Here is a 55,570-nt window from a genome sequence, read left to right as displayed (position 1 = left end):
ATGCTTATTGCCATTCGATTCATGAAAAAAAATTGCGGCCGGATCAAATACTGTGGAAATATATCCACAAGCTAGAGGACATGCCTTCTCGCCAACTTTGCTGGAAGAATTAACGTTTTCAGTAAGATTTTCGAGAATGTAATTTTTGGAATCAGCGGGAAAAGCGGGGGAATACCGCCGTGATGGCGGCGAAGGATGGCTGCCGGTGTTGCAGGAACGGCCGCTGCGTGGCGAACGGCCGCTTTTGCCCAAAACCAAAGCAGCCTGATGCCGTATAATTTTAGACCCCGGTGAAATCAGGCGATTGCCACCTTCTGCCTGCCCTACCCGGCCGGCACTCTCCGTCAGCTGATCCTGCTGGCCCGCAACCGCCTCGCAATGTCTTGCCGCCGCGCCGCCGCCCGTTTGCCTATTGAAAGCATGAAATGAACGATACCGTGATCCCCGCCATGTCCCCGACCGAAGCCACCTTGCGCGCCATCCTGGCGCAGCGGATCATGATCCTCGACGGCGCCATGGGCACGATCATCCAGCAATACAAGCTCGACGAGGAAGCCTACCGGGGCGGTCCCACGGGCCGCTTCATCGATTTCGCCGCGCCGGCCGACAGCGGCGCGCGCGAACTGTTCGTCAAGGGCAACAATGAGCTGCTGACCCTGACGCAGCCGCACATCATCCAGGAAATCCACGAGCGCTACCTGGCCGCCGGCGCCGACCTGATCGAAACGAATACCTTCGGCGCCACGACGATCGCGCAAGACGATTACCACATGGCCCACCTGGCCTATGAAATGAACGTGCAGGCCGCCAAGCTGGCGCGCGCCGCCTGCGATAAATATTCCACGCCGGACAAGCCGCGCTTCGTCGCTGGCGCCCTGGGTCCCACGCCGAAGACGGCATCGATCTCGCCCGACGTCAACGATCCGGCCGCGCGCAACGTCACCTTCGACCAGCTGGTGGCGGCCTACCTGCAGCAGACGCAGGGCCTGGTGGAGGGCGGCGCCGACGTGTTGCTGGTGGAAACCATCTTCGATACCTTGAACTGCAAGGCGGCCCTGTTCGCCATCGACCTGTTCTACGAACAAAACCCCGGCGTCGCGCGCCTGCCGCTGATGATTTCGGGCACCGTCACGGACGCCTCGGGCCGCATCCTGTCGGGCCAGACCGTGCCCGCCTTCTGGCATTCCGTGCGCCACGCGAAACCGCTGACGATCGGCCTGAACTGCGCCCTGGGCGCGGCCCTGATGCGCCCGTACGCGGAAGAGCTGGCGAAGATCGCCGACACGTTTGTCTGCATCTACCCCAACGCGGGCTTGCCCAACCCCATGAGCGACACGGGCTTCGACGAGTTGCCGGCTGACACGTCCGCCCTGCTGCGCGAATTCGCCGACGCGGGCTTTTTGAACATGGCGGGCGGCTGCTGCGGCACCACGCCCGAGCACATCGCCGCCATCGGCGCGTTGCTGTCGAAAAACACCCCGCGCACGGTGCCGGCCCCGTCGCACGACTTGCGCCTGGCGGGCCTGGAACCGTTCGTCGTCAACGACGAATCGCTGTTCGTCAACGTGGGCGAGCGCACCAACGTCACGGGCTCGAAGGCGTTTGCGCGCATGATTCTCAACGAGCAATACGACGAAGCCCTGTCCGTGGCGCGCCAGCAGGTGGAAAACGGCGCGCAGGTGATCGACATCAACATGGACGAGGCCATGCTCGATTCGCAGGCGGCCATGACGCGCTTTTTGAACCTGATCGCCTCCGAACCCGATATCTCGCGCGTGCCCATCATGGTCGACTCGTCGAAATGGTCCGTCATCGAAGCGGGCCTGAAATGCGTGCAGGGCAAGGCCATCGTCAATTCCATTTCCATGAAGGAAGGCGAGGAAGAATTCCTGCGCCAGGCGAAACTGTGCCGCCGCTACGGCGCGGCCGTCATCGTCATGGCTTTCGATGAAAAGGGGCAAGCCGATACCTTCGAGCGCAAGATCGAGATTTGCGCCCGCGCATACCATTTATTGATCGATGCCCTGGACTTCCCGCCGGAAGACATCATTTTCGACCCGAACATCTTTGCCGTCGCCACCGGCATCGAAGAGCACAACAACTACGCCGTCGACTTCATCAACGCCACGCGCTGGATTAAGGAAAACTTGCCGTATGCGAAGATCTCGGGTGGCGTGTCGAACGTATCCTTCAGTTTCCGCGGCAACGATCCGGCCCGCGAAGCCATCCATACCGTCTTCCTGTACCACGCCATCAAGGCCGGCATGACCATGGGCATCGTCAACGCCGGCATGGTGGGCGTGTACGACAACCTGGACCCGGAATTGCGCGAACGCGTGGAAGACGTGGTGCTGAACCGCCGCGAAGACTCGACGGAGCGCATGATCGAATTTGCCGGCACCCTGAAGGCGGGCGGCAAGGCCGAGGCGCAAACCCTGGCCTGGCGCGAAGGGACGGTACAGGAGCGCCTGTCGCACGCGCTGGTACACGGCATCACGCAATTCATCGTGGAAGACACGGAAGAAGCGCGCCAGGAACTGCTGCACAATGGCGGCCGCCCCATCCACGTGATCGAGGGCCCCTTGATGGCCGGCATGGACGTGGTCGGCGACCTGTTTGGCCAAGGTAAAATGTTCCTGCCGCAAGTGGTGAAATCGGCGCGCGTCATGAAGCAGGCCGTGGCCCACCTGATCCCGTTCATCGAGGAAGAAAAACTGCTGGAAGAACAGCGCACGGGCATCGTCGCCAAGCCGAAGGGCAAGATCATCATGGCGACCGTGAAAGGCGACGTGCATGACATCGGCAAGAATATCGTCACGGTAGTCTTGCAATGCAACAACTTCGAAGTGGTCAACATGGGCGTGATGGTGCCGTGCTCGGAAATCCTCGCGCGCGCCAAGGTGGAAAACGCGGACATCATCGGTCTTTCCGGCCTGATCACGCCGTCGCTGGAAGAAATGGCGTATGTCGCCAAGGAAATGCAGCGCGACGAACACTTCCGCATGATGAAGATTCCCCTGCTGATCGGCGGCGCCACCACCAGCCGCGCCCACACGGCCGTGAAAATCGCCCACAACTACGACGGCCCCGTGATCTACGTGCCGGACGCTTCGCGTTCCGTGTCCGTAGCGCAATCCTTGCTGACGCCGGAACAGCGCGACAAATACGTGGAAGACATCGAACTCGACTACGCGCGCATCCGCGAGCAGCACGCCAACAAGAAGGCCCTGCCCATCCTGCCGCTGGCCCAGGCCCGCGCCAACAAGATGGTCGTGCCCTTCGACGGCGCCTGCACGCCCGTGAAACCGAAGTTCATCGGCCGCCGCGTCTTTAAAAACGTCGACCTGGCCACCCTGGCCAACTATATCGACTGGGGCCCGTTCTTCCAGACCTGGGACCTGGCCGGCCCCTTCCCCGCCATCCTGACGGATGAAGTGGTGGGCGACGCGGCCACCAAGGTGTACGCGGAAGGCCAGGCCTTGCTGAAAAAACTCATCGACGGGCGCTGGCTGACGGCCAACGGTGTCGTGTCCCTGCTGCCGGCCAATAGCGTCAATGACGACGATATCGAGGTGTACACCGACGATACGCGCAGTAGCGTGGCGTTCACGTATTACGGCATGCGCCAGCAAGGCGTCAAACCCGTGGTCGATGGCGTGCAGCGGCCGAACCAGTGCCTGGCCGACTTCATTGCGCCGAAGGCATCGGGCGTGAAGGATTACATCGGCATGTTCGCCGTGACGTCCGGCCTGGGCATCGAGAAGTACGAGAAGCGCTTCGAGGATGCGCACGACGATTACTCGTCCATCATGCTCAAGTCCCTGGCCGACCGCCTGGCCGAAGCGTTTGCGGAATACCTGCACGAGCGCGTGCGCAAGGACTTGTGGGGCTACGTGCCGGACGAGCACTTGAGCAACGACGATATGATCGCCGAGAAATACGTCGGCATCCGCCCCGCGCCCGGCTACCCGGCCTGCCCCGAGCACACGGTCAAGAAGGAAATGTTCGAGGTCATGCAGGCCGAGGAAATCGGCATGCAGCTGACGGAATCGTATGCCATGTTCCCCGGCGCGGCCGTCTCCGGCTTCTACTTTGCCCACCCGGAGTCGAAATACTTCGTCGTCGGCAAGATCGGCATGGACCAGGTGGAAGACATGGCCAAGCGCCGTGGCGCCAAGGTCGAGGACGTGGAACGCTGGCTGGCGCCCAATCTGTCATAATATAAGCACAAGGCGCGCGGAACTTATCGCGCGCCGAAGCGCACTAACGCAGTATGCCGGCCGGCATGCTGCATGCCTGCTCCGGCCCGTTTCCAACTGGCAAGGAGGTACTATGGCAACCAATTTCAAACTCAAACGCTGGCAGGATCAGGTGATCCTGTTGCTGGGCCTGTGGCTGCTCGTCTCGCCTTGGGCATTCTCCTATGCCGAAGGCTCGCCGCAGATGATCAACGCCTTTGTCTCGGGACTGGTGATTGCCATCCTGGCCGCCTTCGACCTGTACAAGACCTATTTCTGGGCCGTCGTCGTCAACCTGCTGGTGGGCGTCTGGGTCGCCGCCTCGCCGTGGATACTGCGCCTGGCCGACCAGCGCGTCGTCATGTGGAACGAGTTGATCGTCGGCATCGCCGTCGTCGTCCTGGCCCTGTGGGAACTGCGCACGGACCCCGAGCTGCACAAGCACTGGCCCGGCGCCGCCGCGTAGCGCAGCTACTGGCGCAAAAAAGCCCTGCCACGGCGACGCCGTGCAGGGCTTTTATGAACAACACAGCAGATACGCGACGTCACAGCGCCTGGCATGAGCTTAGCGAGCGGAAGGGAGAGGTGGCCTAGAAGCGCAACCGTACCGAGGTACGGTGAGCATCGCAGGCCGCCTATACCGACGCGCAGCAGCTCAGGTCAGGCGCCACTACAGCGCATACCTCACGACATTATCGCTCCATTCGTAGGCGGCCATTTCCAGCTCCACCAGGTCGTCCGGCGACATGGCCAGGTCGCGCAGGGTGGGCACGATCTCGCCTTCCATGTCTTCGATGCGCTCGATGCATTCGGCCAGGCGCAGCAAGTCGCCGTAGAAGCCTTCGCGCGACAGCAGCGCTTCGGCCACTTCGTCGATCACTTCGATCTGTTTCAGGATTTCCGACATCGGTACGCCGAACAGGGTATCCATCAGGGACATGATGCCGACCGTAAAGGCGATATCGGCCGAATGGGCGTGGTTCGGACGCAGTTTATGGGCCAGCAATTCCAGCAGGCGACCGCGCGTGGTGGCCAGCATCAGCAGCGGCGTCATGCTATGACCGCGCTTGCTTGGTTCCGCGTACAGCATGATCTGCAGCCAGCGCTGCAGCTGGCGGCGGCCCAGCACGGTGACGGCCTGGCTCAGCGAATCGATGCGCTGGCGGGCGCCCACGGCCGGTGTATTGACCAAGCGCAATAAGTTCAAGGCCAGCGACACGTCGCGCTTGATGGCGCGCTCGATCTCCATGTTGTCCGCATCGGAGGTGACCAGGGTCATCAACTCCATGACGGCCAGTTGCGACGGCGACAGCTTCTTGCCCGTCATGATGGCCGGCTTGGCAAAGTAATAGCCCTGGAAATAATCGAAGCCCAGGTCCAGGCCCGACTTGAATTCTTCGCGCGTCTCGACCTTTTCCGCCACCAGTTTCTTGTGTTCCTGCTTGAAACGGGGCGCCAGGGCCGCCAGCACCTTCGGATCGACGGTGCTCATGTCCATCTTGACGTATTGCACCAGAGGCAACAATTCCTGTACCTGCGTCGTATCGGCCACGACATTTTCCAGCGCAAAGGTGAAGCCGTGGCCCACCAGTTCGCTGATGCGCGTGCGCAATGCCGGCGTGACCTGCATCGATTCGACCACTTCCAGCACGACTTTTTCGCGCGGCAGGAAGACGAAGATGTCGCTCATGATCACATCGGCATCGACGTTGACGAAGCCGAGCGCGTCGCCGATGACCTTTTCCATGCCCAGTTGCGAGGCATGGGCGATGACGGAAGCCGTGGCCGACAGGTCGCTCGTGATGTTGGCGGGCCCGACCGGAGCGTTGCGGAATAGCAACTCATAGCCGAACAGGGCTTGATTGCGGTCAAGGATAGGTTGTCGTCCCAGATAGAACTCGCGTACGCGCAAGGGTTTCGGGGTGATGTCGTTGCTGGAAATATCGATCATTAACTCTTCATCAATCACGTCGAGTGACACTGGCCGCGCCGCGCCCGCATCAAGGTTCACTATTGACAATACTTTAGCTGAATTTCGCCCGCGCTGTGGGTATTTTGGCAGTAATCGGGCGTATTGTCGTCAACAAATTAGGTGGCCGGGCTTTCCTGCACCATCCCATCGACAAACAACTTCAATTCTCCGGGCGCAAACGCCGTCCATTGCTCGTTGGTGGTGAGCGGCTGCGTGACGATCACGGCCACCCGGTCCTGCGGCGTGGTGACCTGGGAAAAATCGACGCTGAGGTCTTCATCGGAGAGTTTAGCAGTTGGAAACGGATGTTGTCGCACCAGATAATGCAAGCTGGTGGAGCAATGGGCAAACAGCGCTTCGCCGCTGGAGAGCATCATGTTGAAGGTGCCGTGGGCAGCGATGCCCGGCAACAGCTCCGCCAGCGCCAGGTGCAGGGCCGGCAAGGCCGGCGGCGCGTCGCCGAAGCGCGCGTGCAATTCCTGCAGCAGGTAGCAGAAGGCCAGTTCGCTGTCCGTGCAGCCGACGGGGCGGTAACTGCCCGTCAGCACAGGATGGAACTCCTTCAGGTCGCCGTTATGGGCGAAGACCCAGTAGCGGCCCCACAGTTCGCGCACGAAGGGGTGGCAGTTTTCCAGCGCCACCTGGCCCTGCGTGGCCTTGCGGATATGCGCGATGACATTGCGCGACTTGATGGGATAGCGTTTGATCAGTTCGGCCACGGGCGAAGCGATGGCCGCCTGGTGGTCGACGAAATGGCGCACGCCGGCGCCCTCGAAAAAGGCGATGCCCCAGCCGTCATGGTGGGTATCCGTATGGCCGCCGCGCATGGCGAAGCCGGTAAAACTAAAGACAATGTCCGTGGGGACATTGCAATTCATTCCGAGAAGTTGGCACATGATCTGTTTGCAGCGGGGTAACCCGGCCACCATACCATGCCAGCTTGCCAATTGGTATGGTGGCGATCGCCATCAGAGGAATAGTATCAGTGCAGCAGGACAGGCTGGCTCATCAGGGAATCGTAGCTGCCCAGGAATTCATCGATTTCTTCCATGCTCGGTTCGCTGGCGATCAGTTCCGTGACGTCGCGGCGGAAATGCTGGGCCAGGACGCCGGCAATGAAGGTTTCCCGCTTGCCGCCCTTGTCGACGATTTCATAGCCGCCGAAGCGCAAGGCTTCGAGGTCGACGTCGGCGCCGAATTCCACGACGCTATATTGCTCGCTGTTATAGATCAGGTTCATTTTGCATCCTTCGCTCAGGCAGGAGAAGCTCCTGCGGTTTCAGAACAGAGGTGGGGCTGATACGGCGCCATTTCAAGCGCCATGCCACCCGGCGGGCTACAGAGTTGTAACGAGATGCAAATTGCGACTGCGGTCATGCGATCAGAAAACCTGCGTTCAGGAAACCACGATGTCCACCTGCAGCGCCAGCAGGGCATCATAGGGACTGGCGGTGAGCCAGGTGCGCAGTTGCTCGATATGCGTGGCGTCGGCCAGGCTGATGAACAAGTGCGCGGGGGGATGGCGCAACAGACGATTCAATGTTACACGCAATACGAGATTGCCGCTGCAGCACAGGCAGCCAGGCGCGATGCGCAACAGTTGCAAGGGAAGCGGTGGGGAAGAAGAAACTTGTTCGGCCAGGTCGGCCAGGGGGGAGTTGCCGTCAGCCAATCCTTCCAGGATGACGGCGCTCGCTTGCTGCGGCCGCAAGGCTTGCGCGATGGCGGCCTCGCGCTCGGCGGCACGTCCGCCGCTGACGAGGGTCAGTGGCGTCGCGTGCCGCAAGGCGGGCGTCACAGGCTTTTCTTGGCCAGCTTGCCCGGCTCGACGCCCAGCTGTTTCAGCTTGCGGTACAAATGGGTGCGCTCGAGGCCCGTTTTTTCCGCCACGCGGGTCATGCTGCCCCCTTCGCGGCCCAGGTGGTGTTCGAAATACATGCGCTCGAAGGCGTCGCGCGCCTCGCGCAGGGGCAAGTCGAAGGACAGGTTGTAGCCGTGGCCTTCGGCCACCGCCGGCACGTTGATGCCGGGGCGTACCATCAACTGCTGCGGCGCGCTGCCGCCAAAGCTGGGCACGGGATGGCTGCTTTCTTCGGCGATGACGGGCGCTGCCGGCCGTGGCGCCACGCTCGGCGCGCGCACGGTTTCCTGGGCCCGCGTCAAGCCTTGCTGGACCGCTTTCAGCAGTTTTTGCAGGGCAATCGGCTTTTCCAGGAAGTTCAGCGCGCCGATGCGCGTCGCCTCGACGGCCGTATCGATGGTGGCATGGCCCGACATCATGATCACCGGCATGGTCAGCAAGCCATCGCGCTGCCATTCCTTGAGCAAGGTCACGCCGTCCGTATCGGGCATCCAGATATCCAGCAATACCAGATCCGGCGCACCGGCGGCACGCGCTTCGCGCGCCTGCTGCGCATTTTCGGCCAGCTGGATAGCATGTCCTTCGTCGCCCAGAATTTCCGAGAGCAACTCACGGATACCCATTTCATCATCCACTACGAGTATGTTTGCCATTCGTGTCTTGCCTTCCTCATTTCGCCGGCCGTCGCGCACAAGAGGCACGCGGCGGACAGCTATGATTTTATTAGTGTTTTAAATACTAAACCAGACCCTCAAGCCAGGAATTCCTGGGCCGGAGCGTCGGGAGCTAACTTTAACAGCAAAATGACCACCGAAGCGCCATTGCCGTCGACCCGATTCTCGATATCGATGCGTCCACCATGTTCATCGATGATTTTCTTCACCATCGCCAGGCCCAGGCCCGTGCCGCGCGCCTTCGACGTGACGTAGGGTTCGAAGGCCCGCGCCAGGATCTTCGGCGCGAAACCGGGGCCATTGTCGGTGATGGCCAGCCGCACGGCGATGTTTACGCCGCCGTCCGCACTGCGATAATGAATTGCTTCCGTCCTTACGTCAATCCGAGGATGCGGCGATTCCGGCGGCAGGTCCGCCATGGCGTCCTGTGCATTCTGCAATAAGTTGTGTATGACCTGGCGCAACTGCGTGGGATCGCCCATCACCATGGGCAGGTTCGGCGCCAGCTGCGGGTGGATGATGTCGCCATCGTCGCCGCGCAGGTACAAGTTCAGGATCTCCTCGATCAGCTCATTCAGGCGCAATGGCACCAGCACGGCGGGCGGCGTGCGCGCATAGTCGCGGAAGTCGTCGACCATGCGTTTCATGGCGTCGACCTGCTTGACGATGGTGGTGGTGGCGCGGCTGAGCAGGTCGGCGTCAGGCTGCTCCAGCTTGCCTTCCAGCTTCATCTGCAGGCGCTCGGCCGACAGCTGGATGGGCGTGAGCGGATTCTTGATTTCATGCGCCAGGCGGCGCGCCACCTCGCCCCAGGCGATCGAGCGCTGGGCCGAAATGACGTCGGAAATATCATCGAAGACGACGATATAGCCGCTGCCGGATTCCAGCGGCAAACGCGAGCCGCGGGCCAGCAGGGTGATGTCGTGCTCGTCGGCACTGCTGCCCAGGCGGCGCGGGATCTCGATCTGGCGCTGCCAGTGCAGGCGCTGCAGGTTGCGGCCGGACGCCGATTGCGCGCTCTGCGCAGTGAAGGCGCTGATGATGGCGGCGCCGAATTCTTCCATTCCGGCAATATTGGCCAGCGGCTGGCCCACCATGCTGGCACCCGAATGCTGCAGGATGCGCTCCACCGATTCATTGCAGGTCACCAGCTTGAAATCGCCATCGAGCACCATCACGCCGGCCGACATATTGGCCAGCACGGATTCCAGGTGGGCCTTGGCGTTTTGCAGCGCGGCGCGGTTGCTTTCCACGGCCGTGCGCGCGTCGAGCAGCTGGCGCGTCATGATGTTGAACGATTGCGTCAGCGTTCCCAGCTCATCCTTGGAGGCGACGATGGGGCGCGGCGACAGGTCGCCCTCGGCCACGGCGCGCGTGCCTTCCGCCAGCAGCAGCAGGGGCTGGGCCAGGTTTCCGGCGATCAGGAAGGCGCTGCCGATGGCGCCAAAGATGGCCAGCAGCAAGGTCAAGGTGAGGATTTCCATGTACATCTTGCGCAAGCCCACGCGCGCAACGAAGCGTTCCTTGTACTCGCTGTAGGCGGCGCGCAGCATTTCGCCGTTCGTCGCCAGCTTGGGCGGCACCGATTGCAGCAATTGCAGGTAGCGGGGCGACACGGATGGCCCCGGTACGGCGACCAGCACGCGCAGACGCAGGCCGGCGGCCGCATCGAGGGCAGCCGGTGGCCCGGCGCGGATGCCGCCGCCGCCCGACTCCATGCTGTCGTCATGCAGCTCCAGCCCGCCCTCGGCGGACGCATAGCCGGCCGGCAAGGCTGCCTGCGCCAGCATGGCCGGCGTGGGCAGGTCGGCCGCGCTGTGCGGGCCGGCGCTGGCCAGCAGGACGCCATCGCCGCTGACGATCATGACGTTTTGCATGCCTTCCTCGCGCAGCAGGCTGGTCAGCACCGCCGGACCGGCCACCGGGTCGGCGCGCATTTCGTCGACCGCCTTGTGGCCGCGGTGATCGAGCTCGACCAGGGCCGCATCGAGGCCCGCGCGGCCCAGCTCCAGGCCCGACTCCAGCGCCGCTTCAATCTTGACGTTGAACCACGATTCGATGGAATGGGACACGAAGCGCACGGACACGACGAAAATCACGAGACCGGGCAGGATGCCGACGATGGCGAACAGCATCACCAGGCGCGTCATCAGCTTGGAGCCGAATTTGCCGCTCTTGTAGCGCGCGTACAGGCGCCCCAGGGAAATGCCGACCAGGGCCAGCAGGGAAACGGCCACGGCGGCGTTGAGCCCCAGCAGCCAGGAATAGTAACGGTCGAAGAAGCCGGAATTGTCGGATGCCGAGGCCAGCAGGAACAGCAGGATACTGACAATGCCGCCGCCCACCACCAGCAGATAGCGCAATGCTTGACTCACTACTCCGCCGTATACAAGAAGGTTTTTTTGTTCGAAGCCAGGCGCCAGTCGCTGTTATTGAAGGCATTGACCTGTATCGGCTTGGGCAGGTAGTCGCGGTCCATGCCCATGCGCAAGGTCACGTTATATGTCTGCCCCACTTTCAGCTCGCCGCGCCGCGCCACCAGCCAGCGGCTGGGACGGCGGATCAGGAACAGTGCATCGTCGAGATTGGCAAAGCTCTGCTGCAAGCCGCCACCCGACACATGGTACTGGCGCGTCAGCACGTTGTACGACAGGCGGCTGGTCTGGCGCGCAACGATGGCCTTTTCATCGAACCAGTACCAGCGGGGCCGGGTCAGTTCGATTTCTGTCGTGAAAAACAGGGGCACGCCATGCTGCACGGCATCATCGAGGTCGTGATTGAGCTCGAAGGAGTACGTCGCGGCCAGCTTGTAGCCCTCCTCGCTCGACTCGATATAGGCACGGGTGATCTCGACCATATCGGCGGCATGCGCGCGTGGCATGCTACAGGCCAGCAGCAACAGCAGCGCCAGGAGTCGGAGGAGTCGTGTTGTCACAAGGGTGCCGATAGTGTCCGTAGGAAAAGGTTCGAGGTATCGCTCAAGCCGCATTTTTTTGGAATAGCGCATAGAACAAACCGTCATGGTCCTGCTCCGCGCTGCCAGTCGGCAACAGCTGACCAGGGGCTGTCAAACGGGTCGCATTATTGCGCACCGCAAATGCCGCCGCCTGTGCCTCGGATTCTTGCGGCCACAATGAACACGTCACGAACAGCAATTTACCATCGGGACGCAGCATCTGCCACAGGTTGTCCAGAATTTTGGAGGAAAGTGTTGCAAGTTGGAACGCGTCGCCCTTGCGGCGCAGCCAGCGGATGTCCGGATGGCGGCGCACGATGCCCGAAGCCGTGCACGGTACGTCCGCCAGGATGCGGTCGTACTGCTGGCCGTCCCACCACGCGCTCGATTGCGCGTCCTGCGCCTTCAAGGTCGCTTCCAGGCCCAGGCGCTCGAGGTTTTCCGCGATGCGCGGCAGGCGCTTGGCGTCGGCATCGATGGCGGTGACGTGCACGTCGGCCAGTTCCAGGATGTGGCACGTCTTGCCGCCCGGCGCGGCGCAGGCGTCCAGCACGCGCATGCCGTCCTGCAAGTCCAGCAGCGGCGCGGCCAGTTGCGCGCCAGCATCCTGCACGGACACGACGCCTTGCTCGAAGCCGGGAATCAGCGCCACGCCGATCGGCTTGTCCAGGCGCACGGCGTAGGGTCCCACCTGGCGCGCGGCAATGCCCGCTTCCGCCAGCACGGCCAGATAGGCTTCCACCGTGCTCTTGCGACGGTTCACGCGCAGGGTCAGCGGCGGCACGGCATTGCCCGCCGTCAAAATGGCTTGCCAGTCGCGAGGGTAGGCCAGGCGCAGCGAATCGATCCACCACTGCGGATAATTCCATTGCGCCAATGGCTGCTGCAGGGCCGCTTCCAGCAAGGACTTGCGTTCGCGCAAGAAACGCCGCAAGACGGCGTTCACCATGCCCTTGGCATGCGCCAGGTCAGGGTGCGAGGTCGCTACCGTGACAGCCTGGTCGACAACGGTAAACTCTTCATACGGCTGCTCGCCCGGCTCGGCCGACATCAAGGACAGCGCGCAGCACAGCAGCGCGGCCAGCATCGGCGGCTCGGGCGCCTTCGACGTCATCAGGCCAACGAGGGTTTCGCTGCGGCCCAGCTGGCGCATGGTGCGATAGGAAATATCCTGGATGGCGCCGCGCGCCTGCGGGCTGGCGTTCGATTGCGCAAACACCTTGGCCAGTGCCTGCGGCAGGGCCGTGCCCGTGCGCACTTGCGCCACGGCATTGGCGGCGCCCAGCAGGCAAAACGCCAGCGAGTCGGCGCGCAGATCGGGTTGGAAGCCTGGCTGCAAGACCGGTTTCAGGTCGGGATGGTAGCTGGGACGCAATTTCGGCGCGGCAGGGGCAGAGGCCTGGCCTGGCGCCGGCTTGGTTTTCAATTTCAGCGTGGGGCGCTTGTTCATAGTTATCCGGTGTGGCTGCGCGCGGCTGGCGGCCTGCTGGCACATTCGCGTGCCGCGCGTCATCAATAAAGGGTCGATTGTAGCGTTTGTGGCGCCCGCTGACCCAAGCGATTGCAGTGTACAAGGTAAATTGCGGCAAAAAACTGCATATATACAAGCAGAATGGGCCACGCTGATGTTTTCAAGCACCAACATGTGCATGCCATCCTGACAATATCGTGAAACGCTGCGACAGGGGGCGCCCGCCTGCAAGCGTATTGTTCCCGCCGGCAAACCAGTATAATTAACGCAGTCTGGGCGGCTTGGGTACTTGCCGTCCGTTTTGCTTTTTGATTCATTCTATTCATTCTTAACGCGGTTCCGCCGCCATCCTGCTCATGCTCGCCCAACAGAAACAAGAAATCATCGCCCTGTTCCAGGCCGCCCTCGCTCCCGTCCTGGCCGGCACTTCGCTTGCGCCTTCCGTGGTGCTCGAGCGACCACGCGACGCATCGCACGGCGACGTCGCCTGCAACATCGCCATGCAACTGGCCAAGCAGCTGAAACAGAATCCGCGCGAACTGGCGCAAACCATCGTCACGGCCGTGCTCGCCAACCCGGCCGGCAAGGGCCTGGTCGAAGCGGTGGAAATCGCCGGCCCCGGCTTCATCAACGTGCGCGTATCGAACGCCGCGAAACAGGCTGTCGTGAAGACCATCCTGGCCGAAGCCGACAGCTATGGCCGCAGCACGGCCGGCGCCGGCAAGCAAGTCATCCTGGAATTCGTCTCGGCCAACCCGACCGGCCCCCTGCACGTGGGCCATGGCCGCCAGGCAGCGCTGGGCGACGCCCTGTCGTCGCTGTTCGACGCGCAAGGCTACCAGGTGACGCGCGAGTTCTACTACAACGACGCGGGCGTGCAGATCCAGACCCTGGCCAATTCCGTGCAGGCGCGCGCGCGCGGCTTCAAGCCGGGCGACGCCGAATGGCCCGAGTCCGCCTACAACGGCGACTACATCGCCGACATCGCCAACGACTTCAAGGCCGGCAAGACGGTGTCTGCCAGCGACGGCTTGCCCGCCACGGCGAATGGCAACGTGGACGACATCGATTCGATCCGCCCGTTCGCCGTCACCTACCTGCGCAACGAGCAGGACATCGACCTGCAGGCCTTCGGCGTGAAGTTCGACAATTACTACCTGGAATCGTCGCTGTACGCGGACGGCAAGGTCAACAGCGCAGTGGAAACCTTGATCAAGGCGGGCCACACCTACGAGCAGGATGGCGCGCTGTGGCTGCGCACGACCGACTTCGGCGACGACAAGGACCGCGTCATGCGCAAGACGGACGGCACCTACACGTATTTCGTGCCCGACGTGGCGTATCACCTGGTGAAATGGCAGCGCGGCTTCGTGCAGGCCATCAATATCCAGGGCAGCGACCACCACGGCACCATCGCGCGCGTGCGCGCCGGCCTGCAGGCCGTCGACATGGGCATCCCGCAAGGCTACCCCGACTACGTGCTGCACAAGATGGTCACCGTCATGAAGGATGGCGAGGAAGTGAAGATCTCGAAGCGCGCCGGCTCCTACGTGACCGTGCGCGACCTGATCGAATGGTCGGGCGGCGGCGACATCGCCAAGGGCCGCGACGCCGTGCGCTTCTTCCTGATCTCGCGCAAGGCCGACACGGAATTCGTCTTCGACGTCGACGTCGCGCTGAAAACCACCGATGAAAACCCGGTGTATTACGTGCAGTACGCGCACGCGCGCATCTGCCGCATCCTGGAAAACTGGGGCGGCGATGAAAGCACGATCGCCAACGTCGACCTGTCGCCCTTGACTGCACCGACCGAAGCGACCCTGCTGGCGACCCTGGCCGCCTATCCGGAAACCCTGGCGCGCGCGCAGGCCGAACTGGGACCGCACCAGGTGGCCTTCTACCTGCGCGACCTGGCCGCCAACCTGCACAGCTTCTACTTCGCCGAAAAAGTGCTGGTCGAGGACGAAGCCGTCAAGCTGGCCCGCCTGGCGCTGGTCGTCGCTGCGCGCCAGGTGCTGCGCAACGGCCTGGCACTGATTGGCGTGTCCGCGCCAAGCAAAATGTAATCGCGAAGGTCAACTGTCAATGAATCACGCTTCCCGCTTCACTTCGACCCGGCGCCAGCAAGGCAACACCCTGGTCGGCATCATCATCGGCCTGGTCATCGGCCTGGGCATCGCCGTGGTGGTCGCCCTGGTGATCACCAAGGGCTCCTCGCCCTTCACCGACAAGTCGGGCAAGGCCGGCAAATCGGCCGAACCGACGGCCGGCCAGATCGCCGACCCGAACAAGCCGATGTACGGCAACAAGGAAGCGGCCAAGGAAGCGGCGCGCGACTTCTCCAAGGAGCCGCGCGAGATCGTCACGCCGACGCAGCCAGCCGCACCGGCGCCGGCGCCAGCGCAACAGCCGAAGGCGCCGCCGCCGGACGCATTGCAGGAGCTGATCGGCACCCTGAAGGACAAGCCGGCGCCGAAAGCCCCTGCAGCCGCCCCGGCGCCACAGGCCAAGGCCGAGACGAAGGGTGAAGCCAAGGCCGCCGATGCAGCGGGCGACAAATGGATTTATTATCTGCAGGCTGGCGCCTTCCATGACATGGCAGACGCCGAAAGCACGCGCGGCAAACTGGCCCTGCTGGGCTTCGAGGCGGCCATCAGCGACCGCAGCACCGACGCCGGCGTGCTGCACCGCGTGCGCATCGGGCCGTTCAACCAGCTCGAAGCCATGAACCGCGCACGCACCAAACTGTCCGAAAACGGCATCGATGTCGCCGTCGTCCGCAACCAGAAATAAGGAACCAGCATGCGTTTTCTGAAAAAAGTCCTGTTTGCCGCCGCCCTGTGCGGCATCGCCATGGGCGCGTCGGCCTCGCCGGCCGAGCCAAAGAACGGCGTCGAATACGACACCCTGGCCACGCCGCAGGCGACGGAACCGGGCAAGAAGATCGAAGTGACCGAGTTTTTCGCGTATTACTGCCCCCATTGCAACGTGCTCGAGCCGCAGCTGGCGGCCTGGGTCAAGAAGCAGGGCGACAACATCGTCTTCAAGCGCGTGCACGTCTCGCGCGACGACAGCGTGGCGCCGCAACAGCGCTTGTTCTTCACCCTGCAGGCCATGGGCCTGCTCGACAAGCTGCACGCCAGGGTGTTTAACGCCATGCACGTGGAGCGCAACCGCCTGGCCACCGATGACGCCGTGTTCGACTTCGTCGCCAAGCAGGGCGTGGATCGCCAGAAGTTCATCGACACCTACCGCTCGATGGGCATCTCGGCCCGCGTGCGCAAGACCGATGCCATGATGCAGGCGTATAACGTCACGTTCTGGCCCATGATCGCCATTGACGGCCGCTACATCACCTCGCCTTCGCAGGCGAACCAGGGCAGCAAGTCGGCACAGAACGAAGAGCAGCTCAATGCCCAGGCATTGACCGTGATGGACGTGCTGGTGGCGAAAGCCAAAGCGGAAAAGAAGTAAGCATGTCTATCTCCCTGGCGCAGCCCCGGCACGCGCGCATCGCCTGATGCACGGCGTTTTTATCACGGGGGCGTCGAGCGGACTGGGCGCCGCCCTGGCGCTGCAGTACGCGCGCCAGGGCGCCCGACTGGGCTTGCTGGCCCGCCGCGGCGAGACCCTGCAGCAGCTGATCGCTTCCCTGCCCCACCCTGAACGCCACCGCGCCTACGCCGTCGACGTGTGCGACCACGCCGCATTGAAAAGCGCAGCCGACGATTTCATCGCCCATGCCAGACGCATCGACGTCGTCATCGCCAGCGCCGGCGTGTCGTATGGCACCCTGACGGAGCACGCGGAAGACCTCGATGCCTTCGCCCGCTTGATGGCCATCAACGTCACGGCCACCGTCGCCACCTTTGCCCCCTTCATCGCCGCCATGAAAAGCCAGGGCAGCGGACGCCTGGTGGGCATCGGCAGCGTGGCCGGCATCCGCGGCCTGCCCGGCGCCGAAGCGTACAGCGCCTCGAAGGCGGCCGTCATCAGCTACTGCGAATCGCTGCGCCTGGAGCTCAAGCCGGCCGGCGTGAAGGTCGTCACCATCACGCCCGGCTACATCGACACGCCGATGACGCGGCATAACGCCTACCGCATGCCCTTCCTGATGCCGGCCGAAAAATTCGCCGCGCGCGCCGCCCGCGCCATCGCCGACGGCGACAGCTACCGCGTGATCCCGTGGCAGATGGGCGTCGTCGCCAAGCTGCTGCGCGCCCTGCCCAATGCCCTCTACGACATGGCCTTCGCCAACGCGCCGCACAAGGCGCGCAGCAAGCCATCCGGCGACAGCCAGTAAAACCATTCCCTGCCCATGACGAAGCACTCAGACCTGAACAGCGCGGCCATCGCCGCCCATTGCGCCACGGGAGCGGCCCACGTGGCCATCGAAGTGGTCGACGAAACCGGCTCGACCAACGCCGACCTGCTGGCGCGCTGCGCCACCCTGGCCGGCCCCACCCTGCGCATCGCCGGCCAGCAGACGGCAGGGCGCGGGCGCGCCGGACGTCCCTGGGTGTCGCAGCCCGACGCCAGCCTGATGTTCTCGCTGGCCTGGCCCTTCAAGGGGCCGCTGCACCGGCTGGTCGGCCTGCCGCTGGCCGTCGGCGTGGCGCTGGCCGAAAGCATGACGGCGCTGGGCGTGCCGGTGCAATTGAAGTGGCCGAACGACCTGCTCAAGGATGGCCACAAGCTGGCCGGCATCCTCGTCGAGACGCAGCAGGCGCAGGGCAACGATAGTGGCGGCGTGTGGGCCGTCATCGGCTGCGGCATCAATTTGCTGATGCCCGATGCGCTGGAACGGCAGATCGGACGCAGCGTCTCGGCCGTGCCGTGGCTGGCACAGATGGAGCGCAACACCCTGGTGGCGGCGCTCCTGAGCCGCCTGGCCGGCGTGCTGGCCGAATTCGACGACACAGGCTTTGCGCCGTTTGCCGAGCGCTGGAACCTGCTGCACGCATGGCAGGGCCAGCACGTGAAAATCCTCGACAACGGCCAATTGCTGCAGCAAGGCGTGGCAGCCGGCGTGGATGAACTGGGCCGGCTGCTGCTGCGCGGCGACGACGACGGCCTGCAACAGATCATGTCCGGCGACGTTTCCTTGCGCCTGGCACAGGAGTAAGTGCATGCTACTGCTGATCGACGCCGGTAACACGCGCATCAAATGGGCGCTGGCCGCGCCCGCCGGCGCGCCCGGCGCCTGGCTGGCCAGCGGCGCCGTGACGCACGCCCAGCTCGATACCTTGCAGGCGGCCTGGCGCAGCCTGGCCATCTCTGCCGTGCTACTGTCGAACGTGGCGGGAACGGCCATCGGCGCGCGCCTGCGGGCGCAGCTGCCGGCCAGGCTCCCGCCGCAAGCCATCGCCACCTTCGCGTCGCTGCCGGCGCTGGCCGGCGTGACGAACGATTACCGCGAGCCGTCGCAACTGGGCTGCGACCGCTTTGCCGCCGCCATCGGCGCCCATGCGCTGGCGCCGGGCCAGGCCGTCATCGTCGCCAATTGCGGCACCGCCACCACCATCGACGCCGTCACGGCCGACGGCGTCTTCCTGGGCGGGATGATCTTGCCGGGACTGGGCCTGATGGCCAGTTCGCTGGCGCGCAATACGGCGCAGTTGCCGCAGATCGCCGGCAACAGCCCCCTGCCGGCCGGTTTCGCCGACAACACGGACGATGCCATCCTCTCGGGTTGCCTGGCGGCGCAGGCGGGCGCCATCGAACGGGCCGTGCGCATGCATGGCGCCAGCGCCTGCCTGCTGTCCGGCGGCGCGGCGCCGCGCATCGCGCCAGCCCTGGCCTTGCCCGTGCCGCTGCACCTGGTGGACAATATCGTCATGCTCGGCCTGCAGGCGGCCGCGCGCGCAGGCGACGGGCCAGGAACTCAAGGAGAACACACGTGCTGAAATTCGTCTTCTGGCTGCTCGCCGGCGTCAACCTGCTGGTGTTCGCCATCGGCCAGGGCTACCTGGGCAGTTTCCGCAGCGAGACGCACGAGCCGGGGCGCCTGAAAAACCAGCTGCAGGCGACCAGGCTCACCTTGCTGACGCAGGAGCAGGCCATGGCGCCCGCGGCGCCAGCGGCCACCGAAGAAGCGGCGGCGCCTGCCGTTGCGGCGCCGCCGCTGTCGTACGCATGCACGGAGGTGGGCAATTTCCTGCTGGCCGACGCACGCCGCTTTGAGGCGCAAGTCGCTGCGCTGGACCTGGGCGACCGCCAGTCGCGCCGCAACGTGGCTGGCCAGGAAGTGTCCAGCTACATGGTGTACATCCCACCGCAGGGCAGCAAGGAAGGTGCCGACCGCAAGGCCGGCGAATTGAAGCAGCTGGGCGTGACGAATTACTTCATCATGAATGAAAGCAGCCCGACGCGCTGGGGCATTTCACTGGGGGTCTTCAAGTCGGAAAGCGGCGCGCAGACCCAGCTGGCATCGCTGAACAAGCAGGGCGTGCACAGCGCCCGCATCGCTCCCCGCTACACGGCCAGCAAGCAACTGGCCTACCAGTTCCGCGACCTCGACGCGGCCACGCGCGCGCGCCTGGAAAAGATCAAGGCGCAATTCCCGGAGCAGGATCTGCGCAGCTGCAAATAAGCTGCGCCAGGCGCGGCTGGCAAACTATTCAGCGCCAGGCGCCATGCCGCAGGCAGTACGATGTACGACAAGGCATGGCAACAACGCCATGCACTCTTTTCAGGCGCCTACCGCTGAATGACGATGGGCTTGATCCCGGTCGATTCCGGCAAGCTGGCCGCCGCCCGTGCCGCATCGGCGCGGCTGGAAAACGGGCCGCCATACAGACGGAACAAATTGCCTGCCTGCACCACGCCCAGGGTACCCAGGGCCGTGTACGGCGCCAGGCGCGCGCGCCCCGTTTCCGCATTGTCGGCGCGCGAATACGCACCCAGCTGCAGATAGAAGCCGCTTTCCAGCGCCGCCGGCGCCGGTGCCGCGACCGTCGCGTCGACGGCGACCATTTGCGACGACACGACCGGCTGCACCACTTCTCCCGTTTCCACCGGCGTATCGATGGAAATGGCCACCACCGATGGCGTCAGCGGCGCCGGCTTCGGCGCTGCGCGGGCGGCCAGGATGGCATCGATATCGGCCGGCAGCAGCCGCTCGACCACCACCTGGTGGCTCCCTTTGCCCAGAAAGCCCAATTTCAGCGCCGCCGTGTAGGACACGTCGATGACGCGCGTGGCGTGGAACGGTCCGCGGTCGTTGATGCGCACGATGACCTGCTCGCCGCTGTCGATGCTCGTCACGCGCGCATACGAGGGAATCGGCAAGGTCGGGTGGGCCGCCGTCATCTTGTACATGTCGTAGATCTCGCCCGACGAAGTGCGCTGACCATGGAATTTCTTGCCATACCAGGTGCCCGTGCCCTTCTGGGTAAACGGCTCGTTGTCGGTGATCGGCGTGTAGGTCTTGCCGAAGACGACGTAGGGGCGGTTCGAGCGCGTGGAATACGGCTCGTTGCGCACTTCCGCATCGGGCACGTCGCGCAGGTTAGGCGGGGGATTGTCGCCCGGGCCGTCATCCTTGTAGTAGCCGCCGCGCCCGGAACCGGCCGCCGGCAACGCCGGCAGGGTGGGGTCCTGGCGCACGGGCACCTTGACCTTGCCGCCGGACGGCAGCGGCACGTTGCCCGAGCCGGACTTGGTCGGCGTGGTGCCGCAGGCGGCCAGGGTCAGCAGGACGGCCAGGCCCAGGCCGCGCATGGCGAAGGTATCAACAGGCGCGCGCATCAGGTCTGCACCAGTTTGCGATGACGCTGAATGCTCATCAGGATGCCGGTGGCCACGCCCAGGGTCAGCAGCGCAGTGCCGCCGTAGCTGAGGAAAGGCAGGGGCACGCCGACCACCGGCAAAATGCCGCTGACCATGCCCATGTTTACAAAGGCGTAAGTAAAGAAAATCATCGTTATCGCTCCTGCCAGCAGGCGAGTGAAAAAACTGGGGGCATTGGCGGCGATCATCAGCCCCCTTCCCACCAGCAGCAAATACATCAGCATCAGGATCAGGTTGCCGACCAGGCCGAACTCTTCGGAATACACGGCAAAAATGAAGTCGGTGGTGCGCTCAGGAACGAATTCCAGGTGCGCTTGCGTGCCATGCGTCCAGCCCTTGCCCGTCATGCCGCCGGAACCGATGGCGATGATGGACTGGATGATGTGGAAGCCCTTGCCCAGCGGGTCCTTGGTCGGGTCGATCAGCATCATCACGCGGTCGCGCTGGTAGTCGTGCATGTGCGACCAGGCGACGGGCAGGTAGCAGCCAACGACGAGAAACAGGCCCAGCATGACTTTCCACGACAGGCCGGCGAGGAAAATCACGGTAAAGCCGGCCGCCACCACCAGCAGCGCCGTGCCCAGGTCGGGCTGGCGCGCGATCAGATACACGGGCACGAGCAGCAGCACGGCCGCGATCAGGAAGGATTTCCAGCGCAGCAAACCGGCATTTTGCTGGAAAAACCAGGCCAGCATCAGCGGCGTGGCGATCTTCAGGAACTCGGACGGCTGGATGTCGATCACGCCGATGTGCAGCCAGCGCCGCGCGCCGAGCTTGATGGTGCCGAACAGCGCCACGGCCACCAGCAGCAGCACCGAGACCGTGTACGCGGGCACGGCGATGCGCATCATCATCTGCGGCGTGACGTTGGCCGCCACCCACATGACGAAAAAGCACAGCAGGATGTTGCGCAGATGGTCCTCGATCTTGCCGGGGATGCCGATGCTGGCCGAATACAGGGTCAGCAAACTGGTGCTGAGCAGCATCAGGATGATGATCATCAGCGGCGGATCGAACACCGCCAGGTAGGGTTTGGCGCGCCGCCACAGCGAGCGCCTCTCGTTAATGGGCATGTGCTTCCTTAGTGCCTTGGGGTCGGGCGCGCCGCCATGGCGAGCGCCTCTCGTAATAAGCAAGGTTTCATTGCTGTCTGGCAGGCGCCGCCGGGGCAGCCTGCTCGTCCGTGATTTCTTCCAGGGTACGCACTTCGTCGACATCTTCCTTGGGCACCTTGGTGGTGTCCTTTTCCTTGTCGCTCGGGCGCTTGCCCAGCAGGTAGTAGTCGAGCGCCTTGCGCGCGATCGGCGCGGCCACGCCGGCGCCGAAGCCCGCGTTTTCCACCACGATGGCAATCGCGATGCGCGGCTTGTCGGCCGGCGCAAAGGCGGTAAACAAGGCGTTGTCGCGCAGGCGTTCGGCCAGCAGCTTGGCATTGTACTTCTCGTTCTTCTTGATGCCCACCACCTGCGCCGTACCCGTCTTGCCGCCCACCGTGTACTGCACGCCGGCGAAGATGCGCGCGGCCGTGCCGCCCTGTTCGCTGGTCACGCCCACCATGGCGCGCTTGATGGTATCGATGTTTTCCTGCTTGAGCGCGATGCGGTAGCTTTCCTTGGGCACCGTCAGGGTGCGCGCGCGCGTGCTGGCGTCTTCGATGATCTTCACCAGATGCGGCTTCATCACCACGCCGTTATTGGCCAGGTTGGCCGTCGCGTGGGCGATCTGCAACGGCGTATAGGAATTGTAGCCGGAGCCGTTACTCACCGAAATCGTGTCGCCGCCCACCCATTTTTTCTGCTGCGGCGTCTTGAAGCGGTTGCGCTTCCATTCCGTCGACGGCAGCACGCCCGTCTTTTCGTTATTCAGGTCGATGCCCGTCAGCTGGCCGAAGCCGAACGGCTTCATGAAGTCGTGGATGGCGTCGATGCCCATGTCGCGCCCCAGCTGGTAATAATAGGTATTGCACGAGACGACGATGGACTTGTGCATGTCGACCGTGCCATGGCCGCCCACTTTGTCGTCGCGGAAGGTGTGCCCGCCCAGGATGAAGAAGCCGGGGTCGGAAATCGACTGGCTCGGCGTGCGCTTGCCCAATTCGAGTGCGGCCAGCGCCATGAAGGGCTTGAAGGTCGAACCGGGCGCATAGGTGCCGGACAGGGGACGGTTGACCATCGGCCGGTCCAGCGAGGTATTGAGTTCGTTCCAGCTCTGCTGGTCGATGCCGTCGACGAACAGGTTCGGGTCGTAGCCTGGCTTGGAGACGTAGGCCAGGATGTCGCCCGTGGCAGGATCGATCGCCACGGCCGCGCCGCGCCATTCGCCGAATGCTTCCTCGACCACCTTCTGCAGTTCGATGTCGATCGACAGGATCAGGTTGTTGCCGGGCGTGGCCGCCGTGCGCGACAGGGTGCGCATGGCGCGTCCGCCGGCCGACACTTCCACCTCTTCATAGCCGGTGGTGCCATGCAGCTGCTTCTCGTAGCTTTTCTCCAGGCCTTCCTTGCCGATATGGTCGGTGCCGTTGTAGTTGGCCGCGTCCTCGCCCTCTTCCAGGGTCTTGGCTTCATTGCGGTTGATGCGGCCGATGAAGCCCACCACGTGCGAGGCGATCTCGCCCATCGGATACTGGCGGAACAGGCGCGCCTGCACTTCCACGCCCGGGAAGCGGAAACGCTGCGCCGTGAAGCGCGCCACTTCCTCGTCCGTCAGGCGCGTGCGCAGGGGCACGCTGACGAAATTCTTCGACTCTTCCAGCAGTTTCTTGAAGCGGCGGCGGTCCTTGATGTCGACCTGGATCAGGGTCGACAGCTCGTCGATCACGGAGTCCAGGCTGGCACTGAGTTTCGACGGCGTGATTTCCAGCGTGTAGGCCGAGTAATTGCGCGCCAGGACCACGCCATTGCGGTCGAGGATCAGGCCCCGTGTGGGCACGATGGGCACGACGGCGATGCGGTTGTCCTCGGCCTTGGTGGCGTAATCCTCGTGCTTGATCACCTGCAGCCAGATGAAGCGCGCCAGCAGCAGCGAAAAGCAGACGAAGACGAGCCCGCCCAGCACGGTCAGGCGCATGCGGAAAAAATGCAGTTCGCGCTCGGTATTCTTAAGTTCAGTCATGGCAGGCGCCCGTCAAATCGGCCGATTGTGGTCGCGGTCCACGGCGCGGCGCTGCGGCGCCAGCAGGATCCAGGTGACGAAGGGCCACAGGGCCACGGCAACGAAGCTCTCGATGAAGTTGAGCCAGCCGGGAAAACGCCCCGAGACGATCAATCGCGTCAGCAACTGCAGCGCCTGCGTCAGCAGCAGCAGCGGCAGCACGTGCAGCGCCTGCGTCATGACGGGGAACCACAGCACGCGGCGGTGCATCATGATGGCAAAGTACGACAGCAGGGTATAGGCCAGCGCATTCTCGCCCAGCAGGGTCGAGTCATGCACGTCCATCATCAGGCCCATGAAGAATGCCACGCCGATGCCGACTTTGCGCGGCTGGTGGATGCCCCAGAAGACCAGCACGAGGGCGACGAAATCGGGCACGCCGACGAACTGCCCCCATGGCAGCAAGTTCAGCAGAAACGCGCACAGCAGGGAAAAGCCGATGAACAGGGGGCTGACGGGCAGCAGGATGTAGTGCGGGCGGTTCATCGTGTCGCCTCCTTCGGTGGCACGGCAGCCGGCGCTGGCGTCGCGGCCGGCGCAGTTGCCGGCTTCGGCGCAGGTGCAGCCGGCGGCTTCGCCGCTGGCGCCGTTGCCGCATTGGCGGCGGGCGCGGCGGCCGGGGTTGTCGCCGCCGCCGGGTCCTTGATCGGCGCCATCTTGCCGGCGATCTTGCGGCCCGTCTTGACATCTTCGGCGGGCGGACGTGGCGGTATGTCTGGCGACGTCATCAGAATGAGCAGCTGGGTATTGCGTTCGATGCCGGCCAGCGGCTGGCACACGACACGGCCGAACGGGCCGTGCGCATTGCGTTCGACCAGGGTCACGCGCGCCACGGCCAGGCCGGCAGGGTACAGGCCATCGAGACCGGAGGTAATGACGATGTCGCCAATCTGGATATCGGCGCTGGGGGCCGTGAAGCGCAGTTCCATGGTGCCGGACTTGCCGCGGCCGATGGCCACGCTGCGCACGCCGTTGCGCAGCAGCTGCACGGGAATGGCCTGCTCTTCATCGGTCAGCAGGGTCACTTCGGACGTAAACGGGAACACCCGCGTGACCTGTCCCACCACGCCCAGGTTGTCGATCACGGGGCGGCCCAGTTCGACGCCATTCTGGATGCCGCGATCGAGCACGATCTTGCGCGTGGCCGAATCACGCGTGTCATACAGCACTTCGGCCAACTGGGTCTTGACGGGCACGCGCTCGCGCGCCTCCATCAGTTTGCGCAAATGGTTGTTTTCCACGATGTTGAGCTGCGCCTGCTGCAGGATCTGCGCCGAGGCGATCTGTTCGTGCTTCAGGTCGCGCACCTGTTTTTCCAGGGCGGACAGCGAAGAAAAGTAATTGCCGACGCCGAGCGCCACGTCGCGCGGCACCAGGGCCGCCATCTGCACCGGATACAGCACGGTGCCAACGGCCTGGCGCACGGCCGTCAGCGCGTGCATGCGCGAATCGACCAGCAGCAGGGCGATAGAAATGCCGGCGAACACCATCATCTTGACGCGGGCGGAGGCGCCTTGTTTGAAAAGTGGCGGAGGACTGTATTCCATGACATCCAATAATCAGGCGCAGTGCGCCAACGTACAGGCCCCGGGCAAACGCCGGCGCCAAAACCAAAAAAAGGCCGGAGATGGTTTCCGGCCCTTCTGTCAGATTATTCGTAGGAGAAGATCGAGCCGAGCTTGTCCATACGTTCCAGTGCCATACCGGAACCGCGCACCACGCAGGTGAGCGGGTCCTCGGCCACCAGCACCGGCAGGCCGGTTTCCTCCATCAGCAGGCGGTCCAGGTCGCGCAGCAGTGCGCCGCCGCCCGTCAGCATCATGCCTTTTTCGGCGATGTCGGCGCCCAGCTCCGGCGGCGTCTGTTCCAGCGCGTTCTTCACGGCCGAGACGATGTTGTTCAGCGGGTCCGTCAGCGCTTCGAGGATCTCGTTGCTGGAAATGGTGAACGAGCGGGGAATGCCTTCGGACAGGTTGCGGCCCTTGACTTCCATTTCCTTCACTTCCGAACCCGGGAAGGCCGAACCGATGGCCTTCTTGATGGCTTCGGCCGTCTGTTCGCCGATCAGCATGCCGTAGTTGCGGCGGATGTAGTTGACGATGGCTTCATCGAACTTGTCGCCGCCGACGCGCACGGACCCCTTGTAGACCATGCCGCCCAGCGAGATGATGCCCACTTCCGTCGTGCCGCCGCCGATGTCGACCACCATCGAGCCCGTCGCTTCCGACACGGGCAGGCCCGCGCCGATGGCCGCTGCCATCGGTTCTTCGATCAGGTACACCTGCGAGGCGCCGGCGCCCAGGGCCGATTCGCGGATCGCGCGGCGCTCGACCTGGGTCGAACCGCACGGCACGCAAATGATGATGCGCGGCGACGGACGGAAGAATTTCGAGTCGTGCACCATGCGGATGAATTGCTTGAGCATCTGCTCGGTCACGGTGAAGTCGGCGATCACGCCATCTTTCATCGGACGAATCGCTTCGATATTGCCCGGCACCTTGCCCAGCATCTGCTTGGCTTCCTTGCCGACTGCCTGAATGGTCTTCTTGCCATTCGGACCGCCTTCCTGGCGGATGGCGACGACGGACGGCTCGTCCAGGACGATACCGAGGCCGCGCACATAAATAAGAGTGTTGGCCGTGCCCAAGTCAATGGCCAGATCGGTGGAGATATACCTGCGTAAAAAACCAAACATGAGTGTCCTGTAGCGCATCGAGCTGCGCAAAAGCTGTTTATGGGGAGTTTCAAAGCGGGCGCTTTCAGGCACCCTGAAAATCCATGAAGGCGGTTTTTCCGGGTTTCGCTTGGCGCTTGCGCAATCTTTTCTATGCTGCGGCAGCGGTCCATCAGCGCCGGCAACGCATTAACCCGCCATTCTACCTTATAATTTGAATGCGATTTGCCCAAAAACCATGGAAAAGTGCGACTCTTGCAGCCGCGAGTTACGCGGCATTCCTCGGTTTTTGTGAGCAAAAGAGCAGTAAATACCCGCGTTTTATCAAAACGCCAACTTAATACTAATGCGCGGCACTCCGCGCCATTTGCCATGTCCCTGACACTATCCGACGTAAAACGCATCGCCCACCTGGCACAACTTGAAATGGCCGACGACCAGGCCGTCACGTCGCTGGATCAATTGAACAAAATTTTTGCACTGGCCGAGCAAATGCAGGCCGTCAATACCGATGGCGTGGCACCCTTGAGCCACCCGCTGGCCGCCCACATGGACAATATCGCCCTGCGCCTGCGCGAGGACATCGCCACCGAGCAGAATCGCCGCGACGCCTACCAGGCCGTGGCGCCGAAAGTCCAGGATGGGCTCTATCTCGTGCCAAAAGTGATCGAATAAGCATCTTTCGCGTTCTCGCTCAGTACGCTCGTCTTCCGCCGAATAAAATCAAATAGAAACGCCATGCATACAAAATCCATCAAACAGCTGTCCACGCTTTTGCAGAACAAGGAAATTTCCGCCGTTGCACTGGCGACGCATTTCCTCGACCGCATCGCAGCGGACAACTCGAACGCCTTCCTGCACGTCGACCGTGCCCTGACCATGGCGCAAGCTGCCGAAGCCGATGCGCGCATCGCCGCCGGCACGGCCACGCCATTGACGGGCGTGCCGATCGCGCACAAGGACCTGTTCGTGACGAAAGGCTGGCGCACCACGGCCGGCTCGAAAATGCTGGCCAACTACGCCAGTCCGTTTGACGCCACCGTGGTGGAGAAATTCCAGGCGGCCGGCATGGTTACCCTGGGCAAGGTCAATTGCGACGAATTCGCCATGGGCTCCGGCAACGAAAACTCGGCCTTCGGCGCCGTGCAAAACCCCTGGGACAAAACGGCCGTGCCGGGCGGCTCCTCGGGCGGCTCGGCCGCCGCCGTGGCGGCCGGCCTGACGCCGGCTGCCACCGGCACCGACACGGGCGGCTCGATCCGCCAGCCGGCCGCCTTTTGCGGCATCACCGGCATCAAGCCGACCTATGGCCGCGTCTCGCGCTTCGGCATGATCGCCTTTGCCTCCTCGCTGGACCAGGGCGGCCCGATGGCCCGCTCGGCCGAAGACTGCGCCCTGCTGCTCACCGCCATGGCCGGCTTCGACGAGCGCGACTCGACCAGCCTGTCGCCGGAACAGGGCGGCGTGGCGGAAGATTTTTCGCGCGAACTGGGCCAGCCATTGACGGGCCTGCGCATCGGCGTGCCGCGCGAGTACTTCGGCGAAGGCCTGGCCAAGGACGTGGAAGCGGCCGTGCGCGGCGCGCTGGCGCAGTATGAAAAGCTGGGCGCCACCCTGGTCGACATCTCGCTGCCGAATACGGCCCTGTCGATTCCGGCCTATTACATGATCGCACCGGCCGAAGCGTCGTCGAACCTGTCGCGCTACGACGGCGTGCGCTACGGCCACCGCGCTAGCGAGTACAAGGACTTGCAGGACATGTACAAGAAGTCGCGCGCCGAAGGCTTCGGCCCGGAAGTGCAGCGCCGCATCATGGTCGGCACCTATGTGCTGTGCCACGGCTACTACGACGCCTACTACCTGAAGGCGCAAAAGATCCGCCGCCTCATCGCGCAGGACTTCGACGCCGTGCTCAATGGCCCGAACGCCGTCTGCGACGTCATCATGGGCCCCGTCGCGCCGACCGTCGCCTGGGACCTGGGCGACAAGACGGACGACCCGGTGGCGAACTACCTGGCCGACATCTACACCCTGTCGACCAGCCTGGCCGGCCTGCCCGGCATGTCGATCCCATGCGGTTTCGGCGAAGGTGAAAAGAACGGCAAGCGCCCCGTCGGCCTGCAAATCATCGGCAACTATTTTGGCGAAGCGAAGCTGCTGAACGTGGCCCACCAGTTCCAGCAAGTGACGGACTGGCATACGCGCAGCCCTGCCGGCATCTAAGAACAAACGCGCCGCCACTGGCGGCGCCACCAAATTAAGCGAGAACACTATGCAATGGGAAGTCGTCATCGGTCTTGAGAACCACGTGCAGCTCACGACCGAATCCAAAATTTTCAGCGGTTCGCCGATCAAGTACGGCGCCGAAGCCAACACCCAGGCCAGCCCCGTCGACCTGGCGCTGCCAGGCGTGCTGCCCGTGATGAACAAGCAGGCCGTCGACCGCGCCATCCGTTTTGGTTTGGCCGTGGGTGCCACCGTGGCGCCGCACTCGGTCTTCGCCCGTAAAAACTATTTTTATCCAGACTCGCCCAAGGGTTATCAGATCAGCCAGTTCGAGGACCCCGTCGTCATCGGCGGCGCCCTGACCTTCGGCTACGAAAAGGATGGCGAATTCGTCACCAAGACGGTCAACCTGACGCGCGCCCACCTGGAAGAAGACGCGGGCAAATCCCTGCATGAAGACTATGCGGGCATGAGCGGCATCGACTTGAACCGCGCCGGCACGCCGCTGCTGGAAATCGTCTCGGAGCCGGAAATCCGCAGCGCCGCCGAAGCCGTGGCCTACGCCAAGGCCCTGCACTCGCTGGTCATGTGGCTGGGCGTTTGCGACGGCAACATGCAGGAAGGCTCGTTCCGCTGCGACGTCAACGTTTCCGTGCGCCCTGTCGGCCAGAAGGAATTCGGCACGCGCTGCGAAATCAAGAACCTGAACTCCTTCCGCTTCATCGAGGAAGCCGTGCACGTCGAAGTGCGCCGCCAGATCGAGCTGATCGAAGACGGCGGCAAGGTCGTGCAGGCGACGCGTTTGTACGATCCGGACCGCAAGGAAACGCGCGAAATGCGCAGCAAGGAAGACGCCCAGGATTACCGCTACTTCCCGGACCCGGACTTGCCGCCGCTGGTCATCTCGCCCGAGTGGATCGCCACGGTCAAGGCCTCGATGCCGGAACTGCCCGCCGCCATGCGCGCGCGCTTCATCAGCGAATACGCGCTGCCGGACTACGACGCGCTGGTGCTGACGCAGTCGAAAGCGATGGCCACCTATTTCATCGCCGTGGTCGACAAGGCCGGCAAGGAAAACGCCAAGGCCGCCGCCAACTGGCTGATGGGCGACGTGTCGTCGACCCTGAACCGCGAAGGCGTGGACCTGGACGACGCCCCCGTCTCCCCGGCGCAGCTGGCCGCCATGCTCAAGCGCATCGCCGACGGCACCATCTCGAACAAGGCGGCAAAGGAAGTCTTCGCCGGCATGTGGGAAGCCAAGTCCAGCGACGAGAACCTGGTCGACACCGTCATCGACGCCAAGGGCTTGAAGCAGATCTCGGACACGGGCGCCCTGGAAGCCATCGTCGACGAAGTGCTGGCAGCGAATGCCAAATCGGTGGAGCAGTACCGCGCCGGCAAGGAAGCGGCCATCAATGCGCTGATCGGCCAGGCCATGAAGGCATCCAAGGGCAAGGCCAATCCGGCCCAGCTGACGGAATTGCTGAAGGCCAAGCTGGCGGGGTAAGTTTTTACGCGCCCTCCCAAAAAAGACGCTGCGGCGTCTTTTTTTTCGCCCGTAGAACCCTCGCGTAAACAAGCTTGTCTAGATTTTTCTCCATGCCTGGAAGGCGTTTCTGTGTCACTGCAAATTAAAGTATACATTTTTGTCTACAAGGTTTAACCTAGCCATATTGAATTTCAGGCAAGAGGAAAACCGCATGGGCAAGACGCACGACATCCCGAAACCGACGGCGGCAGAACTCGATCTGCTGCAGGCGCTGTGGCCGCTGGGCGCCGCCACGGCCAAGCAGGTGCACGAGGCGATGGCGCTGGCCAAGCCGGCCATCACGTATGGCACCGTGCTGCGCCTGATGCAGATCATGCATGGCAAGGGCTTGCTGATCCGCGACGAAAGCCAACGCTCGCACGTGTATGCGCCGGCGCAGGCGCAGGATAGCCTGCAGACCAATTTGCTCAAGGAATTGATGCAGAAAGCCTTCGCCGGTTCGGCCAAGGCGCTGGTGCTGGCGGCCCTGCGCACGGGCGTGTCGCGCGCCGAACGCGAAGAAATCGAAAAAATGCTCAAGGACGATCAGTCATGAGCGGCTTCGTGCCGGCGCTGGGCTGGACCCTGCTGCACTTCCTGTGGCAGGGTTTGCTGATCGGCTGCGCCACGGCGCTGGCTCGGGCCGCCCTGCGCAATGCGCGTCCCGAGGCGCGCTACGCCGTCGGCTGCGGCGCCCTGCTGGCCTGCCTGGCCTGGCCAGCGGCGGGCCTGTATCTGCGCCTGGCGGACACGGAGGCAAACGGCGTCCTGTTCGCCAATCCCCTGCTGCCGGCCGCCCTGCTGGTGCCCGACAGCTTGCCCGACCTGCACCTGCTGCTGCGCGCCATCGTCGGCGTGTGGGCGCTGTGCGCCGCCGTGCTGGCCGCGCGCATGGCGCTGGGCATGCTGTGGATAGAACGCAGCGCCAGCAGGATGGGAGCCACGCATGCCTCCTGGCAGGCGCGCTTGTCGCGCATGGCGCAGGATGCGGGCGTGACGCGGCCCGTGCGCCTGCGCATACTCGACGACATTGCCAGTCCGCTCACGGCCGGCATCTGGCGCCCCATGGTGCTGGTGCCCGCAGCGCTGATCACCGGCATGCCGCCGCAGCTGCTCGAGGCGCTGCTGGCGCACGAACTGGCGCACATCCGGCGCCACGACTATCTGCTCAACCTGCTGCAAAACGTCATCGAGGCGCTGCTGTTCTTCCACCCTGCCGTGTGGTGGATTTCACACGGCGTGCGCCTCGAACGGGAACACATTGCAGATGATTTCGCAGCAAGACAACTGGGCGAACCGCGGCGTCTGGCTCTTGCACTCTCGGAACTGGAACGTCTCCAGTTCTCAACCCACCACCTGGCCCAGGCGGCCAACGGAGGAGATCTTATGTCACGTATCAAACGATTGCTGCGCCCCGCACCACAAACCCTGAACTGGAAGGCCGCCGTGCCGCTGCTGGCCCTGGCCGGCGCCTGCCTCGGCATCTACGGCCAGGCCGTCGCCGCCGACAGCGCGCCGGTACTGGAACGCCGCCCCGTCATCGACTTTGGCGTCTGCGGCAAACCCGTCTACCCGGCCGCATCGCTGCAGGCGAAGGAAGAGGGCACGGTCAACATGTCCTTCGATGTCGACGCCGCCGGCAAGGTCCAAGGGTCGAGCGTGCTCAACAGCAGTGGCCATCCGGCCCTCGACGAGGCGGCGCGCAGCGGCATTGCCAAGTGCACGTTCAAGCCGGCCCTGGCTGGCGGCAAGCCTGTCAGCGCCAACGTCAAGGTGCAATACGTCTGGCGTCTGAAGTAAGCATGGGCGGCGGCGTTGCAACATTGCTGCAGCGCCGCCGCCGCCCGCTTGCGGGTATGATCATGGATTCTTCCACGCCCCTGTGAACACGCCATGAACAAGATCAAAACCGGACTGGTCGGCTACGGCTTTGCCGGCTCCACCTTCCACGCTCCCGTCCTCTCCGCCATCGATGCCGTGGAACTGACGGCCGTCGCCTCCAGCAAACCTGAGCTCGTGCACAAGGACTGGCCGCAAGCGACTGTCTACGCCGATGCGGCGCAGCTGTTTGCCGACCCGGCGATCGAGCTGGTGGTCATCGCCGCGCCCAACGAGGCGCATTTCAGCCTCGCGCTGGCGGCCCTGCAGGCGGGCAAGCACGTGGTGGTCGACAAGCCCTTCACCATTTCCAGCTTTGAAGCGCAGACCCTGATCGACCTGGCAAACAAGAACAGGCTGGTGCTCAGCGTGTACCACAACCGGCGCTGGGATGGCGACTTCCTGACGCTCAAGGCGCTGCTGGCGCAAGGCACCCTGGGCCGCATCGCCAGCGTCGAATCGCATTTCGACCGCTTCCGTCCCGAGATCCGCCAGCGCTGGCGCGAGTCCGCTGCGCCCGGTGGCGGCCTGTTGTACGACCTGGGACCGCACATGCTGGACCAGGCCATGCAGCTGTTCGGCAAGCCGGAAAAGCTGTATGCCGACATCGCCCTGCAGCGCGACAACGCGCAGGCCGTCGACTACATGCACATCGTTTTGTACTACGAGCGCCTGCGCGTGGTGCTGCAGGCCGGTTGCCTGGTGAAGGCGCCGACGGCACGCTTCGCCGTGCATGGCGACAAGGGCAGTTTCGTGAAGTTCGGCCTCGACCCGCAGGAAGACGCCTTGAAGGCGGGCGGCAGGCCGGGCCAGCCTGGCTGGGGCGTGGACCCCGTGCGCGGCGCGCTGCACCTGGGAGCGCAGCCGGACGGCCACGTTGAGCACCTGGAAATACAGGCGGGCCGCTACCAGGACTTTTACCAGGGCATGGCCGACGCCATCCGCCACGGCGCGCCGGCGCCGGTGGCGGCCGAGGATGCGGCAGCGACGATACGCCTGATCGAACTGGCCCTGCTCAGCGCTGCCGAAGGCCGCGTGCTCGAGGTCAGCTGATCGGCATCAGTTGATGACGAAGGCCAGCACCACGGCGCCCAGCGCCAGCATGGCCAGGCCGCAGATGAACACCAGCTCGCCCCACCATTCGTAGCGCAGGCGCGACTGGCCGGGGCGCAGCGACATGAAGGACAGCACGGCGCTGACGAGAAACACGACGGCGTCGCCCGCCAGCAGCTTGTCGATCACCACGCGCACGTCGCCGCGTGGCGCCAGGTGCCCGATCGACAGCACGGTCATGCACACGCCGATCATCGTCGCCGACGTGGGCAGGATATGGGCAGACAAGCCCCGTTCAGGCGCCTTGCCGTCGCCAGGCATCAGGTCTTGCCCTGGTTCGTTCCCGCTGGCCAGACCAGTTCCACGCGCGCGGAGCTGCCCGCCTTGATCTGTACCTTGCGCTCCAGCGTCTTGCCCGCCAGGGTGGCGCGCAAGGTGTAGTTGCCCGGCGCCAGCCTGGCCAGCAGGAAGGGGCCGCTGGCCGTGGTCTCGAGCTGCACGGCCCCCTTCGCATCGCGTATTTCCAGCTTCACGTCGGAAGCATATTCCGCCCGTGGCGCCGCCTGCACGGAAAACACCAGGCTCAATGGCCAGTGCCGGCTGGCGTTCTGGATGGCCGTCGATTCATCGAGGCCAATGCCACCGCTCAGGTATTCGACCGCCCCGCTCTTCTGTACAGCGGGCAGCGCGCTGTCGGCTTGCGCCTGCGCCACGCCGCCCAGCAGGAGGCCGGCGCTCAGCACCGCTCCCGCCAGGCCCACAATACCGCGTCTGTTAGGTGCCATCTTATTCTCCATCATGTGTGGTTGATATGAATCAAGATAGAAAACGAAGCTTAGGCCAGTCTTAGCGCATCGTTAGCGCCGGCGCATGGCCTCGGCGATCTTCTGGTCCGTCTTGTACTGGCTCAGCGCATACACGGCCCAGATCGTGGCCGGTAGCCAGCCGATCATGGTAATTTGCAGTATCAGGCAGATGATGCCGGCGATAGGACGGCCGATCGTGAAAAAAGTCAGCCATGGAAGTATCAAAGCAATCAGCAAGCGCATAGTTGTTTCCTTGTGCATCCCCTGTGCCGCGGGGACCGGGCCGGCTGGGCCGGCGGTAAAATTCATTAGTCCGATTATAACGATACCTGCTGCCTCAAGCTGGCGCGGGTGCGAGCAGTTTTTCCATCCAGTCCAGGATGGCGGCGAAGATCACTTCGCGGTTCATCTCGTTGAAATTCTCGTGATAATTGGCCGGATAAAAATGGTAATCGAGCAAGCCATCGGGCACGCTGCGCAGCATGCTTTCCGTGGCGCGGCTGTTGGCCAGCTTGTCGTCACCCGCCACCACGGCGAACAGGGGGAAGGCCCAGCCAGACAGGCCGCCCGCCAGCGCCTTTTGCGCCGACAGCAAGGCATGGGCGAAACGCACCGTCGCCGCGCTGGCGCGGATGCCGTCGCGCTCATCCTGGAAATGGCGCGCGGTAATCGTCTGGTCGTGCGTGAGCAGCATGGTCAGGTTACCCAGCGGAACCTTCATCGTGGGAAAGTGCCTGGCCAGCCAGCCCGACAGCATCTGCATCAGCTTCGGCACCGGAATCGCGTTCACGTAGTACGGCGATGAAAGGATGAAGCCTTTGATCGCCGGGTCGCCCGCAAAACGGTGTAGTCCCAGGTGCGTGGCGATCAGGCCGCCCATGGAATGGCCCATGACAAAAATCGGCACGCCCGGATACGCGGCCTTGACCCAGGCGAGGAACAGCTCTTCGTCGTCGAGGAAGGCGTCGAAGGAAGGGATGTCGACCTTGCGCTTGCCATCGTGGCCCACCATGTCGAAGCTGACGGTGGCGATGCCGTGTCGGCGGAAGGTCAGCGCCGGCGTGACGTAGTCGCCCGCATGCGCCATGCCGCCGTGGATCGCCAGGATCACGGCGCGCGGCTGCTGCGGCTCCGGCGCCTGCCAGATGTGGATGGGCCGCTCGACCCCGTCGCTGCACCGCAGGCTGGCCATCTTGTCTTCTGAAAAACGCATCGCTGCTCCTGTCATGCCCTGTCACGCCTTCAGGTGATCGATCAACTGACGCGCATACAGGGGTAATTCACTGAACTGGCGCACGCAAATCGTCAGATTGCGTACCGACCAGGGATCGGATAATTCCAGGCAGCGCAGCGCCATCGTCTGCTGGCAGCGGCTGGCAGCCGCCAGCGGCACCACGCTCACGCCCACGCCGCTGGCCACCATGCGGCACACGGCATCGAAGCTGCGCAGCCGCACGCGCACTTTCAGCGGACGACCCAGGCGCGCCGCGTGCAGGCCCAGGTACTGCTGCATGGCGCTGTCGTCGGCCAGGCCGATGAAATCGTGATCGAGCACGCTGGCAAAGTCGACGACACCATCCTGCCCCAGCGCGCGGTGATGCACGCCGTCCGCCGCCGCGATCACCACCAGCCGGTCGGGGCGGAACAAAAACGTCTGCAAGCCGCGCATGTCGACCGAATCGGAGACGATGCCCATGTCGGCCAACCCTTCCGAGACGGCCTTGACGATATCGTAACTGAGACGCTCTTCCAGGTCGATGGTCAGGTTCGGATGGCGGTCGAGGAAAGCGCCGAGCGCCTCGGGCAGAAATTCGCTGAGCGCCGCCGTATTGCACAGCAGCCGCAACTGCCCTTTCAAGCCGCGCGCAAATTCACCGAGCTCGCCGCGCATTTTCTCCATTTGCATTAACACGAGGCGCGCGTGATGCAGCAGGGTCTGGCCCACGGGCGTCGGCTCCACGCCGCGCCGGCCGCGCAGCAGCAGCGGCATGCCCAGCATCTCTTCCATGCCGCGCACGCGCGCGCTGCTCGAGGCCAGCGCCAGATGGCTGCGCGTGGCGCCCGCCGTCAGGCTGCCCGCCTCCACCACGTTGACAAACAGCTGCAAGTCGACCAGATCAAAACGCATGGCGCCCTCCTTTGCGCCATCTTACCAGCCTTCGCTTTTGACATAGGCTGACCGCGGATAATCCACCTTGGCGAAAGTGCGCGCGGCGCGCAAAATCCATGCACGTTCGTTCTTGAATCAAAAACATGGATATTGCATTCTTGCTGGCCGTCGGTGCCAGCTTCATCGCCGCAGGCTTCGTCAAGGGCGTAGTGGGACTGGGCTTGCCGACCGTGGCCATGGGCACGCTCAGCCTCGTCATGGCGCCCGTGCAGGCGGCCGCGCTGCTGATCGTACCCTCGATGGTGACGAATGTGTGGCAGCTGGCGGCCGGTCCCGGCCTGCGCGCCCTGCTGCGGCGCCTGTGGCCCATGTTGGCCGCCGTCATGGCCGGTACCCTGGCGGGCGGCGCGCTGCTGCCGAAGGACAGCGGCGCCTGGGCCGTCGTCGCCCTGGGCGTGGCGCTGATGCTGTACGCGCTGGCCGGCCTGTTTTCGCTGCAGCTGCGCGTACCCGCCCGGCACGAAGCGTGGCTGGGGCCATTGGCTGGCGCGGCGACGGGCCTGGTGACGGCCGCCACGGGCGTGTTCGTGATCCCCGCCGTGCCGTATCTGCAGGGACTGGGCCTGGCACGCGATGCGCTGGTACAGGCGCTGGGCCTGGCGTTTACCGTCTCGACGGTGGCGCTGGCGGCCAGCCTGTCCCTGCACGGCGACTTCAGCCTCGGTGCGGCGGGCGCCTCGGCGTATGCGCTGCTGCCGGCGATCGCGGGCATGCTGGCCGGCCAATGGCTGCGCGGGCGCATCTCGCAGCAGGTGTTCAAGCGGTGTTTTTTTGTCGGGCTGTTCGCCCTGGGCCTGCATTCGGCGGTCAAGCCATGGCTGGGATGATAGACGTGGCGCCCTGGGGCGAGCATGCGCTGTCGGCCTGCATCGACGGCCAGCAGGTGGCCATGCTCGATTTCAGCCCCTGCGGCGGCGAGGTCACGCTCAACATGCTGTTCGTGAAACCGCCATTTCGCCATCGCGGCGTGGCCAGGGCATTGATACGCGAAATCCAGCGGCGCTATGCGCAGGTGCGCTGGGTCAATCGAGGCCGAGAATGGACGCGACCGACAGTTCGAGCTGCTCGACCAGTTCCGGCTGCATGAATTGATACTCGTCGGGGATATCGAGCACGTGGATGGTCTTGTGCTCGAGCAGGCGGCCAAACTGCGCGCGCAGGCGCGACTTGTGCTTCTCCTCCATCACGAAAATCACCGTGCACCAGGCCAGGTCATTCGCATTGACGGGATGGCGCGCGTTCGGACTGGTACCGCCCGAACGCACGGACAGGGCGGGATGGCGACGCCATACCCGCTCCGCCGTGGGACTGCGCCACTGGTTGCGGCTGCAAACGAACAGGACGTTCAAGCGCGCCTGAACCTTAGATACCGTAGCGTGCGCGGTAGGCGGAAACGGCCTCTTTATGCTTCAGCAGTTCCGGATCGGCGCCCGCGCCGTTCAGGTAACCGAACAAGTCGTCCAGGTTGCCGATCGAGATGACAGGAATGCCGTACTGTTTCGACACTTCCTGCACCGCCGAACTTGGCGACAGCTGGCCATCCGGACCGGAGCGCTCCATGCGGTCCAGGGCGATCAGCACGGCGCATGGCTCGGCGCCGGCGGCGCGGATCATGTCCACCGATTCGCGCACCGACGTGCCGGCCGAGATCACATCGTCAATGATGACAACCTTGCCATGCAGCTTGGCGCCGACGATGGTGCCGCCTTCGCCGTGGTCCTTGGCTTCCTTGCGGTTGAAGGCGAACGAGGTGTTGCGGCCCTTGCCGGCCAGTGCCACGGCGGTGGCCGAGGCCAGGGTGATGCCCTTGTAGGCGGGGCCGAACAGCATGTCGAATTCCACGCCCGAGTCGAGCAGCGTCTGCGCGTAAAACTGCGCCAGCTCGGCCAGGGTGGCGCCGTCATGGAACAGGCCCGCATTGAAGAAGTATGGCGATGATCGCCCGGCCTTGGTGGTGAACTCGCCGAACCGCAAGACTCCCTTGGATACTGAAAACGCGATAAACTGCTGGCGTAAATTATTCACATTAGCCTCATTTTTTAAAAGTGCCTGTATTTTAATCCGCGCGCAGCGGCGAGACAATCGCCATGCCGCGCCCGCCGGCCCCGTCCAGCGCCCTTTCACTCTAGACCTATGCCAAAAATTATCTCCGCCAACCTGAACGGCATCCGCTCCGCCGCCAAAAAAGGCTTTTTCAACTGGATGGGCACGCAAACGGCCGATTTCATCTGCGTGCAGGAATTGAAGGCGCAGCTGCCCGACATGACGCCGGAATTCCTCAACCCGCACGGTTACCATGGCCATTTCCACTACGCCGAGAAAAAAGGCTATTCGGGCACGGGCGTGTACAGCAAGGTGGAACCGGACGCCGTGCATATCGGTTTCGGCAGCCCGGAATTCGATGCCGAAGGCCGCTACGTGCGCTGTGATTTTGGCAACCTGTCCGTCATTTCCGTGTACTGCCCGTCCGGTTCGTCCGGCCCGGAACGCCAGGAAGCCAAGTTCCGCTTCATGGAACTGTTCCTGCCGCACCTGCTGGAATTGAAGGCGCTGGGCCGCGAAGTGGTCATCTGCGGCGACTGGAACATCGCCCACCATGAAATCGACCTGAAAAACTGGAAGGGCAACAAGAAGAATTCCGGCTTCCTGCCCGAGGAACGCGCATGGCTGACGCGCGTCTTCGACGAAGTGGGCTTCGTCGACGTGCACCGCGGCCTGGACAAGCGCGAAGACCAGTACACCTGGTGGAGCAACCGTGGACAAGCCTACGCGAAGAACGTGGGCTGGCGCATCGACTACCACGTCGCCACCCCCGGCATCGCGGCCCAGGCGCATACGGTCAGCGTCTACAAGGACGAGCGCTTTTCCGACCACGCGCCGCTGATCATCGATTACACGCTCAAGGCTTAAGCCCCCAGGCTGCGCCGGCTCTCGAAACGGCGCGCCGCGCCGCTCAACGGGTCCGTGAAAGCGATGGCGCGCGCCAGCAGCTGCAAGGGCTGCGACATGTCGTCTTCCTTGCACGGCAGGGCCACGGGATAAAAGGCATCATTGACGATGGGGATGCCCAGCGCGGCCAGGTGCACGCGCAGCTGGTGCTTGCGGCCCGTGTGCGGCTGCAGCCGGTACAGATTCAACTCGCCGCGCCGTTCGATCACGTCGATGACGGTTTCCGAATTCGGCTCCCCCTCCTCCTCGCGCATGAGGAAGAACTGCGCACCCTCGACCATACGGCTGCGGTAGGTGAACGGGAATTCGCGCTCCGCCAATGCCGGCGCCAGCGCCTCGTAGGTCTTGCACACTTCGCGGCGCTGGAACAGCGACTGGTAGGCGCCCCGGCTGGCGACCTGGCGCGAAAAAATCACCACGCCGGCCGTCTCGCGGTCGAGGCGGTGGATGGGCGTGAGCTCGGCGCAGTCCAGGCTTTTCTTCAGGCGCGTCAGCAGGGTCTCCTGCACGAAGCGCCCGCCTGGCGTCATCGGCAAAAAATGCGGCTTGTCGACCACCACCAGGTGCTCGTCCTGGAACAGGATGGCTTCCTGGAAGGGAATCGGCGTTTCGCGTTCCAGCTCGCGGTAGTAAAAGATGCGCATGCCGCGCCGGTACGCGCTGTCCGGCCCCAGCACGGCGCCCTCGCCATCGACCACCTCCCCGCGCGCCATACGGTCCAGCCACTGCGCGGCGCTGATCTGCGGATAGCGCGCGACGAGGAAGGCGAGCATGCCGGGCCACTGCCCGTCCGGCAGCCACAGATAGCTGGGCGCCACGCCATCGCGCATGGGCAACGGTGCGGCAGCGTGACGGCTGGACATGCTAGCGCGACGCGATGGCGTTGCTGCGATACGGCGGCAAGGCATCGACGCTGACGCCCTTGCTGCGCGCGTACAGCGGCAGCACTTGCGCCATGTGGCTGTTCATCTGCGAGATGCGGTCCTTGCCCGACGGGTGCGTCGAAAGGAATTCGGGCGGCGCGCCCTTGCTCACGGCGGCCATCTTCTGCCACAGCACCACGCCGGCGCGCGGATCAAAGCCGGCGCGCGCGGCCAGGTCCATGCCGATCAGGTCCGCTTCGCGTTCATCGTCGCGCGAGAACTTCAGCATCACGCCCTGCGCCGCCATATTGGTGGCCGTGCTGGTGATGCTCGGATCGACGCCCAGCCAGGCCGACAGGCCCGCGCCCACCAGCTTCGAGCCGACGGCGGCCAGGTTGCCCTTGCCCGCCTGCGCCTGCGAGTGTTCGCGCAACGCATGCGAAATCTCATGGCCCATGACGACGGCCACTTCATCGTCGGTCAGGTTCAACTTGGTGATGATGCCGCTGTAAAAAGCGATCTGCCCGCCGGGCATGCAAAAAGCGTTGACCTGGTCGGAATTGAGCAGGTTGATCTGCCAGTTCCAGCCGGCCGCCGCTTCGTTCCAGCGCGTGGCGAACGGAATGATGCGCTGGGCGATGGCGCGCAGGCGCTTCACCTGCGGGTCGCTGTCGGGCACCAGCGCGTTCTTTTCCTTCGCCTCGTTGACCAGCTGCGTGTATTGCTGCTTCGATTGTTCATTGAAATCGACGCCGCCGGCAAAGATGCGCGAGGTCGACAGGGGACGCACCTTGATGCCATCCTGTATCGTCGCCTGCTGCGCGAAGGCGGGCAGCGGCGCCAGCGCCGTGGCCGCGCACAGACTGGCCAGGACGGCGTAATGTTTAAGGGATACTGGTGCCATTGGCAGACCTCCATGGAGCGATTTTAGGCAGCATCATCATGGCCGGGAAGGCCAGGAAGAAGCACACGATGAAAAACGAGAACCAGCCCAGCTCGGCGACGAGGAAACCCACCGAGGCGTTGATCAGGGTGCGCGGCACGGCGCTCAGGCTGGAGAACAGCGCATATTGCGTGGCCGTGTAGCGCGGGTCCGTGCTGCGCGACAGGAACGCGACAAAGGCGGCGGCCCCCAGCCCCAGGCTGGCAAACGCTTCGAAGCCGATCACGGCGCTCAATAGCATGGTATTCGGCCCCACCTGCGCCAGCCAGGCGAATCCCAGAATCGCGATGGCCTGCAGCGCGCCAAACACCCACAGGCCCCGGTTGATGCCCAGCTTGAGCATCCACACGCCGCCCACCACGCCGCCGGCCAGGCTGGCCCAGAATCCCGTGGTGTTGGCGGCCAGGCCGATCTGCGTCATGCTGAACCCCAGGTCCAGATAGAACTTCGTCGCCAGCGCCGTGGCCATGCTGTCGCCTATTTTGTAGAGTAATACGAAGGCGAGTATCCACATTGCGTTACGCCAACCATCGCGCGCGATGAATTCGCGGAAGGGCAAGATGATCGCCTCGCGCATGGTCTTCGGCGGGGAGCCGTAGACGGTCGGCTCCCTGATCAGCAGGGTGCACGCGAGACCCGGCAGCATGAAGGCGGCCGTGATCCAGAAGACGGGCTGCCACGGCATGCGGTCGGCCAGGATCAGCGACAGCGCGCCCGGCACCATGCCCGCCACTTTATAGGCGTTGACGATGACGGCGGCGCCCAGCCCCTGCTCGTTGTCGCTGAGGATTTCGCGGCGGTAGGCGTCGATGACGATATCCTGGCTGGCCGACAGAAAGGCCACGCCGCCGGCAGCGGCGGCGATGAGGCCGATCTGCGAGAGCGGGTCCAGCATGCCCATGCCGCCGATGGAAAAGAACAGCGCCACCTGGGTGAGCGCCATCCAGCCGCGCCGGCGTCCCAGTCCCAGGATGCTGTAGCGGTCCATCAGGGGCGCCCACAGGAATTTCCAGATGTAGGGGAACTGCACCAGGGCGAACAGCCCCAGCGCCTTGACGTTCAGGCCCGACTTGGCCAGCCACGCCTGCAGCAGATACAGCAGGATGAACAGGGGCAGGCCGGAACTGAAGCCCAGCACCAGCACGGCCAGCATGCGGCCATTGGCATAGGAACGCCAGCCTGGCGCCGGACTGTTTGTCATCAATGCACCGCTTTTTTGCGCAGGCGGAAGACGGCCAGGTCGCCGCGCAGGTTGGGCAGCACGGAGACCATCCTGCCTTCGGCCAGGGCCACGCATTCGATCACTTCCAGGCCGCATTCCTCGGCCAGTTCGCGGAAGTCATTGATGGTAGCGCAGCGCACGTTGGGCGTGTCGTACCACTGGTAAGGCAGCGATTTCGACACGGGCATGCGCCCTTTCAGCAGCGCCACGCGGTGCGGCCAGTAGGCGAAGTTGGGGAACGAGACGATGGCCTCGGCGCCCACGCGCACGATGTCGCGCAGCAGCGGCTCGACCTGCTTCATCATCTGCAGGGACGACAGGCACAGCACCGTGTCGAAGCTGTTGTCGCCAAAGATGGCCAGGCCCTTTTCCATGTCCTGCTGGATCACGTTGACGCCGCGCTGGGTGCTGGCCAGCACCTTGTCGTCGGCGATCTCGATGCCGTAGCCGCTGCATTCCTTATCACTTTGCAAATACTGCAGCATCACGCCGTCGCCGCAGCCCACGTCCAGCACATGCGCGTTGTCCGGCACCCAGTGGGCGATGAAGGCCAGGTCGGGGCGCAGCGCGCTCAATTCATCAAAAGTCATGCGGTCTCCTTCGCGCCCTGGCGGACGGCGGTGTTCTGTGCTGCCGCGGGCGCGCCCACGGCGATGTCATTCCATACCTGGCCGTAGTAGGCACGCACCATGTTCATGTAGCGCGGATCTTCCAGCAAAAAGGCGTCGTGGCCGTGCGGCGCATCGATCTCGGCGTACGTGACCTGGCGGCGGTTGCACACGAGCGCTTCGACGATTTCTCGGCTGCGCTCGGGAGAGAAGCGCCAGTCGGTGGAAAACGAGGCGAGGAAGAACTTGGCCTTGGTGCCCGACAGGGCCTTCGCCAGGTCGCCGCCATGCGCGCGCGCCGGGTCGAAATAGTCGAGCGCCTTGGTAATCAAGAGATAGGTGTTGGCGTCGAAGTACTCGGAGAATTTATCTCCCTGGTAGCGCAGGTAGGACTCGATCTCGAAGTCGATGCCGAAGCCGAACTTGTAGTCGCCCGTCTGCGCGGCGTCGCGCAACTTGCGGCCGAATTTCTCGGCCATGTCGTCATTCGACAGATAGGTGATGTGGCCCACCATGCGCGCCACGCGCAAGCCGTTCTTCGGCACCACGCTGTGGGCATAAAAATCGCCGCCGCGGTAGTCGGGGTCGGACAGGATGGCCTGGCGCGCCACGTCGTTGAAGGCGATATTCTGCGCCGACAGCTTGGCCGTCGAGGCGATCACCACGCAGTGGCGCAGCCGCTCGGGGAACATGATGCTCCACGCCAGCGCCTGCATGCCGCCCAAGGAGCCCCCCATCACGGCGGCGAACTGGCTAATGCCCAGCTCATTGGCCAGGCGCGCCTGCGCGCTGACCCAGTCTTCCACCGTGACGACGGGGAAGCTGGCGCCATAGGGCTTGCCGGTGGCGGGATTGGTGTGCATGGGGCCCGTCGAGCCGAAGCAGGAGCCCAGGTTGTTGACGCCGATGACGAAGAATTTGTTGGTGTCGAGCGGCTTGCCGGGGCCCACCATATTGTCCCACCAGCCCGTGCTCTTCGGTTCGTCCGCGTAGACGCCGGCCACGTGGTGCGAGGCGTTCAGGGCGTGGCAGACCAGCACCGCGTTCGATTTGTCGGCGTTCAGGGTGCCGTAGGTTTCATACATCAACATATAGTCCTGCAGCGAGGCGCCGCTTTGCAGCTGCAGGGGTTCCGCAAAATACATGGTTTGCGGCGAAACGATTCCAATGGATGACATGTGTGTCGGTTTATAAAAGGGGGGCGGCCCCACGGGCCATGGTCGATGCAGCACCGCGATGATAGGTGCTGCAACTTTAGCACCAGGACACATCTTGCCGCGCGCGATGTGTCCTGATGCTGATAAACGACAGTTTACATGAGCTGCAACTGTTGTACGGCTTCCGCGATCACATTTGGCTCCATCGAACGCATAATTTTGCGCATTTGTGGTGCGATCAGCCCCAGGTCGCTGTTGAGAATCTCTTGCTTGACCGCCAACAGTTGCGCCGGATGCATGGAAAACTCGCGCAAGCCCATGCCCAGCAACAGGCGCGTGAGCTTCACGTCGCCCGCCATCTCGCCGCAGACGGCCACGTCGATGCCCGCCTTGTGGCCGGCGGCGATCGTCATGGAGATCAGCTGCAGCACGGCCGGATGCAGCGGATTGTACAAATGCGCCACCTCGTAGTCGACGCGGTCGATGGCCAGGGTGTACTGGATCAGGTCATTCGTGCCGATGGAGAGGAAATCCATGCGCTTGACGAACATGGGCAGCGCCAGCGCGGCGGCCGGGATTTCGATCATGGCGCCCACTTCGATGGCGTCGTCGAACTTGACGCCTTCCTCGCGCAGGCTGGCCTTCGCTTGCGCGATCATGGCCAGCGACTGGTCGATCTCGAAGGCATGCGCCAGCATGGGAATCAGGATGCGCACCTTGCCGAAGGCGGAAGCGCGCAAAATCGCCCGCAGCTGCGTCAGGAACAGCTGCGGCTCGGCCAGGCAGTAACGGATGGCGCGCAAGCCCAGGGCGGGATTCAAGGCCGTATGGTCGGCCTGGTCGAGCGGCTTGTCGGCGCCGATGTCGAGCGTGCGAATGGTGACGACTCTTCCCTTCATCGACTGCACCGTGTTGCGGTAGGCCTCGAACTGCTCGTCCTCGGTGGGGATCTTGTGGGCGCGGCCCATGAACAGGAATTCGGAGCGGAACAGGCCCACGCCGCTGGCGCCCGACTCCAGCGCAAACGCGCAATCCTCCGGCAGCTCGATATTCGCCAGCAGGGTGACGGGCGTGCCGCATTTCGTGACGGCTGGCGTCTTTTTCAGCTTGCCCAGCTTTTTGCGCGCGCGCTGCATGGCCGTCTGGCGCTCGCGGTACTGTTCCAGCACCAGTGCGCTGGGATTGGCGATCACCACGCCGGCATCGCCGTCGATGATCAGCCAGTCATCCTGCTCGATCAGGGTCGACGCCTGCGACATGCCAACGGCGGCCGGAATATCGAGGCTGCGCGCGACGATGGCCGTGTGCGAGTTCTGCCCACCCACGTCGGTGATGAAACCGATGAAGGAGCGGTCGCGGAACTGCAGCATGTCGGCCGGCGAAATGTCGTGGGCAACGACGATCATCTGCGCCATCAGCTCATCTTCGGCAGCCGCCTTGGGCAGCAATTGCTCCGTGCCCAGCAGGACTTTCAGCACGCGCTCGGCGACTTGCTGGATGTCCGCCTTGCGCTCGCGCAAATACGGGTCTTCGATTTCATCGAATTGCGCAGACAATTCGTCGATCTGCGTCAACAGCGCCCATTCGGCGTTGTAGTGGCGCTTGCGGATGATATCGAGCGGCGCTTCGGAAATCATCGGATCGGACAGGATCAACGCGTGCACGTCGATGAAAGCGCCCAGCTCGGTGGGCGCGTCCTTGGGCAGATCGTTCCACAGGGTTTGCAGTTCCTTGTGGACAGTGGCGATGGCGTTTTGCAGGCGCTGGACTTCCGCTTCGATCTGTTCCTGGGCGACCAGGTAATGTTTGACGTCAAGGGCGGCCGGCGCCAGCAGATGCGCGCGGCCAATGGCGATGCCGCGGGAGACCGGGATGCCGTGGAGCGTGAAAGATGCCATGGGGTGACCTGTCGGAATGCGGCTGCGGCTGCGTTCGGCGGGCATTACTCGCCTTCGCCAAACCTGTCATTAATCAGGGCGGTGAGCGCATCGACACATGCCTGCTCATCATCGCCATCTGCTTCCAGGGTCACTTTCGCGCCCTTGCCGGCGGCCAGCATCATGACGCCCATGATGGACTTGGCATTGATGCGGCGCGCGTTGCGGGTCAGCCAGACGTCGCTCTTGAACTTGGCGGCCAACTGGGTAAATTTGGCGGAAGCGCGTGCGTGCAGTCCCAGCTTGTTGATGATTTCGAGTTCTTTTTGAATCATTTTTATATAGTCTTTATCCCTGAATGCACTGCGCTGATGACAATCTTGGCCTATACCACCCGCCGCCCCCAGGGCGGCGGCCCTGCAATTCCTATTCGCCCACGCGAATGCGGTTATCCACGCGCACGGCGCCGCTTTGCGCGCCGGCCAGGGCCATCTCCACCACCACGTCGAGCGAGTCGCGGCGATAGGTAATCGCGCGCAGCAGCATCGGCAGGCTGATGCCGGCGATGACTTCCACGCGCCCCGCATCGGCCAGCTTGTTGCAGCAGTTCGATGGCGTGCCGCCCTTCACGTCGGTAATCACCAGCACGCCGGAACCGTCGTCGAGGCGGCAGATGGCTTCCGAGGCCAGCTTTTGCACTTCCGCCAGGTCCTGGTCGGCGACGACGTCGATGGCTTCAAAGCGTTCTGTCGGCCCGCGAAACACATGCGCGCAGGCGGCGATGAAAGCCTGGCCCAGCGGTGCATGTGTCATGAGCAAAATCCCTACCATAGTCATTTCACCTGTGATCGCTGCTGCGCGGACGCAACACCGTGTTCGACCGCATCGATGAACATGGCGGCCACGTCAAATCCGGTCTGCTGCATAATTTCTTGGAAGCAAGTCGGGCTGGTGACGTTGACTTCCGTGAGGTAGTCGCCGATCACGTCCAATCCTACCAGCATCAGGCCGCGCGCGGCCAGGATGGGGCCAAGCTTTTCAGCGATTTCCAGGTCGCGCGCCGTCAATGGCTGCGCCACGCCCGTGCCGCCGGCGGCCAGGTTGCCGCGCACTTCGCCCGCCTGCGGGATGCGCGCCAGCGAAAACGGCACCGGCTTGCCGCCGATGACGAGAATGCGCTTGTCGCCCTTGACGATGTCGGCGATGAAGCGCTGCGCCATGATGGTTTGCGCGCCGTTCTCGCTCAAGGTTTCGATGATGGCGCCCAGGTTCAGGCCATCGGCCTTGACGCGGAAGATGCCCGTGCCGCCCATGCCGTCGAGCGGCTTGAAGATGACGTCCTGGTGCTTGGCGTGGAAGGCGCGCAGGCGCGCTTCGTTCGACGTCACCAGGGTCGGCGAAGTGAATTCGGAAAACTGCGCGATGGCCAGCTTTTCATTGTTGTCGCGGATGGCGGACGGCTTGTTGAAGACGCAGGCGCCCTGCTTTTCCGCCAGTTCCAGCAGATACGTGCCGTACACGTACTCCATGTCGAACGGCGGGTCCTTGCGCTCGATGATGGCGTCCAGCGTCGACAGGCGCACTTCCTCGGTGGAGACAACCTTGTACCAGTCGTGCTCGTCGCCCGTCAGTTCGATATGCTTCACCAGTGCCGTGACGATGCCTTCTTCCAGCGCCATGTCCTTCTGTTCGAAGGCGTAGACGGCGTGGCCGCGTTTGGCCGCCTCGCGCATCATGGCGAAGGTGGAATCTTTGTAAGTCTTGAAGCTTGCCAGCGGGTCGGCAAGGAATGCAATTTTCATGGTGCGTCCAATCGGGGAGCCTGGATAAGGAATGCTTGATTCTAGCCGAGATCGCCAGGCGCAGGAGTCACCGCGCCCGGCAAGCCGCAGGGAGGGATCAATACACCTCGGGATTCGGGTCCGTGCGCTCCATTTCCAGCGACGCGGCCAGCAAGGCCAGGCGCGCCACCACGCCATACACGTAGAAGCGGTTCGGCGCGGCCGTGCCCGGCTTGGCCTTCAAGTCCGGCACCGCATGCTGCTGGGCAAACGCCAGCGGCACGTACTGCGAGCCGGGCGCGTTCAGGTTCTGGTCCACGCCCTTCTCTGCGTGCACGCGGTAGAAGCCGCCCACCACGTAGCGGTCGATCATGTAGACGACGGGTTCCGCCACGGCATCCTTGATGCTTTCAAAGGTGGGCACGCCTTCCTGGATGATCACGTCCGTGACCACCTTGCCATCCTTGACGATGGACATCTTGTCGCGCTGCTTGCGCGACAGGTCGCGCACTTCGCTGGCGTCGCGCACCGTCATGATGCCCGTGCCATACGTGCCCGCGTCGGGCTTGACGATGACGAAGGGCTTTTCCTTGATGCCGTATTCCTTGTATTTCTTGCGGATCTTCGCCAGCAGCACGTCCACGCTGGCGGCCAGCGCATCTTCGCCCTCGCCTTCCTGGAAGTTGACGTCGCTGCATTTGGCGTGGAAGGGGTTGAGCATCCACGGATCGACATCGATCATCTTGCCGAATTTTTTCACCACCTCATCGTAGGCCGTGTAGTGGTTGCTCTTGCGGCGCAAGGCCCAGCCCGCATGCAAGGGCGGCAACAGGCTTTGCTCATGAATATTTTGCAAGATGTCGGGGATACCGTCCGACAAGTCGTTATTCAGCAGAATTGTGCACGGATCGAAATCCTTCAAGCCCAGGCGGCGGCCATTGTTCAGGCGCACGAGGGGCTCGATGACGAGCATGTTGCCATCTGGCAACGCCAGCGGTGTCGGCTGGGTGATGTCGGGCGACCACGAGCCGAAGCGCACGTGCAGTCCCGTCTGGCGGAAGATCTGCATCAGGCGCGCCACGTTCTGCAGGTATTGCGGCGTGGTGTTGTGCAATTCCGGCACGATCAGCAGGTTGCGGGCATCCGGACAATACTTGTCGATGGCGGCCATGGCCGCCTGCACGGACAGGGGCAGCATTTCCGTGGCCAGGTTATGGAAACCGCCAGGGAACAGATTGGTATCGACGGGCGCCAGCTTGTAGCCGGCATTGCGCAAGTCTACGGAGCAATAGAAGGGCGGCGTGTGCTCTTGCCACTCCATGCGGAACCAGCGCTCAATGGCCGGCGTCGCGGCCAGAATCTTTTTTTCGAGGTCGAGCAGCGGTCCGGTCAGGGCCGTGACGAGATGGGGAACCATAGTTACATCCTTAAATTATGTGCAGTATTCAAAAAAGCACACAGAACTGCCGACTATATTACCGTGTAAGTACCCCAAATCGGGGCAAAAGCCTTGTTTTAAAGACCTTTTCCATTCCCCTGACGAAAAAAAGGCGCCTCGATGAGACGCCTTTTCCCGCAAAACCACGCTGCGGCGGTGCGCCTGGGCGCTCCCGCAGCAGAAAATTACCATTTAACCATGATATGCCTGCTCGCCATGGCTGGTGATATCGAGGCCTTCGCGCTCCTCTTCTTCCGGCACGCGCAGGCCGATGACGATGTCGACCAGTTTATAGGCGATGACGGAGACCACGGCCGACCAGATGATGGTCGTGCCGACTGCCTGCGCCTGTACCCATACCTGGTGGCCGATCGAATACGGATCCGCCGACATCTTGTTGGTGACGTAGTCGAAGATGCCCTGGCCGCCCAGTTGTGGTGCAGCAAATACCCCCGTCAGCAAGGCACCCAGGATGCCGCCCACGCCGTGCACGCCGAACACGTCGAGCGAATCGTCGGCGCCGATCAGGCGTTTCAAGCCATTCACGCCCCACAGGCAGACGATACCGGCCAGCAAGCCGATGACCAGGCCGCCCATCGGGCCGACAAAGCCGGCCGCCGGGGTGATCGCCACCAGGCCGGCCACGGCACCGGAGGCGCCACCGAGCATGGAAGGCTTGCCCTTGGTGATCCACTCGCCGAACACCCACGACAGGGTCGCGGCAGCCGTGGCCAGCATGGTATTGACAAAGGCCAGGGCCGCCACGTCGCCCGCTTCCAGCGAGGAGCCGGCATTGAAACCGAACCAGCCCACCCACAGCAGGGAAGCGCCGATCATCGTCATCGTCAGCGAGTGCGGTGCCATCGATTCGCGGCCGTAGCCGACGCGCTTGCCGATCATGATGGCGCCCACCAGGCCGGCGATAGCGGCGTTGATGTGCACCACGGTGCCGCCGGCGAAGTCCAGCGCGCCTTTTTGCCAGATCCAGCCCGCTTTCAAGGCTTCGCTGGCCGAGGTGGCGGCGTTGGTGATGGCGTCAGGACCGGTCCAGAACCAGACCATGTGGGCGGCCGGCAGGTAGGCAAACGTAAACCACAGTACGACGAAGGCCAGCACGGCGGAAAACTTGGCGCGTTCGGCAAAGGCGCCGACGATCAGCGAGCAGGTAATCGCGGCAAACGTGCCCTGGAAGGCGACAAACACGAACTCGGGGATGACGACGCCCTTGCTGAAGGTGGCGGCGGAGGCAAAGGTGCCCTTCACCGGATCCCAGATGCCGTTCAGGAAGAGACGGTCGAAGCCACCGAAGAAGGCGGTTTTTTCCGTGAAGGCAACCGAGTAGCCATAAATGCACCACAGCACCACGACCAGCGCGAAGACCATGAACACTTGCATCAGGACGGACAGCATGTTCTTCGAACGCACCAGGCCGCCGTAGAACAGGGCCAGGCCGGGGATCGTCATCAAAATGACCAGCACGGTGGAGATCATCATGAAACTCGTGTCGCCCTTGTTGGCGACGGGGGCCGCGGCTGGCGCGGGCGCAGCTGCAGCAGCGGCGGCCGCTGGCGGGACGGCGGCCGGTGCGGCAGCGTCCGGCGCAGGCGTCACGGCAGGCGTGGCGACTGCGGCCGCAACAGCTTCCGGCTTGGCCGGCGCATCGGCAAAACTGGGCGCGGCAACGCCAAACGCACACAGACAGGCAAACCCAGCTAGCAGTTTTGTTATATTTTTACGCATCAATATTCCCCTTAGAGCGCTTCGTTGCCGGTTTCACCGGTACGGATGCGAATGACTTGTTCCAGGTTGTACACAAAAATCTTGCCATCGCCGATTTTACCGGTACGCGCAGCACCTTCGATCGCCTCGATGGCCTGGTCGACGATGGCATCATCGACAGCCGCTTCAATTTTGGTTTTTGGCAAGAAATCGACGACATACTCGGCGCCACGGTACAGTTCCGTGTGGCCCTTCTGGCGGCCAAACCCCTTGACTTCGGTGACGGTAATGCCTTGCACATTGATAGCCGACAAGGCTTCGCGCACTTCATCCAGTTTGAACGGCTTAATGATTGCAGTAATCATTTTCATGGCAGTCTCGCTTAAAAGGTTTTGGAAACAGTCAGGACCAGGCCAGTTTTCGCCAGGTTCTTGCCGTTCGGTGCCAGCGACGTGATGTCGGCGCGCACGGCGGCCAGCGACACGGTGACGACGCCGGGGAAATCCTTGGTCACGCCCAGCTTGTAGTCATAGTAGCTGAGGGAGTCATTGTGCTTGACGCTTTGATGGCCCACGTGCAGGTTGAACGTGTAGTCATCGTACAGCGGCACGTTCAGGCCGGCATCGATGTAGCCGCTGTTCTTGCTGTTGGCCACGCCAAACAGGTTGGTCGTCGAGTGCGAATACTTGATGTAGGCCGGACCGAAACCGACCTGGCCGTACAGTTCAAAGGTATTGGCATTCGTGCTCAGTCCATTCGATGGGTAGAAGTAGTACAGCCCCCCCACATCGTAGGTGATGCCCGGTGCGAATTCGCCACGCTTGCCGCCGTAGATATCCCATTCCAGGTTGGTGTCACCGCCGCCATCCTTGATCCATTTGATGCTCGACAGCCAGGTGCCCACATACAGGCCCGTTGGATTATGGGTATAGTCGGCGCCCCCGTTAATGGCGGGATCCAGACGGCTTTGCGACAGGCCGCGGTAGCGGTAGTCGCTCGTCAGCGCCACGTTGTAAGTCACCACATTATCGGGTACCGCTTCGGCAGCAGCCGGTGCCGCCGCCGCATCCTGGGCCATGGCATGGCCGCTCAAGGCGGCCACGGCCAACGTCAGCGCTGCAGCTAAAGTCATGTTCTTGGACAGATTCTTCATGGCGATTCCCTTTTATTGAACTTTTAAAGCAGTTGAGGTTTAAAATCTTGTCTGGAGATCACAAAGCGTTCATAGCTTCTTTAGCAGAATACGTGCCAGCTCCATTGCCACCTTGACAGGTGCATTTCCGTCCATACATACCCTGCAAGCCCCTGGACATGCGGCAAAGAACTGCTGGAGAGTTATAACTGCCCGGATTCGCACCAGATTAACGCCGCTGTGCACCGCAATGGTGCGATGCACAGGCTGCACCACAAAGGACCCACCATGGACATGAATACCTTTTTTAACGACTTGCAAGGCAAGATCCATCAAGCCATAGAAAACTCGCCGGCCAAGGATATCGAGAAGAACGTGAAATCGATGATGACCCAGGGCTTTGCCCGCCTGGACCTGGTCACGCGCGAAGAATTTGATATCCAGGCACAAGTACTGGCCAAGACCCGCGCAAAACTGGATGCACTGGAATTGCGCCTGATCGAACTGGAAACCCGCCTGAACGAACCAAAAGCGTAAGGTGACCGGCAAGCCGCCTTATCAGCGGTCTTGCTGGCATATCTCAAACCTGCGGCGGCACCAAAGGCTACACTGAACCTGCCCGCGCCCGCGGTGCAGGGGAAACTCATGAGCCTGGCAGTCCTGAAAAGCCGCGCCCTGGCCGGCATGGAGGCGCCCGAGGTCAGTGTCGAAACCCACCTTGCCAATGGCTTGCCGTCGTTTACGATCGTTGGCCTGCCGGATACGGAAGTCAAGGAATCGCGCGACCGGGTGCGTGCCGCACTGCAGAACTGCGGCTTCGACATGCCGGCGCGGCGCATCACCGTCAACCTGGCCCCAGCCGACTTACCCAAGGAATCGGGCCGCTTCGACCTGCCAATCGCACTGGGCATCCTGGCCGCCTCCGGCCAGTTGCCAGGCGACCAGCTACACCACTATGAATTTGCCGGCGAACTGTCCTTGTCGGGACAGTTGCGTCCCATCCGTGGTGCGCTGGCCATGACCTTTGCCATGCAGCGCAGCCAGGGCGGCGCACCAAGCGCCTTCATCCTACCCTACGCGAATGCCGACGAGGCCTCGCTGGTTCGCGATGCCGCCATCTATCCGGCGCATACCTTGCTTGAGGTTTGCGCGCATTTTGCCGCACGCGACAGCCAGACCATCCTGCAGCGCCACCAGGCGCAGCTGCCAGCGCCCACCGGGCCGTATCCGGACTTCTCTGATGTACAAGGGCAACAGCAAGCCCGCCGTGCCTTGGAAGTGGCGGCCGCGGGCGGCCATAACGTGCTGATGGTGGGGCCGCCCGGTGCGGGCAAGACCATGCTGGCCAGCCGTTTTCCCGGCGTGCTGCCACCGATGAGCGACGAAGAAGCGCTGGAGTCGGCTGCCGTGCACTCGCTGGGTGGCCATTTCAAGGTGGAGCACTGGAAACGGCGGCCCTATCGCGCCCCGCACCAGACCGCCTCGGGCGTGGCGCTGGTCGGTGGCGGCCACGTGCCGCGGCCAGGTGAAATCTCGCTGGCACACTGCGGCGTGCTATTTCTTGATGAAATCGCCGAATTTGACCGCAGGGTACTCGATGTCCTGCGCCAGCCCATGGAATCGGGCCTCATCACCATTTCACGGGCGGCCCGCCAGGCCGAATTTCCCGCCCGCTTCCAACTGATCGCCGCCATGAACCCGTGTCCCTGTGGTTACCTGGGGCATGCCTCGGGCCGCTGCCGCTGCACGCCGGACGCCGTGCTGCGCTACCACAGCCGTTTATCCGGTCCCTTGCTCGACCGCATAGACCTGCAAATCGAAGTGGCGGCCATGCCGCCCGCGTCACTGCGCCGCCAGGCCGGTACAGCCGAAGGCACGCAGCCCATCGCCGCGCGGGTCGCAGCCGCCTTCGCCTTGCAGCTGGCACGCCAGGGCAAATCCAACCAGCGCCTAAATAACAGGGAAATCGAACAACATTGCCAGCTGGAACAACAGGGCGAACGGCTGTTGCTTGATGCCATGCTGCGCCTGCACTGGTCGGCGCGCACGTATCACCGTGTCCTGCGCGTGGCCCGCAGCATCGCCGACCTGGCAGGCAGTGCCCGCATCATGCCGCCGCATATTGCCGAAGCGATTCAATACCGGCGCGTGCTGCAGGAAATCTAGTCAGGCGCGCCGCCAGACGCGTGCGCGATTGCGTGCAAGGGGCGACGCTGCTACCATCTGCTGATGAAAAAAACATCAATTGCCGCTGTTCTGGTGACACTCGCGGCTGCCGGCGCACTGGCCGCCTGCAGCCCCAAACATGACTGGCGCGACTATCGTAGCCCCGATGCCCAGTTCACGGCTTTGTTTCCCAGCAAGCCAGCCGTACTGACGCGCGACATTGACCTCGACGGCAAGAAAGTCAGCCTGACCATGACAGCCAGCGAAGTCGACGGCTGCACCTTCGCCGTCGGCAGTGCCACGCTCGATAGCGTCGAACAGGCACAGGCAGCGCTGCCCGCCATGAAGACCGCCTTGCTGAAAAATATCAATGGCAAGGTGCGCAACGAACAAACTGCCGCGGCCGCCAGCAGCACCGGGGCGGGCATGCACCAGCGCAGCTCGCTGAGCATCGAGGCGACGGGTACGCAGCAGGGCAAACCCGTCTTGCTCGTGGGCCGTTTCGTGGCACAGGACAGGCACATCGCCCAGATCGTCATCCTCGGTGAAGAAAGCAAGCTGTCGCGCGAGACCATCGAGACCTTCCTCGACTCCGTGAAACTGGAATGAGACTTAACGATCACTTAAACGGACAACTGTCTGGCAGCGAGGCTCTTGTAATTGCGTGCCTTGTCCAACAGATGGCGCTATCCGGCTTGCAAATGTGCAATCCGGGCAATCGGACGGCCTGTGTAAATTTTCAAGTCGTGATATTGTTTCGACACTAACAACAAGTTCCAGAAAGTGCATATGTTGATCTCATTCAAATCCAAATCCTCCCCTGAAGTGCTGATGTACCAGGAACATGCACAGCGTATCCTCGACATCCTGCACAAGAACCCGACACGCGGTGTCATCACGGCAGCGGAAGCGGGTGAAGCCCTGGCCCTGCTGGAAAAGGAAGTGGCGGAAAGTAAACGGCATCCGGAAAACGATATCGAACATGATGTGCATACGCCGGAGACGCTGGAAGATGGCGAATCGGGCGAACATGCGCGGGCGCAAAAAGTCCACCTGTCGCAACGGGCCTACCCGCTGATGGAAATGCTGCGTTCGGCCAAGGCCGAAGGCGAAAGCATCATCTGGGGCGTGTAGTGCAATGAAGGCAGCAGACGAAAAAAAACCCCGCAGCTAGCGGGGTTTTTTTATATAACAAGCCTGACGATAACCTACTTTCACACTGGTTGCAGCACTATCATCGGCGCAAAGTTGTTTCACGGTCCTG

The 55,570-nt window shown here is 63.3% G+C and carries 56 protein-coding genes; 22 read left to right on the top strand and 34 right to left on the bottom strand.

Annotated elements, in window-relative coordinates:
* Positions 1 to 425 precede the first annotated feature (425 nt).
* Both metH and AC07VL_RS17000 read left to right on the top strand, forming a co-directional pair.
* Positions 426 to 4,220, top strand: coding sequence for a methionine synthase (metH, locus tag AC07VL_RS17005; RefSeq protein ID WP_494806882.1), 3,795 nt, complete (start codon positions 426 to 428; stop codon positions 4,218 to 4,220).
* 112 nt (positions 4,221 to 4,332) lie between these two features.
* Positions 4,333 to 4,704: an SPW repeat protein gene (locus AC07VL_RS17000; RefSeq protein WP_290605115.1), complete on the top strand. Its 372-nt coding sequence runs from the start codon at positions 4,333 to 4,335 to the stop codon at positions 4,702 to 4,704.
* Between the two features lie 204 nt (positions 4,705 to 4,908).
* Here AC07VL_RS17000 and AC07VL_RS16995 read toward each other — a convergent pair whose 3' ends face one another.
* The 8 genes from AC07VL_RS16995 to rsmB all read right to left on the bottom strand — a co-directional run bounded on the left by AC07VL_RS16995 (position 4,909) and on the right by rsmB (position 13,151).
* Positions 4,909 to 6,189: an EAL and HDOD domain-containing protein gene (locus AC07VL_RS16995; protein ID WP_290605116.1), complete on the bottom strand. Its 1,281-nt coding sequence runs from the start codon at positions 6,187 to 6,189 to the stop codon at positions 4,909 to 4,911.
* Between the two features lie 137 nt (positions 6,190 to 6,326).
* Positions 6,327 to 7,106 (bottom strand): class II glutamine amidotransferase, encoded by a 780-nt coding sequence (locus AC07VL_RS16990; protein ID WP_494806881.1) that lies wholly within the window; start codon positions 7,104 to 7,106, stop codon positions 6,327 to 6,329.
* 86 nt (positions 7,107 to 7,192) lie between these two features.
* Positions 7,193 to 7,450, bottom strand: a complete 258-nt coding sequence (locus tag AC07VL_RS16985; protein WP_010393222.1) for a BTH_I0359 family protein — start codon at positions 7,448 to 7,450, stop codon at positions 7,193 to 7,195.
* A 156-nt stretch (positions 7,451 to 7,606) separates the two neighbouring features.
* A complete protein-coding gene (locus AC07VL_RS16980; protein ID WP_494806880.1) occupies positions 7,607 to 8,008 on the bottom strand; it encodes a GTPase in 402 nt (133 codons plus the stop codon).
* Positions 8,005 to 8,724, bottom strand: a complete 720-nt coding sequence (locus tag AC07VL_RS16975; RefSeq protein ID WP_290605122.1) for a response regulator — start codon at positions 8,722 to 8,724, stop codon at positions 8,005 to 8,007. Before AC07VL_RS16975 ends, AC07VL_RS16980 begins: the two co-directional genes overlap by 4 nt.
* A gap of 98 nt (positions 8,725 to 8,822) precedes the next feature.
* The gene (locus AC07VL_RS16970) at positions 8,823 to 11,120 is read right to left on the bottom strand and encodes a sensor histidine kinase (protein ID WP_494806879.1); all 2,298 of its coding nucleotides are present in this window, start codon (positions 11,118 to 11,120) and stop codon (positions 8,823 to 8,825) included.
* Positions 11,120 to 11,626, bottom strand: a complete 507-nt coding sequence (locus tag AC07VL_RS16965; RefSeq protein WP_290605124.1) for a DUF4390 domain-containing protein — start codon at positions 11,624 to 11,626, stop codon at positions 11,120 to 11,122. Before AC07VL_RS16965 ends, AC07VL_RS16970 begins: the two co-directional genes overlap by 1 nt.
* Positions 11,627 to 11,723: 97 nt before the next feature.
* Positions 11,724 to 13,151, bottom strand: a complete 1,428-nt coding sequence (rsmB, locus tag AC07VL_RS16960) for a 16S rRNA (cytosine(967)-C(5))-methyltransferase RsmB (RefSeq protein WP_494806878.1) — start codon at positions 13,149 to 13,151, stop codon at positions 11,724 to 11,726.
* Between the two features lie 377 nt (positions 13,152 to 13,528).
* Here rsmB and argS point away from each other — a divergent pair, with 377 nt between their 5' ends.
* From argS to AC07VL_RS16925, 7 genes are read left to right on the top strand one after another with little or no spacing between them, the layout of a single operon-like run.
* Entirely contained in the window at positions 13,529 to 15,238 is a 1,710-nt protein-coding gene (gene argS, locus AC07VL_RS16955; RefSeq protein WP_494806877.1) for an arginine--tRNA ligase, read from the top strand.
* A 19-nt stretch (positions 15,239 to 15,257) separates the two neighbouring features.
* Entirely contained in the window at positions 15,258 to 15,965 is a 708-nt protein-coding gene (locus AC07VL_RS16950) for an SPOR domain-containing protein (RefSeq protein ID WP_494806876.1), read from the top strand.
* Positions 15,966 to 15,974: 9 nt separating this feature from the next.
* Positions 15,975 to 16,646 carry a thiol:disulfide interchange protein DsbA/DsbL gene (locus tag AC07VL_RS16945; protein WP_494806875.1) on the top strand — a complete coding sequence of 224 codons (672 nt, stop codon included), beginning with the start codon at positions 15,975 to 15,977 and terminating at the stop codon, positions 16,644 to 16,646.
* Between the two features lie 46 nt (positions 16,647 to 16,692).
* Entirely contained in the window at positions 16,693 to 17,475 is a 783-nt protein-coding gene (locus tag AC07VL_RS16940) for an SDR family oxidoreductase (protein WP_494806874.1), read from the top strand.
* Positions 17,476 to 17,490: 15 nt separating this feature from the next.
* Positions 17,491 to 18,297: a biotin--[acetyl-CoA-carboxylase] ligase gene (locus AC07VL_RS16935; RefSeq protein ID WP_494806873.1), complete on the top strand. Its 807-nt coding sequence runs from the start codon at positions 17,491 to 17,493 to the stop codon at positions 18,295 to 18,297.
* A 4-nt stretch (positions 18,298 to 18,301) separates the two neighbouring features.
* Complete coding sequence (locus tag AC07VL_RS16930) at positions 18,302 to 19,078, top strand: type III pantothenate kinase (RefSeq protein WP_494806872.1); 777 nt, start codon at positions 18,302 to 18,304, stop codon at positions 19,076 to 19,078.
* The gene (locus AC07VL_RS16925) at positions 19,072 to 19,764 is read left to right on the top strand and encodes an SPOR domain-containing protein (RefSeq protein ID WP_494806871.1); all 693 of its coding nucleotides are present in this window, start codon (positions 19,072 to 19,074) and stop codon (positions 19,762 to 19,764) included. The genes AC07VL_RS16930 and AC07VL_RS16925 overlap by 7 nt, the downstream gene beginning before the upstream one ends.
* Positions 19,765 to 19,871: 107 nt before the next feature.
* Here AC07VL_RS16925 and AC07VL_RS16920 read toward each other — a convergent pair whose 3' ends face one another.
* The 6 genes from AC07VL_RS16920 to AC07VL_RS16895 all read right to left on the bottom strand — a co-directional run bounded on the left by AC07VL_RS16920 (position 19,872) and on the right by AC07VL_RS16895 (position 26,811).
* Entirely contained in the window at positions 19,872 to 20,921 is a 1,050-nt protein-coding gene (locus tag AC07VL_RS16920) for a septal ring lytic transglycosylase RlpA family protein (protein ID WP_494806870.1), read from the bottom strand.
* Complete coding sequence (gene rodA / locus AC07VL_RS16915; RefSeq protein ID WP_290605143.1) at positions 20,921 to 22,036, bottom strand: rod shape-determining protein RodA; 1,116 nt, start codon at positions 22,034 to 22,036, stop codon at positions 20,921 to 20,923. Before rodA ends, AC07VL_RS16920 begins: the two co-directional genes overlap by 1 nt.
* Before the next feature lie 67 nt (positions 22,037 to 22,103).
* Positions 22,104 to 24,077 carry a penicillin-binding protein 2 gene (gene mrdA, locus AC07VL_RS16910; protein WP_494806869.1) on the bottom strand — a complete coding sequence of 658 codons (1,974 nt, stop codon included), beginning with the start codon at positions 24,075 to 24,077 and terminating at the stop codon, positions 22,104 to 22,106.
* Between the two features lie 12 nt (positions 24,078 to 24,089).
* Positions 24,090 to 24,602: a rod shape-determining protein MreD gene (gene mreD, locus AC07VL_RS16905; protein WP_494806868.1), complete on the bottom strand. Its 513-nt coding sequence runs from the start codon at positions 24,600 to 24,602 to the stop codon at positions 24,090 to 24,092.
* Entirely contained in the window at positions 24,599 to 25,663 is a 1,065-nt protein-coding gene (gene mreC, locus AC07VL_RS16900; RefSeq protein ID WP_494806867.1) for a rod shape-determining protein MreC, read from the bottom strand. The genes mreD and mreC overlap by 4 nt, the downstream gene beginning before the upstream one ends.
* A gap of 104 nt (positions 25,664 to 25,767) precedes the next feature.
* Positions 25,768 to 26,811, bottom strand: coding sequence for a rod shape-determining protein (locus AC07VL_RS16895; RefSeq protein WP_010393186.1), 1,044 nt, complete (start codon positions 26,809 to 26,811; stop codon positions 25,768 to 25,770).
* A gap of 351 nt (positions 26,812 to 27,162) precedes the next feature.
* On the opposite strand from AC07VL_RS16895, the gene gatC reads away from it, so the two are divergent.
* The 6 genes from gatC to AC07VL_RS16865 all read left to right on the top strand — a co-directional run bounded on the left by gatC (position 27,163) and on the right by AC07VL_RS16865 (position 33,475).
* Positions 27,163 to 27,465 carry an Asp-tRNA(Asn)/Glu-tRNA(Gln) amidotransferase subunit GatC gene (gatC, locus tag AC07VL_RS16890; protein WP_494806866.1) on the top strand — a complete coding sequence of 101 codons (303 nt, stop codon included), beginning with the start codon at positions 27,163 to 27,165 and terminating at the stop codon, positions 27,463 to 27,465.
* 63 nt (positions 27,466 to 27,528) lie between these two features.
* Complete coding sequence (gatA, locus tag AC07VL_RS16885; RefSeq protein ID WP_494806865.1) at positions 27,529 to 29,013, top strand: Asp-tRNA(Asn)/Glu-tRNA(Gln) amidotransferase subunit GatA; 1,485 nt, start codon at positions 27,529 to 27,531, stop codon at positions 29,011 to 29,013.
* A complete protein-coding gene (gene gatB / locus AC07VL_RS16880; protein WP_494807045.1) occupies positions 28,988 to 30,523 on the top strand; it encodes an Asp-tRNA(Asn)/Glu-tRNA(Gln) amidotransferase subunit GatB in 1,536 nt (511 codons plus the stop codon). Before gatA ends, gatB begins: the two co-directional genes overlap by 26 nt.
* A gap of 193 nt (positions 30,524 to 30,716) precedes the next feature.
* The gene (locus tag AC07VL_RS16875; RefSeq protein WP_494806864.1) at positions 30,717 to 31,100 is read left to right on the top strand and encodes a BlaI/MecI/CopY family transcriptional regulator; all 384 of its coding nucleotides are present in this window, start codon (positions 30,717 to 30,719) and stop codon (positions 31,098 to 31,100) included.
* Complete coding sequence (locus tag AC07VL_RS16870) at positions 31,097 to 32,344, top strand: M56 family metallopeptidase (RefSeq protein ID WP_494806863.1); 1,248 nt, start codon at positions 31,097 to 31,099, stop codon at positions 32,342 to 32,344. Before AC07VL_RS16875 ends, AC07VL_RS16870 begins: the two co-directional genes overlap by 4 nt.
* A 93-nt stretch (positions 32,345 to 32,437) precedes the next feature.
* Entirely contained in the window at positions 32,438 to 33,475 is a 1,038-nt protein-coding gene (locus AC07VL_RS16865) for an oxidoreductase (RefSeq protein ID WP_494806862.1), read from the top strand.
* A 6-nt stretch (positions 33,476 to 33,481) separates the two neighbouring features.
* On the opposite strand, the gene AC07VL_RS16860 is transcribed toward AC07VL_RS16865, so the two are convergent.
* The 5 genes from AC07VL_RS16860 to AC07VL_RS16840 form a co-directional block, all read right to left on the bottom strand.
* The gene (locus AC07VL_RS16860; protein WP_290605214.1) at positions 33,482 to 33,796 is read right to left on the bottom strand and encodes a hypothetical protein; all 315 of its coding nucleotides are present in this window, start codon (positions 33,794 to 33,796) and stop codon (positions 33,482 to 33,484) included.
* A complete protein-coding gene (locus tag AC07VL_RS16855; protein WP_494806861.1) occupies positions 33,796 to 34,260 on the bottom strand; it encodes a peptidase associated/transthyretin-like domain-containing protein in 465 nt (154 codons plus the stop codon). Before AC07VL_RS16855 ends, AC07VL_RS16860 begins: the two co-directional genes overlap by 1 nt.
* A 72-nt stretch (positions 34,261 to 34,332) precedes the next feature.
* Positions 34,333 to 34,524, bottom strand: a complete 192-nt coding sequence (locus AC07VL_RS16850) for a YqaE/Pmp3 family membrane protein (protein WP_494806860.1) — start codon at positions 34,522 to 34,524, stop codon at positions 34,333 to 34,335.
* 94 nt (positions 34,525 to 34,618) lie between these two features.
* Positions 34,619 to 35,494 (bottom strand): alpha/beta fold hydrolase, encoded by an 876-nt coding sequence (locus AC07VL_RS16845; RefSeq protein WP_494806859.1) that lies wholly within the window; start codon positions 35,492 to 35,494, stop codon positions 34,619 to 34,621.
* A 21-nt stretch (positions 35,495 to 35,515) separates the two neighbouring features.
* A complete protein-coding gene (locus AC07VL_RS16840; RefSeq protein ID WP_494806858.1) occupies positions 35,516 to 36,409 on the bottom strand; it encodes a LysR family transcriptional regulator in 894 nt (297 codons plus the stop codon).
* A gap of 125 nt (positions 36,410 to 36,534) precedes the next feature.
* Here AC07VL_RS16840 and AC07VL_RS16835 point away from each other — a divergent pair, with 125 nt between their 5' ends.
* Both AC07VL_RS16835 and AC07VL_RS16830 read left to right on the top strand, forming a co-directional pair.
* Entirely contained in the window at positions 36,535 to 37,278 is a 744-nt protein-coding gene (locus tag AC07VL_RS16835; protein WP_494806857.1) for a sulfite exporter TauE/SafE family protein, read from the top strand.
* Positions 37,176 to 37,538, top strand: coding sequence for a GNAT family N-acetyltransferase (locus AC07VL_RS16830; RefSeq protein ID WP_494806856.1), 363 nt, complete (start codon positions 37,176 to 37,178; stop codon positions 37,536 to 37,538). The genes AC07VL_RS16835 and AC07VL_RS16830 overlap by 103 nt, the downstream gene beginning before the upstream one ends.
* Here AC07VL_RS16830 and AC07VL_RS16825 read toward each other — a convergent pair.
* Positions 37,474 to 37,800, bottom strand: a complete 327-nt coding sequence (locus AC07VL_RS16825) for a low molecular weight protein tyrosine phosphatase family protein (protein ID WP_494806855.1) — start codon at positions 37,798 to 37,800, stop codon at positions 37,474 to 37,476. The two genes, AC07VL_RS16830 and AC07VL_RS16825, sit on opposite strands and share 65 nt — an antisense overlap.
* Positions 37,801 to 37,813: 13 nt before the next feature.
* Positions 37,814 to 38,476: an orotate phosphoribosyltransferase gene (gene pyrE / locus AC07VL_RS16820; RefSeq protein WP_475416746.1), complete on the bottom strand. Its 663-nt coding sequence runs from the start codon at positions 38,474 to 38,476 to the stop codon at positions 37,814 to 37,816.
* A 108-nt stretch (positions 38,477 to 38,584) separates the two neighbouring features.
* Between pyrE and AC07VL_RS16815 the strand changes: the two genes are divergently transcribed.
* Positions 38,585 to 39,361 carry an exodeoxyribonuclease III gene (locus AC07VL_RS16815; RefSeq protein WP_077399376.1) on the top strand — a complete coding sequence of 259 codons (777 nt, stop codon included), beginning with the start codon at positions 38,585 to 38,587 and terminating at the stop codon, positions 39,359 to 39,361.
* Here the strand turns inward: AC07VL_RS16815 and AC07VL_RS16810 are convergent.
* The 13 genes from AC07VL_RS16810 to AC07VL_RS16750 form a co-directional block, all read right to left on the bottom strand.
* Positions 39,358 to 40,263 (bottom strand): RluA family pseudouridine synthase, encoded by a 906-nt coding sequence (locus tag AC07VL_RS16810; RefSeq protein WP_494806854.1) that lies wholly within the window; start codon positions 40,261 to 40,263, stop codon positions 39,358 to 39,360. The genes AC07VL_RS16815 and AC07VL_RS16810 overlap by 4 nt on opposite strands.
* 1 nt (position 40,264) lies before the next feature.
* Positions 40,265 to 41,167 carry a M48 family metallopeptidase gene (locus tag AC07VL_RS16805; RefSeq protein WP_290605183.1) on the bottom strand — a complete coding sequence of 301 codons (903 nt, stop codon included), beginning with the start codon at positions 41,165 to 41,167 and terminating at the stop codon, positions 40,265 to 40,267.
* A complete protein-coding gene (locus AC07VL_RS16800; protein ID WP_494806853.1) occupies positions 41,148 to 42,407 on the bottom strand; it encodes an AmpG family muropeptide MFS transporter in 1,260 nt (419 codons plus the stop codon). The genes AC07VL_RS16805 and AC07VL_RS16800 overlap by 20 nt, the downstream gene beginning before the upstream one ends.
* Positions 42,407 to 43,018, bottom strand: a complete 612-nt coding sequence (gene metW, locus AC07VL_RS16795; protein WP_290605187.1) for a methionine biosynthesis protein MetW — start codon at positions 43,016 to 43,018, stop codon at positions 42,407 to 42,409. The genes AC07VL_RS16800 and metW overlap by 1 nt, the downstream gene beginning before the upstream one ends.
* Positions 43,015 to 44,214 carry a homoserine O-succinyltransferase MetX gene (gene metX, locus AC07VL_RS16790; protein ID WP_494806852.1) on the bottom strand — a complete coding sequence of 400 codons (1,200 nt, stop codon included), beginning with the start codon at positions 44,212 to 44,214 and terminating at the stop codon, positions 43,015 to 43,017. The genes metW and metX overlap by 4 nt, the downstream gene beginning before the upstream one ends.
* Before the next feature lie 134 nt (positions 44,215 to 44,348).
* A complete protein-coding gene (gene ptsP / locus AC07VL_RS16785; RefSeq protein WP_494806851.1) occupies positions 44,349 to 46,091 on the bottom strand; it encodes a phosphoenolpyruvate--protein phosphotransferase in 1,743 nt (580 codons plus the stop codon).
* Between the two features lie 44 nt (positions 46,092 to 46,135).
* Complete coding sequence (locus tag AC07VL_RS16780; protein WP_092803603.1) at positions 46,136 to 46,405, bottom strand: HPr family phosphocarrier protein; 270 nt, start codon at positions 46,403 to 46,405, stop codon at positions 46,136 to 46,138.
* A 91-nt stretch (positions 46,406 to 46,496) separates the two neighbouring features.
* Positions 46,497 to 46,901, bottom strand: coding sequence for a PTS sugar transporter subunit IIA (locus AC07VL_RS16775; RefSeq protein ID WP_131376741.1), 405 nt, complete (start codon positions 46,899 to 46,901; stop codon positions 46,497 to 46,499).
* 2 nt (positions 46,902 to 46,903) lie between these two features.
* Positions 46,904 to 47,872: a glutathione synthase gene (gshB, locus tag AC07VL_RS16770; RefSeq protein ID WP_494806850.1), complete on the bottom strand. Its 969-nt coding sequence runs from the start codon at positions 47,870 to 47,872 to the stop codon at positions 46,904 to 46,906.
* Positions 47,873 to 47,969: 97 nt separating this feature from the next.
* On the bottom strand, positions 47,970 to 49,268 hold the full coding sequence (gshA, locus tag AC07VL_RS16765) for a glutamate--cysteine ligase (protein WP_077399358.1): 1,299 nt from the start codon (positions 49,266 to 49,268) through the stop codon (positions 47,970 to 47,972).
* A gap of 213 nt (positions 49,269 to 49,481) precedes the next feature.
* Positions 49,482 to 51,029, bottom strand: a complete 1,548-nt coding sequence (locus tag AC07VL_RS16760) for an ammonium transporter (protein WP_494806849.1) — start codon at positions 51,027 to 51,029, stop codon at positions 49,482 to 49,484.
* 11 nt (positions 51,030 to 51,040) lie between these two features.
* On the bottom strand, positions 51,041 to 51,379 hold the full coding sequence (locus AC07VL_RS16755; RefSeq protein WP_010393464.1) for a P-II family nitrogen regulator: 339 nt from the start codon (positions 51,377 to 51,379) through the stop codon (positions 51,041 to 51,043).
* Positions 51,380 to 51,390: 11 nt separating this feature from the next.
* Positions 51,391 to 52,161, bottom strand: a complete 771-nt coding sequence (locus AC07VL_RS16750; RefSeq protein WP_494806848.1) for a TorF family putative porin — start codon at positions 52,159 to 52,161, stop codon at positions 51,391 to 51,393.
* Positions 52,162 to 52,428: 267 nt separating this feature from the next.
* Between AC07VL_RS16750 and AC07VL_RS16745 the strand changes: the two genes are divergently transcribed.
* The 4 genes from AC07VL_RS16745 to AC07VL_RS16730 all read left to right on the top strand — a co-directional run bounded on the left by AC07VL_RS16745 (position 52,429) and on the right by AC07VL_RS16730 (position 55,440).
* Positions 52,429 to 52,677, top strand: coding sequence for an accessory factor UbiK family protein (locus AC07VL_RS16745; protein ID WP_092716695.1), 249 nt, complete (start codon positions 52,429 to 52,431; stop codon positions 52,675 to 52,677).
* A 108-nt stretch (positions 52,678 to 52,785) separates the two neighbouring features.
* Positions 52,786 to 54,306: a YifB family Mg chelatase-like AAA ATPase gene (locus tag AC07VL_RS16740; protein ID WP_494806847.1), complete on the top strand. Its 1,521-nt coding sequence runs from the start codon at positions 52,786 to 52,788 to the stop codon at positions 54,304 to 54,306.
* Between the two features lie 63 nt (positions 54,307 to 54,369).
* Complete coding sequence (locus tag AC07VL_RS16735) at positions 54,370 to 54,915, top strand: hypothetical protein (protein ID WP_494806846.1); 546 nt, start codon at positions 54,370 to 54,372, stop codon at positions 54,913 to 54,915.
* 180 nt (positions 54,916 to 55,095) lie between these two features.
* Positions 55,096 to 55,440 (top strand): DUF1840 domain-containing protein, encoded by a 345-nt coding sequence (locus tag AC07VL_RS16730; RefSeq protein ID WP_290605210.1) that lies wholly within the window; start codon positions 55,096 to 55,098, stop codon positions 55,438 to 55,440.
* Positions 55,441 to 55,570: the final 130 nt, after the last annotated feature.

Source organism: Janthinobacterium sp. GW821-FHT03C08, from assembly GCF_059420905.1.
The sequence above is the reverse complement of the archived record's forward strand: the minus strand, read 5'-3'. Positions and strand labels throughout refer to the sequence as shown.

Excerpts from the sequence above, each read along its gene's own strand:
- metH (WP_494806882.1), top strand. The coding sequence starts at position 426 with ATGAACGATACCGTGATCCCCGCCATGTCCCCGACCGAAGCCACCTTG.
- AC07VL_RS17000 (WP_290605115.1), top strand. The coding sequence starts at position 4,333 with ATGGCAACCAATTTCAAACTCAAACGCTGGCAGGATCAGGTGATCCTG.
- AC07VL_RS16995 (WP_290605116.1), bottom strand. The coding sequence starts at position 6,189 with ATGATCGATATTTCCAGCAACGACATCACCCCGAAACCCTTGCGCGTA.
- AC07VL_RS16990 (WP_494806881.1), bottom strand. The coding sequence starts at position 7,106 with ATGTGCCAACTTCTCGGAATGAATTGCAATGTCCCCACGGACATTGTC.
- AC07VL_RS16985 (WP_010393222.1), bottom strand. The coding sequence starts at position 7,450 with ATGAACCTGATCTATAACAGCGAGCAATATAGCGTCGTGGAATTCGGC.
- AC07VL_RS16975 (WP_290605122.1), bottom strand. The coding sequence starts at position 8,724 with ATGGCAAACATACTCGTAGTGGATGATGAAATGGGTATCCGTGAGTTG.
- AC07VL_RS16965 (WP_290605124.1), bottom strand. The coding sequence starts at position 11,626 with ATGCCACGCGCGCATGCCGCCGATATGGTCGAGATCACCCGTGCCTAT.
- rsmB (WP_494806878.1), bottom strand. The coding sequence starts at position 13,151 with ATGAACAAGCGCCCCACGCTGAAATTGAAAACCAAGCCGGCGCCAGGC.
- argS (WP_494806877.1), top strand. The coding sequence starts at position 13,529 with ATGCTCGCCCAACAGAAACAAGAAATCATCGCCCTGTTCCAGGCCGCC.
- AC07VL_RS16950 (WP_494806876.1), top strand. The coding sequence starts at position 15,258 with ATGAATCACGCTTCCCGCTTCACTTCGACCCGGCGCCAGCAAGGCAAC.
- AC07VL_RS16945 (WP_494806875.1), top strand. The coding sequence starts at position 15,975 with ATGCGTTTTCTGAAAAAAGTCCTGTTTGCCGCCGCCCTGTGCGGCATC.
- AC07VL_RS16940 (WP_494806874.1), top strand. The coding sequence starts at position 16,693 with ATGCACGGCGTTTTTATCACGGGGGCGTCGAGCGGACTGGGCGCCGCC.
- AC07VL_RS16935 (WP_494806873.1), top strand. The coding sequence starts at position 17,491 with ATGACGAAGCACTCAGACCTGAACAGCGCGGCCATCGCCGCCCATTGC.
- AC07VL_RS16930 (WP_494806872.1), top strand. The coding sequence starts at position 18,302 with ATGCTACTGCTGATCGACGCCGGTAACACGCGCATCAAATGGGCGCTG.
- AC07VL_RS16920 (WP_494806870.1), bottom strand. The coding sequence starts at position 20,921 with ATGCGCGCGCCTGTTGATACCTTCGCCATGCGCGGCCTGGGCCTGGCC.
- rodA (WP_290605143.1), bottom strand. The coding sequence starts at position 22,036 with ATGCCCATTAACGAGAGGCGCTCGCTGTGGCGGCGCGCCAAACCCTAC.
- mrdA (WP_494806869.1), bottom strand. The coding sequence starts at position 24,077 with ATGACTGAACTTAAGAATACCGAGCGCGAACTGCATTTTTTCCGCATG.
- mreD (WP_494806868.1), bottom strand. The coding sequence starts at position 24,602 with ATGAACCGCCCGCACTACATCCTGCTGCCCGTCAGCCCCCTGTTCATC.
- mreC (WP_494806867.1), bottom strand. The coding sequence starts at position 25,663 with ATGGAATACAGTCCTCCGCCACTTTTCAAACAAGGCGCCTCCGCCCGC.
- AC07VL_RS16895 (WP_010393186.1), bottom strand. The coding sequence starts at position 26,811 with ATGTTTGGTTTTTTACGCAGGTATATCTCCACCGATCTGGCCATTGAC.
- gatC (WP_494806866.1), top strand. The coding sequence starts at position 27,163 with ATGTCCCTGACACTATCCGACGTAAAACGCATCGCCCACCTGGCACAA.
- gatA (WP_494806865.1), top strand. The coding sequence starts at position 27,529 with ATGCATACAAAATCCATCAAACAGCTGTCCACGCTTTTGCAGAACAAG.
- AC07VL_RS16875 (WP_494806864.1), top strand. The coding sequence starts at position 30,717 with ATGGGCAAGACGCACGACATCCCGAAACCGACGGCGGCAGAACTCGAT.
- AC07VL_RS16870 (WP_494806863.1), top strand. The coding sequence starts at position 31,097 with ATGAGCGGCTTCGTGCCGGCGCTGGGCTGGACCCTGCTGCACTTCCTG.
- AC07VL_RS16865 (WP_494806862.1), top strand. The coding sequence starts at position 32,438 with ATGAACAAGATCAAAACCGGACTGGTCGGCTACGGCTTTGCCGGCTCC.
- AC07VL_RS16860 (WP_290605214.1), bottom strand. The coding sequence starts at position 33,796 with ATGCCTGGCGACGGCAAGGCGCCTGAACGGGGCTTGTCTGCCCATATC.
- AC07VL_RS16855 (WP_494806861.1), bottom strand. The coding sequence starts at position 34,260 with ATGGCACCTAACAGACGCGGTATTGTGGGCCTGGCGGGAGCGGTGCTG.
- AC07VL_RS16850 (WP_494806860.1), bottom strand. The coding sequence starts at position 34,524 with ATGCGCTTGCTGATTGCTTTGATACTTCCATGGCTGACTTTTTTCACG.
- AC07VL_RS16845 (WP_494806859.1), bottom strand. The coding sequence starts at position 35,494 with ATGCGTTTTTCAGAAGACAAGATGGCCAGCCTGCGGTGCAGCGACGGG.
- AC07VL_RS16840 (WP_494806858.1), bottom strand. The coding sequence starts at position 36,409 with ATGCGTTTTGATCTGGTCGACTTGCAGCTGTTTGTCAACGTGGTGGAG.
- AC07VL_RS16835 (WP_494806857.1), top strand. The coding sequence starts at position 36,535 with ATGGATATTGCATTCTTGCTGGCCGTCGGTGCCAGCTTCATCGCCGCA.
- AC07VL_RS16830 (WP_494806856.1), top strand. The coding sequence starts at position 37,176 with ATGGCTGCGCGGGCGCATCTCGCAGCAGGTGTTCAAGCGGTGTTTTTT.
- AC07VL_RS16815 (WP_077399376.1), top strand. The coding sequence starts at position 38,585 with ATGCCAAAAATTATCTCCGCCAACCTGAACGGCATCCGCTCCGCCGCC.
- AC07VL_RS16810 (WP_494806854.1), bottom strand. The coding sequence starts at position 40,263 with ATGTCCAGCCGTCACGCTGCCGCACCGTTGCCCATGCGCGATGGCGTG.
- AC07VL_RS16805 (WP_290605183.1), bottom strand. The coding sequence starts at position 41,167 with ATGGCACCAGTATCCCTTAAACATTACGCCGTCCTGGCCAGTCTGTGC.
- AC07VL_RS16800 (WP_494806853.1), bottom strand. The coding sequence starts at position 42,407 with ATGACAAACAGTCCGGCGCCAGGCTGGCGTTCCTATGCCAATGGCCGC.
- metW (WP_290605187.1), bottom strand. The coding sequence starts at position 43,018 with ATGACTTTTGATGAATTGAGCGCGCTGCGCCCCGACCTGGCCTTCATC.
- metX (WP_494806852.1), bottom strand. The coding sequence starts at position 44,214 with ATGTCATCCATTGGAATCGTTTCGCCGCAAACCATGTATTTTGCGGAA.
- ptsP (WP_494806851.1), bottom strand. The coding sequence starts at position 46,091 with ATGGCATCTTTCACGCTCCACGGCATCCCGGTCTCCCGCGGCATCGCC.
- AC07VL_RS16780 (WP_092803603.1), bottom strand. The coding sequence starts at position 46,405 with ATGATTCAAAAAGAACTCGAAATCATCAACAAGCTGGGACTGCACGCA.
- AC07VL_RS16775 (WP_131376741.1), bottom strand. The coding sequence starts at position 46,901 with ATGGTAGGGATTTTGCTCATGACACATGCACCGCTGGGCCAGGCTTTC.
- gshB (WP_494806850.1), bottom strand. The coding sequence starts at position 47,872 with ATGAAAATTGCATTCCTTGCCGACCCGCTGGCAAGCTTCAAGACTTAC.
- gshA (WP_077399358.1), bottom strand. The coding sequence starts at position 49,268 with ATGGTTCCCCATCTCGTCACGGCCCTGACCGGACCGCTGCTCGACCTC.
- AC07VL_RS16760 (WP_494806849.1), bottom strand. The coding sequence starts at position 51,029 with ATGCGTAAAAATATAACAAAACTGCTAGCTGGGTTTGCCTGTCTGTGT.
- AC07VL_RS16755 (WP_010393464.1), bottom strand. The coding sequence starts at position 51,379 with ATGAAAATGATTACTGCAATCATTAAGCCGTTCAAACTGGATGAAGTG.
- AC07VL_RS16750 (WP_494806848.1), bottom strand. The coding sequence starts at position 52,161 with ATGAAGAATCTGTCCAAGAACATGACTTTAGCTGCAGCGCTGACGTTG.
- AC07VL_RS16745 (WP_092716695.1), top strand. The coding sequence starts at position 52,429 with ATGGACATGAATACCTTTTTTAACGACTTGCAAGGCAAGATCCATCAA.
- AC07VL_RS16740 (WP_494806847.1), top strand. The coding sequence starts at position 52,786 with ATGAGCCTGGCAGTCCTGAAAAGCCGCGCCCTGGCCGGCATGGAGGCG.
- AC07VL_RS16735 (WP_494806846.1), top strand. The coding sequence starts at position 54,370 with ATGAAAAAAACATCAATTGCCGCTGTTCTGGTGACACTCGCGGCTGCC.
- AC07VL_RS16730 (WP_290605210.1), top strand. The coding sequence starts at position 55,096 with ATGTTGATCTCATTCAAATCCAAATCCTCCCCTGAAGTGCTGATGTAC.